Genomic DNA, 55897 nt, shown 5'->3' with positions numbered 1-55897 from the left:
AAGATTAAATTCCGAAACCCCTATCTGCGTATGCAGGTAGGGGTTTTGTTTTGCCCGCAGGAAAGTGCTTTGGCAACAGAAGGCTAGCGGATGGCCATCCCTGGTAACGGTCGCATCGTTCGTGAAACTTCGGCAGAGCGCGCTAAAAACCACGCCGTTTTTGGTATGGTGCAGCTCGTTTCAACGGACTGACTGCAAGCCTACGGATCGGTACTCCCGTTTATAGTCAAAGAGTTGCTGCAGAAATGCCCGAACCGATACCAATCAAGGACCACGAGAAAGAGACGCTCCTGGTCAACAAAAGACTGATGGCCTGCGCCTTGTTCGTCGCCGCCATTACTTGCGCGCTGGTGGTGCGCATGTACGTCCTGCAGGTTGTCGAGTTCGACTATCACTCGACAATCTCCGAAAACAACCGCGTCCATGTCCTGCCGATCACTCCAACTCGTGGGCTGATCTACGACCGCAATGGTGTGGTCCTGGCAGACAACCGGCCCAGCTTCAACCTGACCATCACCCGCGAACGCGCTTCTGATGTCAAACGCGAGCTGGATGAAGTGGTCAACCTCCTGCACCTGCCGGCCGAGGACCGTACGCTGTTCGACAAGGCGATGAAGCAGGCCAGGCACCCCTTCGTCCCGGTCACGCTGTTCTATGAGCTCAGCGAAGAACAGATAGCCGTACTCGCGGTCAACGAGTTCCGTCTACCCGGAATCGATGTAGAGCCGCAGTTCGTTCGCCACTACCCCATGGGCGCGCACTTTGCGCATTCGATCGGCTACGTCGGTCGCATTAACGAAAAAGAATCCAAAGCCCTGGACACGGTGGAATACCGTGGCACCCAATCCATTGGCAAAACCGGTATCGAGAAATTCTACGAATCAGAATTGCACGGCCATGTGGGTTACGAAGAAGTCGAAACCAATGCTCAGGGCCGCGTGCTGCGAGTGCTCAAGCATACCGACCCGATCCCCGGCAAAAACATCGTCCTGAGCCTCGACGTCAAACTTCAGGAAGCCGCCGAGGAGGCATTGGGCGATCGGCGTGGCTCGGTGGTCGCTCTAGATCCGTCGACTGGCGAAGTATTGGCCATGGTCAGCAAGCCAAGCTTCGACCCGAACCTGTTTGTGACGGGCATCAGCTTCAAGGAATACGCGGCACTGCACGACTCCATCGACCGGCCGCTGTTCAACCGTGTGCTGCGCGGGCTCTACGCACCTGGCTCGACCATCAAGCCGGAAGTGGCGATCGCCGGCCTCGACGCCGGAGTCGTAACCCCGCAGACCCGAGTCTTCGATCCGGGCTATTACCAGTTACCGGATTTTGATCATAAATACCGTAACTGGAATCACAGTGGTGATGGCTGGGTGAACATGGACACGGCGATCATGCGCTCCAACGACACCTACTTCTACGATCTGGCCCACAAGCTGGGCATTGATCGTCTGCACGACTACATGGCGATGTTCGGCCTTGGCGAGAAGGTCTCGCTGGACATGTTCGAAGAGTCTCCCGGGTTAATGCCGTCTCAGGCCTGGAAGCGCGCCACGCGGCGACAGGCATGGTTTCCCGGCGAGACAGTGATCCTCGGCATTGGCCAGGGCTACATGCAGGTCACTCCTCTGCAGCTGGCACAGGCCACCGCGCTGATCGCCAACAAAGGTGTATGGAACCGGCCGCACCTGGCCAAGACCGTGGATGGCGTCGCGCCGGTGGACGAGCATCCGATGCCGAACATCCTGCTCAAGGATCCGCGTGACTGGGAGCAGGTCAATCACGGCATGCAGATGGTGATGCACGACGCCCGCGGGATTGCCCGAGCGGCGGCACAGGGCGCGCAGTACCGCATCGCCGGCAAAAGTGGCACCGCGCAAGTGGTGGCGATCAAGCAGGGTGAGCGCTACAACCGGGCGAAAACCCTGGAGCGCAACCGCGACAACGCCTTGTTCGTCGGATTTGCTCCGGCCGAACATCCGCAGATTGTCATCTCGGTGATGATCGAAAACGGTGAAGCCGGTGGTCGCGTCGCCGGCCCTGTGGTGCGGCAGATCATGGATGCTTGGCTACTCGATCAGGACGGCCACCTGAAGCCGCAATACGCCGCGCCGAGCAAAGCCCCGGGCGACCCTCACGTTTAAGGATCAAGGCTTCACAGCACAGGCTCACGAATGCTGAGCATGTGCTGGAAGCTTTCCAGGAACACGGTTTCGGCCTGACTCATCTTCTGCTCGCGATTCCACAACAGCTGGATATCGAAATCCACCACGCCATCTTCCGGCGGCAAACGCCAGAGCAAACCTTGCTCGACATCCCTGCGCACCAGATGAGTCGGTAGACACCCAATACCAAACCCTGCGCAAGTCAAGCGGTAAATCTCTTCGAAACTGGTGGATGAGGCAACGATCTTGCCGGTAAAGCCTTGTTGGTCGCGAAACAGTGTCAGGGGTGAAAGGTTGCCGCCGAGCTGATCGCTGGTGAAGCTGACGAAGTTCTCCGTAGCAAGTTGATCCAGGGTCAGATTCCTTTGTCCGAAAAGTCGATGACGCTGTCCGCAAAAGTACGCATAGCGCTCGCGAAGCAGCACTCGCTGTTCTAGCCGCGGCTGTGGTAAACGACACAATCCGACGCCGATGGTCGCGGTTTTTTGCAGCAGCGAACTGATGATGTTCGAGCTGCCCATCACCTCGACTTCCAGCTCGATTTTCGGGTGGGTTTCGTGGAAATCGGCGAGGAACTCATCATAGTGCCGTGCTTGCACGCCGCTGACGGTGAGGATGCGAATCTTGCCGACCACGTCGTCGTGCCGACTCTCCAGCACCGTTCCCAGGCGCGAAATATCGCCGTAAATGTCTGTCGCAATGCGCAGGACTTCTTCCCCGGTCTTCGTCAGGTCGAACCGTCGCCCACTGCGGGCGATCAACACACATTCCAGTTGTTCTTCCAGACGCTTCAACGCCTGGCTGACCGCCGACTGGGTGATGTGCAGTCGCGCGGCAGCCCGACTCATGCTGCCTTCCTGGCTGATCACCAGATAAGTGCGCAGCAGGTTCCAGTCCAGACGGTCATTCAGAAAGCGACGACCGACCCAAGGGTTAGAGCTTGAGGGCATAAAACTCCATGTAGTAGCAGTTCTAATAATAAAGATAAGAATATGAAATTTTACTAATCCTTGCATGGAAGCGATAAAGCTCACAAGCGCCACAGAGTGCGCTGACTAAAGAGGTGCATTCGTGAGCAAACCTGAACACATCGGCACGGTTGAATGGCAAGCCCGTTGCGAACTGGCCGCGCTGTATCGTCTGGTCGCGCACTTTCGCATGACCGACCTGATCGACACCCACATTACCCTGCGGATTCCAGGGCCTGAGCATCACTTTCTGATCAACCGCTACGGGGTTATTTTCGACCGCATGCGCGCCTCGGATCTGGTCCGCATCGATCAGGAAGGGCGAGTGGTCGATCCGGCCTATGAAGGTCATCGAGTCAATGCAGCAGGCTTTGTGATCCACTCAGCAATCCACATGGCTCGTCCTGACCTGAATTGTGTGATCCATACCCACACGGCTGCCGGCATGGCCGTCGCCGCGCAGAAGCACGGCTTGTTGCCGATCAGTCAGCACGCGTTGAAGTTTTACGGCAAGTTGGCGTATCACACCTATGAAGGCATTGCCCTATCGCTGGATGAGCGCGAGCGTCTGATTGCCGATCTGGGGCCGCATCGGGCGATGATCCTACGTAATCACGGACTGCTGGTCGGTGGCTCCGGCGTGGCCCAGGCATTTCAGGAAATTCACTTCCTGGAGCGTGCCTGTCAGGCACAGGTTCAAGCGCTGGCCGGTGGTTCGGCGCTGCATTACCCGTCTCCGGAAGTCTGTGAGCACACCGCCGAACAGTTTGACCGCGATGAACAGGACAACATCATCGACCTGGCCTGGGAGGCCGCTCTGACCCTGATCGAGTCCCAGCGCGAGTCCTACTTATCGTAAACTCTGTCATCAACAGCATTGTTTTGCTGTCCCGCGAAGGCGTCAGCACATTCAATATCGGCGTTGACTGAGACACAGCCTTCGCGGGCAAGTCGGGTCGCCGCATCGCTCGCTCCTGCAGGAGGACATGTTCGATTTCAGAAGACCCCTTTCGCGAGCAAGTTCCCGCAGGATTGCTGCTCACCCTGTGGGGGCAAGCTTGCTCGCAATGGTGATCTGACTATCCCTGCTACTTATCAATTTTTTCCGGCAACGGCGCAAACAACGCCTCGATATCATCGCTCTGCAGCTTCCAGTCCCCGGTCTTGCGTCCATCCAGCACGCCTGCGGCCAGATCGGATTTTTCCTTCTGTAGATGCTGAATCTTCTCTTCCACCGTGCCCCTGGCAATCATCTTGTAGACGAACACCGGCTTCTCCTGACCAATGCGATACGCACGATCCGTCGCCTGATTTTCCGTCGCCGGGTTCCACCAAGGGTCGTAGTGAATCACCGTATCGGCTTCGGTCAGGTTCAGGCCCACACCGCCAGCCTTCAAACTGATCAGAAAGATCTGACGCTTGCCGCTCTGGAATTCCTTGACTGGCGTGCGTCGGTCACGGGTCTGGCCGGTCAGGATCGCATACGCCACGCCGCGTTTGTTCAGCTCGTCCTCGATCAGCGACAACATTGAGGTGAACTGCGAGAACAGCAGAATCCGCCGACCTTCCTCGAACAGCTCTTCAAGCATTTCCATCAGGCTATCGAGTTTGCCGGAGGTGCTGCCGCGAGCGGGCAGGGCAGCATCGTTGACTAGGCGCAAATCACAGCACACCTGACGCAGCTTCAGCAGTGCCTCAAGAATGATGATCTGGCTGCGTGCCACGCCTTTGCGGGTGATCTCGTCGCGGACTTTTTTGTCCATGGCCAGGCGCATGGTTTCGTACACATCGCGCTGGGCTTCGTTGAGCTCGACCCAATGGACGATTTCGGTTTTCGGCGGCAGTTCGGTGGCCACTTGTTCCTTGGTCCGGCGCAGCAGGAACGGTTTGATCCGACCGTTCAGGTGTTGAAGTCGTACTTCACTGGCACGCTTTTCTATCGGTACGCGGTAATCGCGGTTGAAGCTTTTCACATCACCGAGCCAACCCGGCAGCAGGAAGTGGAACAGCGACCACAGCTCGCCCAAGTGGTTTTCCAGCGGCGTGCCACTCAGGCACAAACGCTGGCGAGCATTCAGCTCACGGGCCGCATGGGCGGCCTTGCTGTTGGGGTTCTTGATGTACTGCGCTTCATCCAGCACCAGTACGTGCAACGGCTGCGCGGCTAGACGTTCGACGTCCTTGGGCAGCAGTGCATAGGTGGTCAGGATCAGGTCGTAATCAGCCAGATTGTCGAAATGCTTTTTGCGACTGGCACCGTACAGCGCCAGCACTTTGAGTTGCGGCGTGAAATGCGCCGCTTCGTCGAGCCAGTTCGGAATCAGGCTGGTGGGCATGACCACCATGCACGGCCGATCGAGGCGCCCGGCATTCTTCTCGCTGAGAATGTGCGCCAGGGTTTGTAGGGTTTTGCCCAGGCCCATGTCGTCCGCGAGAATCCCGCCGACCTCCAGTTGTCGCAACGACTGCATCCAGCTCAGGCCTTCCAGCTGATACGGGCGCAGGGTGGCATTCAGGCCCTCGGGCGCTGCGGCGGTGTGGTCCTTGATGTCGCGCAGGCGCTGGGCAAAGGTGCGGATCTGCTCGCCACCTTCCCAGAGCAGCGGCAGGCCTTCCAGCGGGTTCAGTCGCGTGGCGTCGGCCTTGCTCAGGCGCAGCGTGGTTTCGCCGGGCTCTTGCAGGTAAAACTCACCAAGGGTGGCCAGCACTGGTTTCAGGCGGCCGAAGGGCAGGGCGACCTGCAGCGGGCCCTGGTCGGTGCTGCGGCGTTGCGGAATGTTCACCAGGATCAGTTCGTCGTCACGACGTCGGGCGAGCCGTTCCGGGTTGAGGATTTCGGTGTGGGAGCGCATCAGGTTCAACAGGATCGGCAGCAGGCTCAGGCGTTCGCCGTTGACGATGATCCCCAGTTCCAGGTCGAACCAGTCGCGTTCCGGAGCCTGCTCGACGGTGGCGTACCAGTCGTCCACGGCAGTCAGGTCGAAGCCGAAATCCTCGTCGATCTGCAACTCCCAGCCTTGGGTGCGCAACTTCGGCAGCTCATTGAGGGTGAAGGTCAGCCAGGCGCTGTCGTTGACCATCTCGTAGAGTTCGCCGGCACTTTCCGGCAAGGCCTTGCTTTGTCGGGTGGCGACTTTGAAACCGAGGATCCGCAGCTGCTCCCTGTAGGTCTGTTCGACTTCCGGGTGACGTTTTATCCGCAGCGTCTGTGTTTCCTGACGAATCAGGATGTCAGCGTTTTTCTGTCCGCTGACGTATTCGTCCAGATAGCTGAAGGACAGCGCCGCGCGATGCTGAATGTAACGCTGCATTTTGCCGTTGCGCGGTTCGAAGGCGCTGAACTCGATGCTCGCCAGCCACAGGCGCGGCACCGGTTGCACGTTGTCCACCAGCACTTGCGGCGGTGCTTTCGGGCTACGGTTTTCCAATACGGCCTGAAGTTTTTCCAGCAGTTCGGCGTCTTTCGCGGCCGCCGGATACGCGAGGGTTTCCTGCACTTGCAGTAGCACCGCCGCGCAATGTTTGCAGTTGCTGTGAACCGGGCAGGTGCACGTGGCGTCGATCATCAGCAAGGTGCCTTTGGCCGACTCGCGCAGGCGAATGGTCTGACGGTAAACGTTACCGCCAGAGCCTTCGCAACTGGCGGTGATGGTGGCGTCGCCGACTTCGACGATCCTGACGCGGTTCTCCAGTGCGTAGCGGCGGCCACGCTCCAGGCTCTGTTCCTTGAATCGGCTGACCCAGGATGTTGCCAGGGGTTTGCTCAGGGTCGGGGGCATAAAGAAGTCAATCAGTCCGGAATTTCATCAGGGACTGGCCGAGGCGCAGGGGCGGTCAGCGAGGTGATCTTGATCAACAGGCCCAGGTGGCCATTGTCGAGGAAGTTCAGCAGGCCGTTCTTGGTGTGGCTTTCCTGCTTCAGGCGTTCGCTGGCGGTGACCATGCCGTTGGCGTCAATCTGATTGACCCAGAAGTCGGCGTCGACGTCAGTGAAACGCCCCAGTTTCAGGTTCAACGTGCCCTCGATCGGGAATTGGCCAAACTGTTCCTTGCCTTCGCTGATTGCGATTTTGCTGGCTTCTTCACCCAGGTGCTGTTGCCAGGCCTTGTGCAGCAACACCGTGTACTCGTTGCTGGCGGTGAGCTTTTCCACTTCGGCATTCAGGCTTGGCGTACGAAAGCTGTCGGGGCTGATGCGTTGGGCTCCGGCAGCCCAGTCTTCTGGCGCGGCGCGGCTGACGATGGCAGGCACGGCGTTTTGCCGTACCAGAATCATTTCAACCTGATACAGATCATCGGCAAACGCGGTCGAGGCGAGCAGCGACATCAACAACGTCATCAGCAAGGTCAGTGAGCGAAACAGGCGCATGCGGCGTCCTTCAAGCAGTGGTCGGAATGAGGCGCTCGAATAGCGCCTCTACAGTATTAAAGCGTTCTTCCGGGCGCTCCATGGGCACGAGGAATTTGAACATTGTGGCGCCTTCGAATTTGTAGCGTTTGGGCTGGCTCTGGATCAGTTTGATCAGTGTCAGCGGGTCGACCGGGGTCTGTGCCGCGAACTCGATCCGACCACCTTGCGGGCCGCCGTCGACTTTCTTGATGCCCAGCTGTTCGGCTTGCAATTTCAGCGCCGTGATCCGCACCAGGTTCTTGGTCGGTTCCGGCAACAGGCCGAAGCGGTCGATCATCTCCACTTGCAGGTCCTTGAGGCCTTCCTCATCGGTGGCCGAGGCAATGCGTTTGTAGAGAATCAGTCGAGCATGAACGTCCGGCAGGTAGTCTTCGGGAATCAACGCCGGTACACGCAGATTGACTTCCGGACCGCCGCCCAGCGGTTGATCGAGGTTCGGCTGTTCGCCCTTGCGGATCGACTTCACTGCACGCTCGAGCATTTCCATGTACAGCGTGAAACCCACGGCCTGGATCTGCCCGCTCTGGCCGTCGCCCAGCAGTTCGCCGGCACCACGGATTTCCAGGTCGTTGGTGGCGAGCACGAAGCCCGCGCCGAGGTCCTGGGTATTGGCGATCGCTTCCAGACGTTTTTCCGCATCGGGAGTGATTTGCTGGCGCGGGGGTGTCAGCAGGTAAGCATACGCCTGGTGGTGACTGCGACCGACCCGGCCACGCAACTGGTGCAACTGGGCCAGGCCGAACTTGTCGGCGCGTTCGATGATGATGGTATTTGCGCTCGGCACGTCGATGCCGGTCTCGATGATGGTCGAGGCGATCAGCACGTTGAAGCGCTTGTGATAGAAGTCGCTCATCACTTGTTCGAGTTCGCGTTCGCGCATCTGCCCGTGGCCAATGCCGATCCGCGCTTCCGGCACCAGTTCGGCGAGGTCGGCGGCGCATTTCTCGATGGTCTTCACGTCATTGTGCAGGTAGTAGACCTGGCCGCCACGCAGCAACTCACGCAGCAGGGCCTCTTTGACCGTGCTCTTGTTCTGTTCCATGACGAAGGTACGCACCGACAAACGACGGGCCGGCGGTGTGGCGATGATCGACAGGTCGCGCATGCCCGACACCGCCATGTTCAGCGTGCGCGGAATCGGCGTTGCGGTCAGTGTCAGGATGTCAACTTCACTGCGCAGTGCCTTGAGCTGTTCTTTCTGACGGACACCGAAACGGTGCTCTTCGTCGATGATCACCAGCCCCAGGTTTTTGATTTTTACGTCGTCTTGCAGCAGCTTGTGTGTGCCGATCACGATGTCGATCTTGCCTTCGGCCAGGTCCGCAACCGCGGCGTTCACTTCCTTGGCCGACTTGAAACGGCTCATCACTTCCACGGTCACCGGCCAATCGGCGAAGCGGTCGCGGAAGCTGTTGTAGTGTTGCTGGGCGAGCAGGGTGGTCGGCACCAGAATCGCCACCTGACGACCGCCGTGCACCGCGATGAACGCCGCGCGCATGGCCACTTCGGTCTTGCCGAAACCGACGTCGCCGCAGACCAGCCGATCCATCGGTTTGGGCGCGAGCATGTCTTCGCGCACCGCTTCGATGGTGGTTTGCTGGTCCGGGGTTTCTTCGAACGGGAAACCGGCGCTGAAGGTCGCGTAATCGGCTTTCGGGTCGGCGAAGGCATAACCCTCGCGAGCGGCGCGGCGGGCATAGATGTCGAGCAACTCGGCGGCCACGTCGCGCACCTGTTCGGCGGCTTTGCGCTTGGCTTTCTGCCAGGTCTCGGAGCCGAGGCGGTGCAGCGGCGCGAGGGCATCGTCACTGCCGGTGTAGCGGGCGATCAGGTGCAGGTTGGCTACCGGCACGTACAGCTTGGCGCCTTCGGCGTATTCGAGGGTCAGGAACTCGGCGGCCTGGTTGTCGATTTCCAGGATCGTCAGCCCCAGATAGCGGCCGACGCCATGATCGATGTGCACCACCGGCGCACCTTCGCGCAGCTCGGTGAGGTTTTTGATCACCGCATCGTTGTTCGCGTCGGCGCGTTTCTCGCGGCGACGGCGCTGCATTACGCGCTGACCGAACAATGGGCTTTCGGCAACCAGGGCCAGCGCTGGGTCGTCCAGCAACAGGCCTTCGTCGAGTGGTGCAATGGTGATCGCCAAGCGCTCTTTGCTGGCGACAAAGTCCGGCCAGCTGTCGACGGTTTTCGGTCGCAGCTTCAAGCGTTCGAGCAATTCCAGCAGCACTTCACGACGGCCCGCGGACTCGGCGGTAAACAGCACGCGGCCGGGGAATTCGTCGAGGAAACTGGCCAGCGCCGCCAACGGCTGAGTGGCCTTGGCTTCGATGGCCAGGTTCGGCAGCGGCTGAGCCGGGAAGCGTTCGCGGCCGACACCGGTTTCGACGTCTTGTTGACTGGCCACCACACGGGGCCAGCTCTTCAGGCGCGCAAAGCAGTCTTCCACCGGCAGGAACAACTCGGCCGGTGGCAATAAAGGACGGGACGGATCGACGCGGCGTTCTTCATAGCGGTTACGCACATCATTCCAGAAATTCTCCGCGGCCTGTTCGATGCCCGGCAGGGAAAACACTTGCGTGTCCTGGGGCAGGTAATCGAACAGGGTGGAGGTTTCCTCGAAGAACAGCGGCAGGTAGTACTCGATGCCCGCCGGCGTAATCCCGCTGCTCAAATCCTGGAAAATCGGGCAGCGACGGAAGTCGACATCGAAGCGCTCGCGAAACCGCGCCTTGAAGCGGGTCACGGCTTCTTTCTGCAGCGGGAATTCCTTGGCCGGTAACAGCTTGACCGAGTCGACCTTGTCGATGGAACGCTGGTTTTCCGGGTCGAAAGTGCGCAGGGTCTCGATTTCGTCGTCGAACAGGTCGATGCGATAAGGCAGCTTGCTGCCCATCGGGAACAGGTCGATCAGCGAGCCGCGCACGGTGAATTCGCCATGCTCGTACACGGTATCGACGTAGCGATAACCGGTGGCTTCAAGCCGGGTGCGCATCTGCTCGACATCGAGTTTCTGGCCGACATCCAGCACCAGGCTGCTGCCGAGCAGGAATTTGGTCGGCGCCAGGCGATGCAGGGCAGTGGTGATCGGCACCACCAGAACGCCATGCGCCAGCTCCGGCAACCGATACAGGCTGGCGATACGCTGCGAGATGATGTCCTGGTGTGGCGAGAACAGGTCGTAGGGCAGGGTTTCCCAGTCGGGGAAGTGCAGAACAGGCAAATCCGGGGCGAAGAAACTCAGCTCCTGTTCCAGCCGTTCGGCACTCTGGCTGTCGGCGGTCAGTAGCAAGGTAAAGCGCTTGGCAGCGCTGGCGGCCTCGGCGATGGCCAGGCTCAGGGCTGCACCGGGCAGGTTGCCCCAGTGCTGTTTACCTGCCGCGGCAGGGAGAAGCGGTAGACGCAGAACGGGCACGGAAGGTTGAGCTCCAAGCGTTGCGACAAAGTCGGTAATTGTAACGGTCTCGAGTGCCGGCTGTCAGTTGCAGACTGTGTCTATATACACAGGTTGAGCAAAATGTAGTGGTAATGACAAAAACTGGCGATTTAATACTGAAAATGTAGTGCCAAAACCGCCCAGTGTTACGGAGGGTTACGGACACTGTAGCGTTATCGTCGAAAAATTGACTGTGCTGAAAGCCCCGTATTTACTGGGCTGGCGCGGGGCGTGATTTTTTTGAACGGAATTTTGTTACCGCTCGTGCGACAGGCGCGCATTGCTACGGGAGGCTCTCGGCGGCATAATGTAGCCCCTTTTTTCTGCCCCTACATGTGGAAGGTTACCGTGACTCAGAAGCCCGACCAGTGTCTTGGTGAATGGATCGACCGTGAAGCACTCGCAGAAGCGATGATTCCGCTTATCGGTCAGCTTTACCGCAATAACAACGTGGTGAGCTCGATCTATGGCCGCAGTCTGATCAACCAGTCTGTCATCGCGATTCTCAAAGCTCACCGCTTTGCTCGCCATCGCCAGTCCGATGACAGCGAATTGTCCGTCCACGAAACATTCCCGCTGCTCAAGGCAATGAGCGAACTCAAGCTCGGCGCTGCTTCGGTAGATTTGGGCAAGTTGGCCGTCAAGTTCAAGGCCGAAGGCAATGGCCGTACCGCCGAAGCGTTCGTCCGTGACGAACTGGCTGATGTGGTCGGCAAGCAGAATGGTTCCGGTCGTACCGGCACCGACGTTGTCCTGTACGGCTTCGGTCGTATCGGTCGTCTGCTGGCGCGCATCCTGATCGAGAAAACCGGTGGTGGCGACGGCCTGCGTCTGCGTGCCATCGTTGTCCGCAAGGGCGCCGAGAACGATCTGGTCAAGCGTGCCAGCCTGCTGCGTCGCGACTCGGTGCACGGTTCGTTCAACGGCACCATCACCATCGATGAAGCCAACAACACCATCACCGCTAACGGCAACCTGATCCAGGTTATCTACGCGAAGAACCCGACTGAAGTGGACTACACCCAGTACGGCATCAAAAACGCGCTGCTGGTGGACAACACCGGTGTATGGCGTGACGCCGACGGCCTGGGCCAGCACCTGGCCTGCCCGGGTATCGACCGCGTTGTTCTGACCGCGCCTGGTAAAGGCAAGCTGAAGAACATCGTTCACGGTATCAACCACGGTGAAATCACCGCTGACGACAAGATCGTTTCTGCCGCTTCCTGCACCACCAACGCCATCGTGCCGGTGCTGAAAGCGGTCAACGACAAGTTCGGCATCGTCAACGGTCACGTTGAAACGGTTCACTCGTACACCAACGACCAGAACCTGATCGACAACTTCCACAAAGGCAATCGTCGTGGCCGTAGCGCCGCGTTGAACATGGTGATCACCGAGACCGGTGCTGCCACTGCTGCCGCCAAGGCGCTGCCTGAACTGGCCGGCAAGCTGACCGGTAACGCGATTCGTGTTCCGACGCCAAACGTGTCGATGGCCATTCTCAACCTGAACCTTGAGAAAGCCACCACCCGTGAAGAGATGAACGAGTACCTGCGCTACATGGCGCTGCACTCCGATCTGCATAAGCAAATCGACTTCGTCAACTCGCAGGAAGTGGTTTCCACCGACTTCGTGGGCTCGCGCCACGCAGGCGTAGTGGACGCTGAAGCGACCATCTGCAACGACAACCGCGTTGTTCTGTACGTTTGGTACGACAACGAGTTCGGTTACAGCTGCCAGGTAGTTCGCGTGATGGAAGACATGGCCGGTGTAAACCCGCCAGCATTCCCGCGCTAAGCCTTAGCCGCACATGAAAACGCCCCGACTTCGGTCGGGGCGTTTTTGTTTGGGCGCCCGGCGAGGGCGCAATCTGCCGGGGAAAGTCCTGGCAGCCGGTTAGCCGCAGGCCTTCATGTCTACTGGCCCGACAAACTCATTGCCGCGGCCCATCACGCACGCCACGCTCTGATTGCGCTGACGTTCCCAGGCCTGAACCGGGTAGGTCTTGTTCCAGGCTTCGTACAATTGCCGATCCTGTTTCGACAGGCGCAAGCCGTACTGTTTGCTCATGTAGAAATACGTTCGGGCGATCATGCCGCGAATGGAAGGCCGGGGCATGACCTTCTTCGCCTTGAAGTCGACCTGAGTCAGGCATGAGCCATATTGACCCGATTGCACGGGTAGCCAGCCGAAACTGAAATTGCTCCGATCGCCATTCACTTCGCCGATGCTGGGCACCAGATTGTGCAGGTCGGCCTCCGCTTTTTGATAGGTTGGGTCGTAGCGCGTGCAGTTCTTGCGACCTCCCTGTTGCCAGCACTGACGCTGATGGCCGATCTGCCAGGCCGGGACAATGTGTTCCCACTCGATGCGCGAGGCGCGCTTGGCGTTTTTGCGTGGCACATAACCACAGGCGGCGAGGTTCACGCGGTTGCCGGTGTATTTGCAGCCGCAATAAAACTCGGTGGATTGCGGAGCGTACAACTTCCAGGCGACTTTCTTGGCTTCGTTGAAGGTGCGTGGGGCGCCAGCCTGGGCACCAAGGGTGATGAGCAGAAACAGCAAGGCAAACCAGCGGACGCTCATTAACTCAATCTTCCTTCGGCACAACCCAGAAAATCTGCACGCCGCCATCGTCGCGATGGGCGAGGGTGACGTTGTCGTTCTCGTCGATTTCTTCGAGCAAACGCTCCCACTCATCCACGGGCTCGTCCGGAAGACGGAAGATCAGTGCGGCTTTGGCTTTCTGGGCGGTGGGGGAATTGATGATTTTCTGAACGCGCATACCCAGGCGTTCGTAAGCGTCAGGAGAGGCGGAGGTAGTGGCCACGGAGTTATCCTTATTAAGCTGTACGTGCATACAGTATTTAACTGTAGGCATTTTCGCAACTGCTTAAAATTCAAGAAAATCCTCTGACAGTGGTTTTTTCCGTTTGGTGTAGGACGAAGGGAGATTTTTTATCGGAAAGAGGTCGTGAACCACTCGCCAGGACTGGCGAGTGGTGCCCGACCGCGAACGGGTCGGGCGAGGGCGTATCAGTACTCCCAGAACATCCGTTGCAGCTCTTTGCTGTCGTTGGTCTTGGTCAGTGCGACCATGGCCAGGATGCGGGCTTTTTGCGGGTTCAGGTCGTTGGCCACAACCCAGTCGTACTTGTCGTCAGGTTGTTCGGCGTTACGCAGGACGAAACCACCGGCGTTGACGTGGGAAGAGCGAATGATTTGCACGCCGTCCTTGCGCAAGGCCTGCAGGGCAGGGACCACGCGGGATGAGACCGAGCCATTACCGGTGCCGGCATGGATGATGGCTTTGGCGCCTGATTGAGCCAGGGCTTTGTAGGCGGTGTCGCTGACATTGCCATAGGAGTAGGCAATTTCCACGTCAGGCAGGCTCTTGATGGTTTTGATGTCGAATTCCGAGTCCATGGTGTGGCGCTTGGCCGGTAGACGGAACCAGTAGGATTTTCCTTCGACCACCATGCCCAACGGGCCCCAGGCGCTTTTGAACGCCTCGGTCTTGATGTTGATCATTTTGCTGACATCGCGACCCGACTGGATTTCATCGTTCATGGTCACCAGTACACCTTTGCCGCGCGCGTCTTTGCTGCTGGCCACGGCGACGGCGTTGTACAGGTTCAGCATGCCGTCGGCCGACATGGCAGTGCCAGGGCGCATGGAGCCGACGACGATAATCGGCTTGTCGGTTTTTTCCACCAGGTTCAGGAAGTAAGCGGTTTCTTCCAGGGTGTCGGTACCGTGGGTGATGACAATGCCATCGACGTCTTTGCTGTCGGCCAGTTCAGCCACGCGACGTCCCAGTTGCAGCAGGTTGTCGTTGGTGATGCTTTCGGATGCGATCTGCATGACTTGTTCGCCGCGAACGTTGGCCAATTGGCTCAGTTCCGGAACTCCTGCGATCAATTGTTCGATGCCGACTTTCGCCGCTTGGTAGGTGGCGCTGTTGGCGGCGCTGGCGCCCGCGCCGGCAATGGTGCCGCCGGTGGCCAGGATTACCACGTTCGCCAGTTTCTGTCGGGTTTCGACTTCTTTTGCCTGAAGAGCGGTAGGCAGAAGCATAAGCAGGGCCAAAGCGCCCGGAATAAAAGTGTTGAAGGCAGATTTCATTATTGTTTTCTCTAGTAGTGAGACGGTGCAGATGCAGGTTCATCTAGAAGCGCCCCAAGCAGATCTGAACGCCGGGGGTGGAGAGGAAGAGCAGGATCTGTACCAGTCGGGCGCTGGAGAGGGTGATCTTTTAACCTGATGATTTTTATCAATATTGTTGCCGTGGCTGGCGATACTTCGCGCCTGGCTGTCCGGGTTTCCGAATATGTTCAGCTTTTATGTTCGGCTCACCGACCTTCATTGAGAAGGTCGCCTTGCAAAATCGAAAATCGGTGCTAAAGAAAACCCCGCGCAGGTCGATGCTCCTTTAAAGGATCTTTTTTCAGGAGTTCACATGTCGTTTACTGTCGGTTTTGCAAATGCGGGTGCAATCACTATCGGGGGCAAGTCCCCGGCGACCATCAACGACTTGAGTGAAGCGACATCCGACGCCTCGACCCAGGCGCTGGGTGAAGAGCAGGGCGATGACAATCAGGTCAGAACCGGTGGCGGCGCGGCGGCTCAGAGCGAAAGCAAATCCGAGAAAACCAGCACTCAGAGTATTGCGGTGCAGGTATTGCTCAAGCGCATGCAGGAACTGCAGCAGCAACTGCGCGAACAACAGCAACAACTGGCGGCCGCTCAGGCAGCGAATTATCCGACCCCGGAAGCCAAGGCCACGGCTGTCATGACGATCCAGGGGCAAATCGCCGATACCAGTGCTGCGCTCGCGCAAGTGACAGGCAATCTGGTCAAGGAGCTGGCCAAGGATTCCAGCAGCGGCGGTCTGGTCAACACCACGGCGTGAGGCAAAACGGGTTGGCTTTTGCCTACCGAGACACGGAACGGGGCGTTGACAAATCTCGGCAGGGTTCGCATAGTTCGGTCTACGCAAACGTTTGCGCGGTCGCCGTCGATGGGTTCATCCATTGATGATCCAGCGTAAGCGTTGCCAAGAATAATCATAAGATCGGAGTGAACCCATGAAGCTGCCATTCGCTGGACGTCTTCTCGCTGTCGCTATGCTGGCTGCCGCATCCGCCGCGTTGCCTGTCTCTTCGGCATTCGCCGCAACCCCTGAAAAACCTAAAATCGCGCTGGTCATGAAATCCTTGGCCAACGAGTTCTTCCTGACCATGGAAGACGGCGCCAAGGCCTACCAGAAAGACCACTCCGGCGACTTCGAGCTGATCTCCAACGGCATCAAGGACGAAACGGACACGGCCGGCCAGACGCGCATCGTCGAGCAAATGATCCTGTCCAAGGTCAACGCACTGGTCATCGCTCCGGCAGACTCCAAGGCCATGGTCCCGGTCATCAAGAAAGCAGTCGATGCCGGTATCACCGTGATCAACATCGATAACCAGCTGGACCCGGCTGTCGTCAAAAGCAAAAACATCACCGTTCCATTCGTAGGCCCGGACAACCGCAAAGGCGCGCGTCTGGTGGGTGAATACCTGGCCAAGCAGCTGAAGGCCGGTGACGAAGTCGGCATCATCGAAGGCGTTTCCACCACCACCAACGCCCAGCAGCGCACTGCCGGCTTCAAGGATGCGATGGAGGCGGCGCAGATCAAAGTCGTGTCCCTGCAGTCCGGTGATTGGGAAATCGACAAGGGCGGCAAGGTGGCCTCGTCGATGCTCAGCGAATACCCGAACATCAAGGCCCTGCTGGCCGGCAACGACAGCATGGCGGTCGGCGCGGTCTCTGCCGTGCGTGCCGCCGGTAAGGCCGGCAAGGTGCAAGTGGTCGGTTACGACAACATCAATGCGATCAAGCCAATGCTCAAGGACGGTCGCGTCCTGGCCACCGCCGACCAGTTTGCTGCCCGGCAAGCAGTGTTCGGCATCGAGACCGCGCTGAAAATCATCAAAGGCGAGAAAGTCGATAGCGGCGCCAACGGCGTCATCGAAACTCCGGTAGAGCTGGTTACCAAGTAGTCTTTCTGGCGACACAACGGTGCTCGCCCCTTGGGGCGGGCGCATGGAGAGTTTTTATGTCAGTTTCCGCCCCGAACGCTGTCCTCTCGGTCAGCGGTATCGGTAAGACCTACGCTCAACCAGTCCTGACCGGCATCGACCTGACGCTGATGCGCGGCGAAGTGCTGGCGCTGACCGGCGAGAATGGCGCCGGCAAAAGTACGCTGTCGAAAATCATTGGCGGGTTGGTCGCGCCGACCACCGGCCAGATGCGATTCCAGGGTCAGGATTACTGCCCCGGCAGCCGCAGCCAGGCTGAAAAGCTGGGCGTGCGCATGGTCATGCAAGAACTCAATCTGTTGCCGACATTGTCGGTGGCGGAAAACCTGTTCCTCGACAACCTGCCCAGCCTCGGTGGCTGGATCAGCCGCAAGCAACTGCGCAGGGCGGCGATCGAGGCCATGGCTCAGGTCGGCCTCGACGCCATCGATCCGGACACCCTGGTCGGTGAGCTGGGTATCGGTCACCAGCAGATGGTGGAAATCGCCCGCAACCTGATCGGCGATTGCCATGTGCTGATCCTCGACGAGCCGACCGCGATGCTGACGGCCCGTGAAGTTGAAATGCTCTTCGAGCAGATCACTCGCCTGCAGGCGCGCGGCGTGGCGATCATCTACATTTCCCACCGCCTCGAAGAACTGGCACGGGTGGCCCAGCGCATCGCGGTATTGCGCGACGGCAACCTGGTCTGTGTCGAGCCGATGGCCAATTACAACAGCGAGCAACTGGTCACCCTGATGGTCGGCCGTGAGCTGGGCGAGCACATCGACATGGGCCCGCGCAATATCGGCGCCCCGGCGCTGACAGTCAAAGGGCTGACCCGTTCCGACAAGGTTCGCGATGTGTCCTTCGAAGTGCGCGCCGGCGAGATCTTCGGGATCTCCGGTTTGATCGGGGCAGGGCGCACCGAATTGCTGCGCCTGATCTTCGGTGCCGATACAGCCGACAGCGGCACCGTTGCGCTGGGTTCGCCGGCTCAGGTGGTGGATATTCGTTCACCGGCCGACGCGGTCGGTCATGGCATCGCGCTGATCACCGAAGATCGCAAGGGCGAGGGCCTGCTGTTGACGCAATCGATCAGCGCCAATATTGCCCTGGGCAATATGCCGGTGATTTCCAGCGGCGGCTTCGTCAACAACGGTGACGAGATGTCGCTGGCCCAGCGTCAGATCGATGCCATGCGCATTCGCAGTTCCAGCCCGACGCAATTGGTCTCGGAATTGTCCGGCGGCAATCAGCAGAAAGTGGTGATCGGCCGTTGGCTCGAACGCGACTGCACGGTGATGCTGTTCGACGAGCCGACCCGAGGCATCGACGTCGGCGCCAAGTTCGACATCTATACATTGCTCGGTGAGTTGACCCGTCAGGGCAAAGCATTGGTGGTGGTGTCCAGCGACCTGCGCGAACTGATGCTGATCTGTGACCGCATTGGCGTGCTGTCGGCAGGGCGTCTGATTGACACCTTCGAACGTGACAGCTGGACCCAGGATGATTTGCTTGCCGCCGCGTTCGCCGGCTACCAAAAACGTGATGCGTTGCTCAACGAAGCAGCGCCTAGGGATCTTCCATGAATACTGCAACTCTGGTCGGCAAACGTAGTGGCAATTTTTACGGCCTCGGCACTTACCTGGGCCTGGCCGGTGCCTTGCTGGCGATGGTCGCGCTGTTCTCTGTGTTGAGCAGCCATTTCCTGTCTTACGACACCTTCAGCACCCTGGCCAACCAGATTCCCGATCTGATGGTGCTGGCGGTCGGCATGACCTTCGTATTGATCATCGGCGGAATCGATTTGTCGGTGGGTTCGGTGCTGGCGCTGGCGGCGTCGACAGTCAGCGTGGCGATTCTCGGCTGGGGCTGGAGCGTGCTGCCGGCGGCGTTGTTGGGAATGGGCGCCGCGGCACTGGCGGGCACCATCACCGGTTCGATTACCGTGGCCTGGCGGATTCCGTCATTCATCGTGTCCCTCGGTGTGCTGGAAATGGCGCGGGGCCTGGCATACCAGATGACCGGTTCGCGCACCGCCTATATCGGTGATGCCTTCGCCTGGCTGTCCAACCCGATCGCGTTCGGCATCTCGCCGTCGTTCATCATTGCCTTGCTGATTATCTTCATCGCCCAGGCTGTGCTGACGCGTACGGTGTTCGGTCGTTACCTGATCGGCATCGGCACCAATGAAGAGGCGGTACGTCTGGCGGGGATCAATCCGAAGCCCTACAAGATCCTGGTGTTCAGCCTGATGGGGCTGTTGGCCGGTATCGCTGCATTGTTTCAGATTTCTCGCCTGGAGGCGGCGGACCCGAATGCCGGCTCCGGTCTGGAGCTGCAAGTGATCGCCGCGGTGGTGATCGGCGGTACCAGCCTGATGGGCGGGCGCGGTTCGGTGATCAGCACCTTCTTCGGTGTGTTGATCATTTCCGTACTGGCGGCGGGTTTGGCGCAGATCGGCGCGACCGAGCCAACCAAGCGCATCATTACCGGTGCGGTTATCGTGGTGGCGGTGGTGCTCGATACCTATCGCAGTCAGCGCGCAAGCCGGCGGACCTGAGTCATGGCAACGATCAAGGATGTAGCGGCACTCGCGGGCATTTCCTACACCACGGTTTCCCATGTGGTGAACAAGACGCGGCCAGTCAGTGAGGAAGTACGGATCAAGGTCGAGGCGGCAATCAAAAGCCTCGACTACGTGCCCAGCGCCGTGGCTCGCTCGTTGAAGGCGAAAACCACCGCGACCATCGGGCTGCTGGTGCCCAACAGCCTCAACCCGTACTTCGCCGAGCTGGCCCGTGGCATCGAGGATTACTGCGAGCGCAATGGCTATTGCGTCATTCTCTGCAATTCCGATGACAACCTGGACAAGCAGCGCAGCTACCTTCGTGTGCTGCTGGAAAAACGCATCGACGGCTTGATCGTAGCGTCTGCCGGTGGTGACAGCAGCCTGGCCGAAGGCCTGACGGGCGTGCGTACGCCGATGGTGATCGTCGACCGTGACCTGGAGGGTGTCGACGCCGACCTGGTGCGCATCGATCACGAATACGGCGCCTATCTGGCGACCCGGCACTTGTTGGATCTGGGGCATCGGGACATCGCCACGATTGGCGGCCCGGCGAGTACCAGTGTGGCGCAGATGCGTCTGGCCGGTTATTGCCGGGCGCTGAAAGAGGCGGGCGTCGAGGTGCTGCGCGAGCGCATGCTGGAAAGCGACTTCACCAGCACCGGCGGTTACAACGCCGCCGCGATCCTGCTGGAAAAGAACCCGCCTAGCGCGATCTTCGCCGGCAACGACATGATCGGCATCGGTGTGTTGCGTGCGGCTGCCGAGCGCAATATTCGTGTGCCCACCGAGCTGTCGGTAATCGGATTCGACGATATCCAGATGAGTCGTTACGTCTATCCGGCGTTGACCACCGTGGGCCAGTCAATCCTGCAACTTGGCGAGATGGCGGCCGAGGTGTTGCTGCGCAGGATCGCCGCGCCGGATCTGGCGACCGATCAGCGCATCGTGACGCCCAGTATTGTCCTGCGCGAATCGACCGCGCCGCTGGCCGGTGTGTTTGCCCAATATCGCTGAGCCGAAAGCACCGCTAAACAAAAAAAACACCGCTGAAATCGAATTGATGAGTAAAGATGTATGCCAGCAAAAGTAGTGGTAATAGGCAGCCTGAACATGGACCTGGTGACCCGGGCGCCACGGCTGCCCCGTGGTGGTGAAACGCTGATCGGCCAGTCATTTGCCACGGTTTCCGGCGGCAAGGGCGCGAACCAGGCCGTGGCTGCGGCGCGGCTGGGAGCGCAGGTGTCGATGGTCGGTTGTGTCGGCAGCGATGCTTATGGCGAAGCGCTGCGCGGAGCGCTGTTGGCCGAGCGGATCGATTGCCAGGCCGTCAGTACGGTCGAGGATTCCAGCGGTGTGGCGTTGATCGTGGTCGATGACAACAGTCAGAACGCGATCGTGATTGTTGCCGGTGCCAACGGCGCGCTGACCCCTGAGGTGATCGACCGTTTCGACAACGTATTGCAGACGGCAGATGTCATCATCTGTCAGCTGGAAGTGCCGGATGCCACAGTCGGCCATGCTTTGAAACGCGGTCGTGAGCTGGGCAAGACCGTGATCCTCAATCCGGCACCGGCCAGTCGCCCGCTGCCGGCGGATTGGTATGCGGCCATTGATTACCTGATTCCCAACGAAAGCGAAGCGTCGGCCTTGAGCGATTTGCCGGTGGATTCACTGAGTACTGCCGAAGCTGCCGCGACCCGCTTGATCGCCATGGGCGCCGGTAAGGTGATCATCACCCTTGGTGCTCAGGGATCGCTGTTCGCCAATGGCACACGCTTCGAGCATTTCCCGGCACCGAAAGTGAAGGCGGTCGATACCACCGCGGCTGGCGACACGTTTGTCGGTGGTTTCGCAGCGGCCCTGGCGGCCGGCAAAAGCGAGGCCGAGGCGATCCGTTTCGGTCAGGTCGCCGCTGCGCTGTCGGTCACCCGGGCTGGCGCGCAACCTTCGATTCCTACCTTGTCCGACGTACAGGCGTTTAAAGCACCATGAAAAAGACACCTTTGCTCAACGTTGCGTTGTCGCGGCTGATCGCATCCCTGGGTCATGGCGATACTGTCGTGATCGGCGATGCCGGCCTGCCGGTTCCGCCCGGCGTTGAATTGATTGACCTGGCCTTGACCCACGGCATTCCGGATTTCATCAGTACCTTGAAGGTCGTGCTCAGCGAAATGCAGGTCGAAAGCCATGTGCTGGCCCATGAAATTCTGGACAAAAAACCTTCGGCCTTGAGCACGCTGGATGAACTGAATGCCGACGGTGCGCTGGGCCGGCGTGAACTGCTCAGCCATGACCAATTCAAAGCGCTCAGCCGACAGGCACGGGCGATTGTTCGTACAGGCGAATGTCAGCCGTACTGCAACATCATTTTGGTGGCTGGCGTAACGTTCTAACTTTCCGTTCTTCCCACGCACAAGGAGTGCGCTATGCATCGCTATGCCCAGAAACTGCATCACCTGCTTCGGAGTCTGCTGCTCTTGTCCCTGATTACCGCAACAAGCGCCTACGCGGCGGAAAAGATCGACTTGATCATCGACACCGATCCGGGTGCCGACGACGTGGTCGCCTTGCTGTTTGCCCTGGCCTCGCCGGAAGAGCTGAACATTCGTGCGCTGACCACCGTCGCTGGCAACGTGCGTCTGGACAAGACTTCGCGTAATGCGCGTCTGGCCCGCGAATGGGCGGGCCGCGAAGAAGTGCCTGTTTACGCGGGTGCACCGAAACCGCTGATGCGCACGCCGATCTATGCCGAGAACATCCACGGCAAGGAAGGTCTGTCGGGCGTCACCGTGCACGAGCCGAAGAAAGGCCTGGCCAAAGGCAATGCGGTCAACTACCTGATCGATACCCTGAAAACCGCCAAGCCCCATAGCATCACCATCGCCATGCTCGGCCCACAGACCAACCTGGCCCTGGCGCTGATCCAGGAACCTGAAATCGTTCAGGGCATCAAGGAAGTGGTGATCATGGGCGGTGCGCACTTCAACGGCGGCAACATCACCCCGGTGGCCGAGTTCAACCTGTTCGCCGACCCACAGGCGGCGGAAGTGGTGCTCAAAAGTGGCGTCAAGCTGACGTATCTCCCGCTGGACGTGACCCACAAAATCCTCACCAGTGACGCGCGCCTGAAGCAGATCGCTGCACTGAACAACAATGCCAGCAAGCTGGTGGGCGATATTCTCAACGAATACGTCAAAGGTGACATGGAGCACTACGGCATTCCGGGTGGCCCGGTGCATGACGCCACGGTCATCGCTTACCTGCTCAAACCGGAACTGTTTACCGGTCGCTCGGTAAATGTGGTGGTCGACAGTCGCGAAGGGCCGACCTTCGGTCAGACCATTGTCGACTGGTATGACGGCCTGAAGGCGCCGAAGAATGCCTTCTGGGTTGAAAATGGCGACGCCCAGGGCTTCTTCGACCTGCTGGCCCAGCGCCTGGCTCGCTTGAAGTAATCCAAAGACCCGCAGGTGCCAGCCTGCGGGTTTTTCCGCTACTCGGTATCCGTTACGCCCATGTAGTCGGCAGGGTACCTTTCGAGAACCTGGGTGATGAAGGTCTGGGCGGCCTGCGTCCCCAGTTCCTTGACCAGCAAATCGATACCAATGATTGCCAGCTCTTCCGGAGTGCCCGGGCTGTAAGAGCTGTGACCCTGTGGCCACTTGATTGTGATATTGGCGTCGATGCTTACGGTGGTCATGATGGGGCTCGTGAAGTCGGGAAAGTCTGAGTGTCGAGTTAACCATTTTGCAGGACGTTTGGCACTCCGACTTAGGCATCAGGGGAGGGCTATGCGACACTTGGTCTTTGACGAATTTTCAAGGATTGTGCTGTGCAGATCGATTTGAACACTCCTGACGGCTTGACCCTCGAAGCAGTGCGTCAGCTACTGGCCTCTGCCAGCGACGATGAGCACACCCAGTTGCGGGTCACCAAGGGCGGCATCGCCTACATTTCGTCGGGTGTCGTGGGCGGTACTGATATCGACGGGCTGCGGTTTCGCCTGGAAACATGGGCCAAGGGCTCAGGTTATGTCGGACGGGTCGCAGCCAGCGATGAGGTGTGGGTCATGCAGATCTTCAACGCGCTGAAAGACAACTGGCCGAATCCGCCGTACGACTACATCGACGTCTATTGAACGCTGTTCATATTCAGTGACGATTGCGGGATGAACGTCAGGCTGCTGCTCAGGCAAACTCGCCACTCGTCCAGATCGAGGGCAGGGTGATAGCGCCCGCCTTGAAACCAAACACCAAAATGGCGGTCGCACGATCTCTGCTTAATTTTTGAAAAAAAGGAGGCTTCATGCCTTGGAAGCTCGCGTCATTGGGTACGTTGTTGGCCGCCACTCTGCTGGCCGGTTGCAGCAGTACGTCCACCGAGTCGGCAAAGGACCCTGTGGCGACCGATACCGGCCACAGCCGTTGTGAAGCAAAGTCTGCCGAATTCACCATTGGCAAAAAGGCTTCGCCCCAATTGCTGGAGCAGGCACGTACCCGCGCAGGCGCGCAGAATGCCCGGTTCCTCAAGCCTGACGACATGGTGACTCTGGAGTACCGCTCCGATCGCCTGAACCTGAACACCGACAGCAATCTGGTGGTCACCCGCGTCAATTGCGGCTGATTGCTTCAGGTTTTGTTTCACCCATAAAAAACCCCGTCACATGGACGGGGTTTTTTTAGTGCGCCAGAAAATTACTCTGGGCGAACTTGTGCAGCTTGCATACCCTTTTGGCCTTTCTCAGCCACGAAGGAAACGGTTTGGCCTTCTTTCAGGCTTTTGAAACCGTCGCTTTCGATAGCTTTGAAGTGTACGAACAGGTCGTCACCGCCACCTTGAGGAGTGATGAAGCCGAAGCCTTTTTCATCGTTGAACCATTTAACGGTGCCGGTTTGGCGATTAGACATGGTGTATCTCCAAGAAACATATATTTTCAGTAGTACTGTGCTGCTCAGGCCAACTGGGCACACCGGAGTATCATAGTCGAAATGTTCGCTTTGGGAGCCCCCCGGACGTGCTGTTTGCCCTACAGTCGTGTTTTCTTTGCCGCTTCATACGGCTGAAAGCCCCGTTTTAAAAGGCTTTCAGCCAAAAGTAAAGACAATAAAAAAAGCTGCAAAACCTGCATAAATCGTACGAAAAAGCTGAAAACCGTTACTTTTTATCAGCGTTGGGCCGAGTCAAAAGGACTTTTTCCTCACTTTTTCGCCGGTGCATTGGCCTTGCATTTGGCGATCTCGCCCAGTGCCTTCTGTTGCAGTTCCGGGGTGGCCTTGTTGTCCATCAGCGACTGAATATCGCTGGCGGGGTAGGATTTGATCGCGTCGGCGCCACAAGCGCAGTGGGATTTTGCCGCAGCAGCGCCAATCTGAGGGGAAGCCGCCTGTGTGCACTGAGCCATGTACTTCTCGCGCTCACCCTTTGGCCAGTCGGCGTGGGCCGCCAGCGGCAGCAACAGGACGACGGGTGCGACTACTGCGAATAAACGATTCAGACGCATGCTGAGATGCTCCTTTCGGGTCAATGTCTTTTATCTGATGGGTGACACGGGGTTCAAGTTCAGCACTCTGGCACAAAAAAGCCTGATTTGCCCCCGGAGAAAACCTCGGTGCATCGATGACCGTTCATCTGTGCTAGCATGCCTGGCTCGGGTGTTTGCAGGCTCCGGATGACCTTCCGTCCCGGCAGCGGCAAATGCGCGAATAACCCTGATTTGAATCCCAGTCACTCTGGTTCGGTTTTCCGGTTGGCCGCAAGGCTCCTGCCGCTGTAAGGCAGGCGTTCGTCATTGAATGGCCTGGATCGGATCTTGTACTGGCTCATCCCAACCCACGTGACCTTTGGTAGGGGTCACCACTAGGAGAGGAGGCGCCATGCCAACTATTACTCTTCCCGACGGCAGTCAACGTTCATTCGATCACCCGGTTTCCGTAGCCGAGGTCGCCGCATCCATCGGTGCAGGCCTGGCCAAGGCCACCGTAGCCGGCAAGGTCAATGGCAAGCTGGTCGACGCCAGCGACATCATCGACAGCGATTCTTCGCTGCAAATCATTACGCCAAAGGATGAAGAGGGGCTGGAGATCATTCGCCACTCTTGCGCCCACCTGGTTGGCCACGCGGTCAAGCAGCTGTACCCGACGGCCAAGATGGTCATCGGTCCGGTCATCGAAGAAGGCTTCTATTACGATATCGCCTTCGAGCGTCCTTTCACGCCTGACGACCTGGCCGCCATCGAACAGCGCATGCAGCAGCTGATCGAAAAAGATTACGACGTGATCAAGAAAGTCACTCCGCGCGCCGAAGTGATCGAAGTGTTCAAGGCTCGTGGCGAAGACTACAAACTGCGCCTGGTCGAAGACATGCCGAACGAGCAGGCCATGGGCCTGTACTATCACGAAGAATACGTCGACATGTGCCGTGGTCCGCACGTGCCGAACACGCGCTTCCTGAAATCCTTCAAGCTGACCAAACTGTCCGGCGCCTACTGGCGTGGCGATGCCAAGAACGAGCAATTGCAGCGCGTTTACGGCACCGCATGGGCAGACAAGAAGCAGCTGGCGGCTTACATCCAGCGCATCGAAGAAGCTGAAAAACGCGATCACCGCAAGATCGGCAAGCGTCTGGGCCTGTTCCACACCCAGGAAGAGTCGCCGGGCATGGTGTTCTGGCACCCGAACGGTTGGACTCTGTACCAGGTGCTCGAGCAGTACATGCGCAAGGTTCAGCGCGACAACGGTTACCTGGAGATCAAGACTCCACAAGTCGTTGACCGCAGCCTGTGGGAGAAATCCGGGCACTGGGCCAACTACGCCGACAACATGTTCACCACGCAATCGGAAAACCGCGACTACGCCATCAAGCCGATGAACTGCCCGTGCCACGTGCAGGTGTTCAATCAGGGCCTGAAAAGCTACCGCGAGCTGCCGATGCGTCTGGCCGAGTTCGGTGCCTGCCACCGTAACGAGCCGTCGGGTGCGCTGCACGGCATCATGCGCGTTCGCGCCTTCACTCAGGACGATGCTCACATCTTCTGTACTGAAGAGCAGATGCAGGCCGAATCCGCCGCGTTCATCAAGCTGACAATGGACGTCTATGCCGACTTCGGCTTTAAAGAAGTCGAAATGAAACTGTCCACTCGTCCGGAAAAACGCGTCGGTTCTGACGAGTTGTGGGATCGCGCCGAAGCGGCATTGGCCGCAGCCCTTGATAGTGCGGGCCTGCCGTACGATCTGCAGCCGGGCGAGGGTGCGTTCTACGGTCCGAAGATCGAGTTCTCGCTGAAAGATTGCCTCGGTCGCGTCTGGCAGTGTGGTACCCTTCAGCTCGATTTTAACCTGCCTGTCCGTCTGGGAGCCGAATACGTCTCTGAAGACAACAGTCGCAAGCACCCGGTGATGTTGCACCGGGCGATCCTGGGTTCCTTCGAGCGCTTCGTCGGAATTCTGATCGAGCACTACGAGGGTGCATTCCCTGCGTGGCTGGCGCCGACCCAGGCAGTGATTATGAATATCACTGATAAACAAGCCGATTTTGCCGCCGAGGTTGAAAAAACTCTCAACGAAAGCGGATTTCGTGCCAAGTCTGACTTGAGAAATGAAAAGATCGGCTTTAAAATCCGCGAGCATACTTTGCTCAAGGTTCCCTATCTCTTGGTTATCGGAGATCGGGAAGTCGAGATGCAGACTGTCGCTGTGCGTACTCGTGAAGGTGCTGACCTGGGCTCGATGCCCGTCGCCCAGTTCGCTGAGTTTCTCGCGCAAGCGGTTTCCCGGCGTGGTCGCCCAGATTCGGAGTAATTATTATTAAGCGTGAAATGAGACAAGATAAACGAGCTGCACCGAAAGCCCCGATCAACGAGAATATCTCGGCACGCGAGGTTCGGTTAATTGGGGCTGAAGGTGAACAGCTTGGGATTGTGTCAATTGAAGACGCGCTTCTTAAGGCTGAAGAGGCCAAACTGGATTTGGTGGAAATTTCCGCCGATGCAGTACCCCCTGTTTGCAAACTGATGGACTACGGCAAATCGATCTTCGAAAAGAAGAAGCAGATTGCCGCGGCCAAGAAAAACCAGAAGCAGATTCAGGTTAAAGAAATCAAGTTTCGTCCAGGGACGGAGGAAGGGGATTACCAGGTAAAACTGCGCAACCTGGTACGTTTCCTGAGTGACGGGGACAGGGCCAAGGTATCCTTGCGATTCCGCGGCCGTGAGATGGCCCACCAGGAGCTGGGGATGGAACTCCTCAAGCGAGTTGAAGGTGACTTGCTCGAGTACGGTTCGGTCGAACAGCATCCTAAGATGGAAGGACGCCAGCTGATCATGGTCATCGCCCCGAAAAAGAAGAAGTAATCAACAGGGCACGGCAGGCCTTCTGATTATGTTTATCAACTGAATGCGGAGTATCCGAACATGCCAAAAATGAAAACGAAAAGTGGTGCTGCTAAGCGGTTTTTGAAAACTGCTAACGGTATCAAGCACAAGCACGCTTTCAAGAGCCACATCCTGACTAAAATGTCGACCAAGCGTAAGCGTCAACTGCGCGGTAGCAGCTTGCTGCATCCGTCTGACGTGGCAAAAGTCGAGCGCATGCTGCGCCTTCGTTAATTTTAGTCAAGAATAGAGGAAGTAACTCATGGCTCGTGTAAAGCGTGGCGTCATTGCCCGTAAACGTCACAAAAAAATTCTGAAACTTGCTAAAGGCTACTACGGCGCTCGCTCGCGCGTATTCCGTGTTGCCAAGCAAGCGGTAATCAAGGCAGGCCAATACGCCTACCGTGACCGTCGTCAGAAAAAACGTCAGTTCCGCGCTCTGTGGATCGCTCGTATCAACGCTGGTGCACGTATCAACGGTCTGTCCTACAGCCGTTTCATCGCCGGCCTGAAAAAAGCGTCCATCGAGATCGACCGTAAGGTTCTGGCTGATCTGGCAGTGAACGAAAAAGCGGCGTTTGCTGCGATTGTCGAGAAAGCTAAAGCCACCTTGGCTTAAGTACCCCCGACAGTCACCCGGCCTCACCTCTGTGGGGCCAGGTGTTAAACGTCATAAATAGGGGAAGAGCCTTCAAGCTCTTCCCCTATTTTGTATCTGGAGTCTGTACATGGAAAACCTGGATGCGCTCGTCTCTCAAGCACTAGAGGCTGTGCAAAGCGCTGAAGATATCAATGCCCTGGAGCAAATCCGGGTTCACTACCTTGGCAAAAAGGGTGAATTGACTCAGGTGATGAAGACCCTGGGGAATTTGCCGGCAGAAGAGCGTCCGCAAGTCGGCGCGCTGATCAACGTTGCCAAGGAGCGTGTCACAGAGGTTCTCAATGCGCGCAAGGCGTTGTTCGAGGAGGCCGATCTTGCGGCCAAGCTCGCCGCCGAATCCATTGACGTGACCCTGCCTGGCCGCGGCCAGACCTCAGGCGGTCTGCATCCGGTTACCCGGACTCTGGAACGTATCGAGCAGTTCTTCACCCACATTGGCTACGGCATCGCCGAAGGCCCTGAGGTCGAAGACGATTACCACAACTTCGAAGCGCTCAACATCCCAGGCCATCACCCGGCCCGGTCGATGCATGACACCTTCTATTTCAATGCCAACATGTTGCTGCGCACCCATACCTCGCCGGTACAGGTCCGCACCATGGAATCGAAACAGCCGCCGATCCGCATCGTCTGCCCAGGCCGTGTGTACCGTAGCGACTCCGATATCACCCACTCGCCGATGTTCCACCAGGTCGAAGGCCTGCTGGTCGACCGCGATATCAACTTCGCCGACCTGAAAGGGACCATCGAAGAGTTCCTGCGCGTGTTCTTCGAAAAAGAACTGGCCGTGCGTTTCCGTCCTTCGTACTTCCCGTTCACCGAGCCATCCGCCGAAGTCGACATGGAATGCGTGATGTGCAGCGGTAAAGGCTGCCGTGTCTGCAAACAGACTGGCTGGCTGGAAGTCATGGGCTGCGGCATGGTTCACCCGAACGTGCTGCGTATGTCCGGGATCGACCCGGAAGAGTTTTCGGGCTTTGCCTTCGGCATGGGCGTTGAGCGTCTGGCCATGCTGCGTTACGGCGTGAACGACTTGCGTCTGTTCTTCGACAACGACTTGCGGTTCCTCGCGCAATTTCGCTAGTCGTAACGAATTCTTAGGAGAGCAGGATGAAATTCAGTGAACAATGGCTGCGTGGCTGGGTAAGCCCGCAGGTAAATCGCGACGAGCTGGTTGCTCGTCTGTCGATGGCCGGTCTTGAGGTCGATAGCGTTACGCCGGCCGCCGGTGAATTCAGTGGTGTGGTAGTGGGCGAGGTGCTGAGCACCGAGCAACACCCGGACGCCGACAAGCTGCGCGTTTGCCAGGTCAGCAGTGGCGCGGAGACCTTCCAGGTTGTGTGCGGTGCGCCAAACGTGCGCCCGGGCCTGAAGATCCCGTTCGCCATGATCGGTGCCGAACTGCCAGGCGATTTCAAAATCAAGAAAGCCAAGCTGCGTGGCGTTGAATCCAACGGCATGCTGTGCTCCCAGGCTGAGCTGCAAATTGGCGAAGGCAACGACGGCCTGATGGAATTGCCGGCCGATGCGCCGGTCGGTCAGGACATTCGTGAATACCTGAACCTGGAAGACGCCAGCATCGAGGTCGACCTGACCCCGAACCGCGGTGACTGCCTGTCTCTGGCCGGTCTGGCCCGCGAAGTCGGTGCGCTTTATGCTGCCCCGGTGGTGCGCCCGGCCATTGCCAGCGTTCCTGCCGTGCACGACGAGGTGCGTTCGATCGAAGTACTGGCGCCGAACGCTTGCCCGCGTTACCTGGGTCGCGTGATCCGTAACGTTGACCTGTCCAAGCCTACGCCACTGTGGATGGTCGAGCGCCTGCGTCGCGCCGACGTGCGCAGCATCGACGCCGCCGTCGACATCACCAACTACGTGATGCTGGAACTGGGCCAGCCGCTGCACGCATTCGATCTCGCCGAAATCAATGGCGGCATCCGCGTGCGCATGGCTGAAGATGGCGAGAAGCTGGTGCTGCTCGACGGTCAGGAAGTCAGCCTGCGTAGCGATACGCTGGTGATCGCCGACCACACCCGTGCCTTGGCTATCGCCGGCGTCATGGGGGGCGAGCACAGCGGCGTCAACACCGCGACCACCCGCGATATTTTCCTGGAAAGCGCGTTCTTCGACCAGATTGCCGTCGCTGGCAAGGCTCGTTCCTACGGCCTGCACACCGACGCTTCGCACCGCTACGAGCGCGGCGTGGACTGGAAGCTGGCCCGTGAAGCCATGGAGCGCGCCACTGGCCTGCTGCTGGAAATCACCGGTGGCGAAGCCGGCCCGATCGTCGAAACCGTCAGCGAGCAGCATCTGCCGTCGATCGCACCGATCACCCTGCGTGCCCAACGCATCACCCAGATGCTGGGCATGGAAATGGATTCGGCCGAAGTCGAGCGTCTGCTCAGCGCTTTGGGCCTGACCATTACTGCCGATGGGGCAGGGCAGTGGCGCGTTGAAGTGCCAAGCTTCCGTTTCGATATCAGCCTGGAAGTTGACCTGATCGAAGAGCTGGCCCGTCTGTACGGCTACAACCGTCTGCCGGTTCGCTACCCGCAAGCCCGTCTGGCACCACAAGCCAAGGCTGAAGCGCGCAGCGATCTGCCTGAGCTGCGTCGTCTGCTGGTGGCCCGTGGTTATCAGGAAGCGATCACCTACAGCTTCATCGATCCGAAACAGTTCGAGTTGTTTAATCCAGGTGTCGAGCCGCTGTTGCTTGCCAACCCGATTTCCAATGACATGGCTGCCATGCGTTCGTCCCTGTGGCCGGGCCTGGTCAAGGCGCTTCAGCACAACCTGAACCGCCAGCAGGATCGTGTCCGCCTGTTCGAAAGCGGCCTGCGTTTTGTCGGTCAACTGGAAGGCCTGAAGCAAGAGCCGATGCTGGCTGGTGTCGTGTGCGGTAGCCGTCTGCCGGAAGGCTGGGCGCAAGGTCGCGATGTCGTGGATTTCTTCGACGTCAAAGCCGATGTGGAAGCGGTGCTGGGCTTTGCCGGTGCACTGGACGCATTCACGTTCGTGCCGGGTAAACACCCTGCGTTGCACCCGGGTCAAACCGCGCGCGTCGAGCGTGATGGTCGCCTGGTCGGCTACGTTGGTGCCATCCACCCTGAATTGTCGAAAACCCTCGGTCTCGACCGTCCGGTCTTCGTTTTCGAGCTGGTTCTGGCCGAAGTGGCTTCGGGCAAAATGCCAAAATTCAGCGAGTTGTCGCGCTTTCCTGAAGTGCGTCGTGACTTGGCATTGATTGCGGCCACGGACGTGCCGGCCACTGCTGTGCTGGATGTAATCCGTGAAAATGCAGGCGAATGGCTCACGGACCTCAGGCTATTTGACGTGTATCAGGGTAAAGGCATTGATCCTGATAGAAAAAGCCTTGCGGTCGGCTTGACCTGGCAGCATCCATCGCGCACTCTTAATGACGATGAGGTGAATACCGCAACGCAAAACATCCTCACCTCGCTCGAACAAAGGTTGAACGCCACGTTAAGGAAGTGACGTATGGGGGCTTTGACGAAAGCTGAGATGGCGGAACGTCTGTACGAAGAGCTGGGCCTGAACAAGCGGGAGGCCAAGGAATTGGTCGAACTGTTTTTCGAAGAAATCAGGCACGCGCTCGAAGACAACGAACAAGTCAAATTGTCCGGTTTCGGCAATTTCGACCTTCGGGACAAACGCCAGCGGCCTGGCCGCAATCCGAAAACGGGAGAAGAAATCCCGATCACGGCTCGCCGTGTGGTCACCTTTCGTCCAGGGCAGAAGTTGAAGGCCCGAGTTGAGGCTTATGCTGGAACCAAGTCATAACGACGAACTACCCGTCATCCCGGGCAAACGCTACTTCACCATTGGTGAAGTCAGCGAGCTGTGTGCGGTAAAACCACACGTGCTGCGCTACTGGGAGCAGGAGTTTCCTCAACTCAACCCCGTCAAACGCCGCGGAAACCGCCGGTATTATCAGCGCCAGGACGTGCTGATGATCCGGCAGATCCGCGCGCTTCTTTACGATCAGGGGTTCACCATCGGCGGTGCACGCTTGCGTTTGTCCGGCGATGAAGCCAAAGACGACACCACCCAATACAAACAAATGATCCGCCAGATGATCGCCGAGCTGGAAGATGTTCTGGTGGTCCTCAAGAAATAAATTCCTGCTTTTAAATACTTCCAGTTTTCAAAAGCTTGCGATATATTCTTGATCGTTCCTCGAGATGAGGGACAGAGTCAACGCCTAGTCGGGGCGTAGCGCAGTCCGGTAGCGCACTAGCATGGGGTGCTAGGGGTCGAGTGTTCGAATCACTCCGTCCCGACCATATTATTCAAAGGGGTCGCGAGATTTTATCTCGCGGCCTTTTTTATGCTTGGTCGTTTTTACCCCCACAGAACCACTGGCTCTGGCTGGAATCTCAGCGGATATCTAGGAGCTGGTTGGTGTTCTGTCGCACTATCAGTGCACCAATAGAGGCCTGCACCTGCTTTATTTAAGTCGGTGGCATTGCCTATGGCGGTTTCGGCGTTCATTGAGCCGGTGATACCTCAGACTCAAGGCATTTCCGCGTTTAACATTCGTCGAATGGTTATTGATGAACTACGTTCGCTGGGCATTGATAAAGTCTATAAATGCCCTCAGAGGCGAGGGCAGATAGCGTCTACCTGGGTAATAGAGAAACGGCCCGGTAAAGCTCTGCCACCATGGTTCCAGCACCGGTTCAAGTGCCCCACTTTCCAGATAGGGCTGAAGCCAGTCCTCAAACAGGTAGACGATACCCAGCCCATCAATCGCAGCCTGAACAGTCAGGTCCACGGCGCCTCCCACCCTGACAATCAACGGCCCAGTCGGGTCCACGCTCACGGTTTCGCCATGACGTTCGTACTCCCAGAGCGGCATCGCGCCACTGGGAAATCTGCCCCGCAGGCATGCGTGTTTCAACAGATCTCGTGGGTGCTCTGGTCGACCTCTGGCATCGAGATAAGCCGGTGATGCGGCCGTCGCGAAGCGTTGAAGTCGTGGGCCGATGGGGACTGCAATCATGTCCTGCTCAAGGCGTTCATCGTAACGAATACCCGCGTCACAACCTGCCGCAAGCATGTCGACGAAGCTCTCCTCGATCGTCACTTCCAGACTGATGTCGGGATAGGTTTGCAGGAAGGGGGTAATGATCGACGGCAGCACAAGTCTTGCGGCGCTGGCAGGAACATTCAGCTTGAGGGTGCCTGAGGGGCGGTCGCGGAAGTTGTTCACCACATCAAGCGCCGACTCGACTTCGCCCAATGCGGGCACGATGCGTTCCATCAGCATTGCGCCAGCTTCAGTCGGAGCCACGCTTCGGGTGGTGCGATTGAGCAGCCTCACACCTAGCCTGGCTTCCAGGCGTCGCACCGCATCACTGAGGCTTGAAGCGGATTTACCGCAGGACTTGGCTCCTTCGCGGAAACCTCCTGCGTTGACCACTGCTACAAAGGCCAGCAAGTCTTGAATGTTGGTTTGCATTGTTCTCTCAGCCGTACAACCTGTGCCGATTGCACCCTATTACCAATGAAGTGGTCAATGCCTATAGTGCGTCACACATACTCTGATTGAGGTAGACAAAATGAGCAAAGTGGCCAAGGCAGGTTCGTTCTTATTGGGCGATCGGGCGGTAAATCGTATGGGCTACGGTGCGATGCAATTGGCGGGACCTAACGTTTTTGGCCCTCCCAAGGATCCGAAAGCGGCCATTGCCGTGCTGCGTGAAGCGCTGGCGTCGGGTGTAAACCACATTGATACCGCAGATTTTTACGGCCCTCACGTGACCAACCAACTGATCCGTGAAGCTTTACACCCTTACGCTGAAAACCTGGTCATCGTGACAAAGGTCGGCGCACTCCGTGGTTCTGATGGCTCCTGGAATCCAGCGCAGAGCCCCGCTGAATTGACCCAGGCCGTGCATGACAACCTGCGCAATCTTGGTGTGGACGTACTGGATGTGGTGAACCTTAGGGCAATGGGCAACCAGCAATCGCCCGTCGAGGGGTCCATCGAGGAATCATTTACCACACTTGTAGAATTACAACGCCAGGGGCTCATTCGCCACTTGGGCGTAAGCAACGTCACGCCATCGCAGGTCAAGCAAGCGCAGGGGATCGCTGACATCGTCTGCGTGCAGAATCACTACAATCTGTCTCACCGTGAAGACGAGACACTTATTTCTGAGTTGGGTCAGCAGGGCATTGCTTATGTGCCGTTCTTTCCTCTAGGTGGTTTCACGCCGTTGCAGTCGCAAGTACTCTTGAACGTAGCGACGCGCATGGGAGCTTCACCTCTGTGCCTGGCGCTGGCGTGGCTGCTGCAACGTGCTCCTAATATCTTGTTGATTCCTGGTACTTCCTCGGTGGCACACTTTCGAGAGAATCTCACCGCGAGTGAATTGGTAATCGCGCCTGATATGCTGGACGAGTTGGAGGCGCTGGGATAGCGGACGGCGAGTTCAGGACTGATTAGTTGGAGCTTTTACTAAGCAGCCCAGTAAGCGCCAGCGAATGGCTCGCGATCGCCGTGAGACATTACGCTGACTGACGTCTAATCCAGTAATTTGCTCATAGTGCCTATCGGGATTGCGCCATGGTCGGATAGTCCGTGTAACCGCGATCCTCACCTTGGTAGAACGTCGTCGGGTCGGCTTCGTTCAGGGCTCTATTGTGTTTGAATCGCTCTACCAAATCCGGGTTGGCCAGGAACGCGGTGCCAAACGACACCAGATCAGCATCGCCTAAGCTGAGCGCCGTTCCGGCTCGCTCTGCGTCATAGCCACCATTGGCGATGTAGGTGCCACCGAAACGACGCTTTAGTTCTCTGAAATCAAATGGCCCTGCACCGAGTTCAACCACGTGAAGGTAGGCCAACCCATAGCGACTGAGCATCTTCGCCGCGTAGTTGAAAGTTGCTTGGGGATCGCTGTCGCTCATGGAGAAATAATTGAAGATTGGCGACAGGCGAACGCCTACGCGGCTGGCCCCGAAGACCTCGATGACGGACTCGACTACCTCCTTGAGAAATCGAGCGCGATTCTCTACAGATCCGCCGTAGGTATCGGTTCGGGTATTGGTGCCATCGCGTAGGAACTGGTCGATCAAATAACCGTTTGCACCATGGATTTCAACGCCGTCGAATCCAGCACGTTTTGCGTTTTCAGCACCTTGGCGAAAATCAGCGATCACGCCAGGAACCTCATCGAGATCCAGAGCTCGTGGCAATTCGTAAGACTTCAGTCCCTCAGGCGTATAGATCTCGCCATCAGCCTTGATCGCTGAAGGTGCTACTGGCAGGGCGCTGTTGATCTGCACCAATGGATGTGAGAGCCGTCCGACATGCCAGAGTTGCAGGAATATCCGTCCACCTCCTGCATGAACAGCGTCGGTCACTTGTCTCCAGCCGGCGATTTGTTCGGAGGTGAAGATGCCCGGCGTTCTCATATAGCCTTTGCCTTGTGCCGAGACCTGAGAACCCTCGGTGATGATGAGTCCGGCACCGGCACGTTGCCGGTAATACTCAACCACGGTGGGCGTCGGAGCATCACCTTCACCGGCGCGGCTTCGCGTCAAAGGCGCCATGACCATGTGGTTTTTCAGAGGGAGGGAGCCGATTTGTGCAGGGGACAAAAGCAGGTCGAGATTGCTCGTGGTCATGATGTATCTCAGTAGGTGAGGATTAATAATTCGGGATTGGTGGGATGTTTAGCGGGGAGTCGTATCGACTGAAGGCGCGCCCCAGGGGCTAGCTCAGTCGTCCCTCCTGCCGCAGGCGTTCGCCGATGCGCTGTATCTCAGTTTCGCCCTGTGCCAGAGCTGCCCTGCTCGTGTGTACCGAGTAGTAGCCCGTCACCAGTTCGTGCGGATGCTTCACTGCTGAGCCCAGTACGAATGAGCATTCGCCTTGAGCCACGAAATCGATGTATTGCTCGGACTCCTCGAATACGGCGAGTTCGCCGGCATTAATCAGGCTCCCTGTGTCCAGCCGTCCTGCATTAACCGCGAGCCAGGCCACGGTGTGTCCGGACGGCGGGGTATACCGCCAGCGCTCGCCGTCTTTCAAATTCACGGCGAGATAGTTCATGTCACTCGGCGCTTCAATCAGGCTCTGCGCATTACCGTAGCGGCCCAGGAGCACGCGCGCCGGGCCTGATTGCGGAACTTGGGAGGGCGCAAGATAGACACTCAGCGCGGGGGCGTTTTCCAACGACGGTGGTAGTGCCACCCAGAGCTGGAATCCCTGCATTGAGGACTCGTTGGCTAGCGTAGCGTCGTGCCAAACCCCATTGCCGGCGCGCATCCACTCAACACCACCGGCAAGCAACACACCTGTCGCGCCAGTGGTGTCTTCATAGGCGACGTCGCCTTTGGTCATGAAGGTAACCGTCGCGATCCCTGAGTGCGGGTGCATGCCGAAATTGGACTTACCGCGACTGGCGTTCAAACTGAAAATATCAAGGAAAATGAAAGGCTTCAAAAGCTCGCCCAGATCGCCCGGGCTCATAAGCCGCGTTATAGGGCCATGGGTGCTGCCTTTAGTGCGATGGACAATGGCGCGTTGCAGAACAGCGACGGTGGCGGTCATATGTTTTCTCTCGGGGTTTTGAGCGCCTGGGCCCACCAGACAATGTCATCGAGCAGCGCTTTGGCTGCCTGGGAGGTCAAATGCAGCAATGCCTGAAGGATATGCGTCTTCGGATTGCTTTATTAGATGGCATAATTGGATTGAACCAATCCATTTAACGAAGTGGTGGCGATAAAGTGATTGACCTGAATGACGTCGCCTTGTTTGTACAAGTGGTACGCAACGGCAGCTTTGCCGAAGCGGCGCGGCAGCTTGGAATGCCGCCCAACACCTTAAGCAGGCGGGTTCAACAACTCGAGGCGCAGCTCGGCACACGGCTGCTGCAGCGCTCCACGCGCAAGCTCACACTTACTCATTCAGGTCAGGCTTTTCATGACCGCTGCTCTGGCGCGGTAGCAGGCCTGATCGATGCCGGACAGCAATTAATGACGGGAAACCAGGAGCCGAGTGGCATCGTGCGCATTGCGGCGATGGCTGATTTCTTCGACTTCTTCCCGATGGAATGGGTGGCCGATTTTCTAGCCTTGCATCCACGGGTTCAGCTTGACTTCGTGCTAAGTGATGCGCGCGCCGATTTGATCGCTGATCGGATCGACATCGCGTTTCGAGGAGGCACTTTGCAGGATTCGGGATACGTCGGTCGCCAACTCATTGGAGCAGGCAATGAAGGCTTGGTCGCCAGCCCCAAGTACCTCAATAACCGAGGTGTGCCCGTTACGCTAGAGGATCTGGTCAATCACGACTGTGTGAGTTTCGGTCATCCTAGCGGCGTCACCACGTGGCGTCTTAATGGGCCAAACGGTGTTGAGGAAGACGTGCAGATTACCAGCCGTTTCAATGGAAACACGGCTCAGGCATTGCGTAAGGCCACGGTGGCTGGCTTGGGTATTGCGTTGCTGCCGCCCACGATAGTTGATTTCGATCTTCGGGCTGGCCGCCTTGTGCCTGTGCTACCGCATTACCATCGCACTGGATACGGCCTGCATGTGCTTTATCCCAGTCGGCAACATTTGCCGTTGGCGGTATCAGCCTTTATAGGACTGGTGATGGAGAAGCTAAAAGTGGAAGCATTCCCAGCAAGGGTTTTACCTGAGCAGGTTTGACACGGTATTTGGGCTTATGACTTTCACACAGCGGGACGGGTAGTAATTTCCTCCACCATTAGTCACGTCATCTGTATTTACGGACCGAGATTCGACCGGCCAAATTGCCATCCTCCCTGAGGAACAGGCCGGCATCGTTGGCGGTCAACGACTCGAGTTCTGTGATGGTGACTTTGGCCATGAGATGGGTTTTCCCTACTTTTCCCCCCACAAAAACGTCGGCTCTTGATGGACGTTACTGGACTCTCGTAGAGCAGAACACCGCTGGAGCTCAAGCAAATACTGGCTTGGAAAAACCCAGAGTAAAATTTTGGAAGCTTTCAAGAAGTATGAAAAAGGAGATGGGGTGCTAGGGGGCGAGTGTTCGAATCACTCCGTCCCGACCATATAATTCAAAGGGTTACGAGATTTTATCTCGCGACTCTTTTTTATTTTGGTGGTTTTTTACCCCTACAAAACGATTGGCTCTGTGTAAGGAAGCGTCGAATTTGGCACCGTCTTACATGATGTTTGGCACCGCTCCGTTCCTAATCGATCACTGAATTTAGCGCGACATTTGGCACCGTGAATCTAGGTCACTCGTCCGCTGGCTTTGATGGCTGGGGGAATTTTGCATCTGGGAATGCTTTTTTCAAGGCGGTGTACAACCCCTGTGCGGCCTCATCCAGATCAATGACAGTTTTATCAACCCTAAAGATCAGTCGTTTCGTCTGGTCAATCAACTGTGAGAACAGCCGTGGTCCCAGTGCTTGTTCTAGTATTGCATGCGAGACCAGCCCACCTTTAGGAATGATTTTCTCCAAGATTGGCTGAACTTCCATGAGGTGCAGGGCGGAACGGGTTCGCACCACTTCTACTGCATGAAGAAAGTTCTGTTCAGCAATCACCAGCACTTCCAATATCCTCGCGTCGCCTAGGTCAAGAAAGAAGGCAAGGCTATCTACATCTATCCTCGGGGTCTCATCTAGTGGGTAGTCTATCGGGGGCAGTGAAATTGCAGCTAAGGGTTCGTCGCGGTGGTGGTCGACGAAATCCATCTGTATCTGAGCCACGACATTAACTTGACGCCACAATGTGAACATGGCGCGGGCACCTGCACCTATCTGCCTTTTTCTCTCTTTCTCCTGGGCGGCATCTTGCACCAAAGACGCTCCATACCATGCCCCCACATAGGCAGCTATTAGTGTTGCTACGGCAGGTAGAAAGTCTTTCGCGAATGCTGCCAGCTGCGGAGTCCCAAATGGGGCGCTGAACGATGCTGCGACAATAATCAAAACCAGCAAAGTGAGTGGGTTTTTGAGTTTTTTCATTCCGTCGCTCTTAAGAAGAGTCCTTGCATGAGTGCTTTACTAGCGTAACGCGGCGCCACGAGCGTCGGGCATACATTCGACTGTGGTGATTTTGAAAAAGCACTAAGGGGGGCCAGGGCAAAGCTTTCTCCATGCTGTATGCGCGGCGGCGAATGTAATATGCCCAATCTCACAGCTAAGCGTGCTGGGGTCCATTCGTATAGGCTGGTTCGGGAAATCACCTGCGATCCAGCCCATTGCTAAACGCTGGATTAGGTTCACTTCTGATTCTTCTACTGCATCCAATTCTAGATCTGCGAGAGCCTTGAAGTCGTCAGCGGTGAATAAATTCGGCGGCACCCAAGTATTAGGATGTTTTCCAGACGCAGGTCTGATTAGAGGATTCATTCGAATCAAGTTACCAGTGACTGGTGGACTATCTCTATTTTTCGGAATTGGTTGGCTTAAGGCGACGTGCGCGATAAATGTGGCCGCATCGGGTGGGTCATCGACGACACTAGAAGCAAGTTTTCGAAGGTCATTTTTAACACTTGGTTTCGTGATTGGTTGAGTCAGTCTGGAGTCCTGTCCAGGGCTAGCAAAAGGGAGAAAACCTGGAGTTGCTGTTCCAATACTCAGCGCGCGTATATCTTCTCTCTTATTGTCATTCGCAAGCGATTCTGTAACAGCAGCAAGAATTGGATTGTTAAGGCCGGCAACACCTCCATCCCAGTACTGTCTTCCATTAGCTATGGCTGGTGCATCGAAGTAATTTACAGGTGCATTGGCAGACGCATGAATTGCTTCTGCAAGCGTGACGCGAAGGGGGCGACTCCCGCTGGCAGCTTTGCTGTTTAGGTTGGATCGGAAATAGCGCGCTCGTTGTGCTTGGTAGTCGAATGCACAGATAACGATGTCCGGGCACTTGCTCGGGCTCTCAAACAGGTTCGAGAGATCTTCCAGCTTCTCTCCTCCAGTCCTCGGAAGGAGGTGTTGCAAGCCAGTTAGTTTTGCAGAGGCCCGATATCTTGCTCCGAAGCCGAAAAGCTTGTGGAGCGTAACGTTGAGCGGATCCTCAAAAAATGATGCTTTGACGAAAATCTGCTCCCGGCTATTTTTTGCGAGAAAATACTGATTCAGGATTTGGTCGAGACTCAGGTTTTCCAGCATTCCTGCGAGGGTTAGAGAGCCCCCAGAGTTTGCTGCTACCAAATGGAAGTGCGAAAGCACGTCGTGCCCTTTCGCGTCAGGGCCATAAATACTCTGAAGGGCCATGACTTGGATAAGTGCCCAAGTCCCGCCTCCATCTAGGGATAAGATTCGATATTCGGACGGATCGGACGACTCGAGCATCGCACCACCTCCTGTAGCTGACGCATCCCATGAATCTCAAGGTTAGCTTAGGCAAAAATGGTGAGGATGTGGAGTTATTGACGAAGAGTTGAAAACTCACTCAGCCCTGAAAGATCAGCCTTAAAGTCGTCAGCCTCATAATCACAGAAACCCAGCGAGGCTGGAATTCCAGCCCCGCAGCGCCAAGACATTGATCCTATTTTTGGCTGAGCGCCGCTATCGATACTCCCGAAGCGACGAAGGTGAGTCCTGCCCCTACGTTCAGGCCATTTACCAGCCGTGGTCTCTGACGCAAAAATCGGGACAGTACAGTGGCAAATACGCCCATAAGTGCGAATCCCACTGCCGTAAGTACAGCGAACCATATGCCGTACACCAGCATCTGCACGCTCACTGAGCCGCGTTGTGGGTCGACGAACTGCGGGATGAACGCAAGGACGAAAAACCCAGGCTTCGGATTGAGTGCTGCGGAGAGTAATCCCGTGAGGAAAATGCTCGGCAGTGATTGCCGAGTCGCCGGCTGGAAGCTAATCAGGCTACGAGAGCGTAGGACTTTTATGCCAAGCCAAAGCAAATAACCGGCGCCGATAAGCTTGACGACCCAGAAGGCAACGGCGGACGTCTGCATCAGCAAAGTCAGTCCTAGCGAAGCGGTTGCCACATGAAAGAGAATTCCCGCGCCGGATGCCATCCCCGACACGATAGCGGCGATCTTGCCCTGGCTGAGTCCTCGGCCTACGGCCAGCAGATTGTCCGGGCCTGGTGCGAGCACCAATAGCAAGCACGCGGCAGTATAGGCAAGCCAGATATTGATCGGAAACACGGCATTCTCCTTAAGCCTCACCGAGGCATCCATCCTCACGTAGCGCCAGAATGTGCACGTACCAGGCTGCAAAGTCAAAGCCACTTCATTTGAGAATATGTGTTTGAAGAGCCTATTCGCGGGCTTGTTACGCAGCGGCAAACGTGCGGCTGCGATTATGAGTTTGAACCCGTCGGCACGGCTTAACGGCCATGATCCGTATGCGTATTCAAAGGGCGTGCTCACGCGACTGCCGATGCAGCGGGGGAGTGAGATTACCGAGTTGCTGCCGCATGGATGGGCGCCCATTTAACCTCGCAAGGTCTGTTGGGCGGACGCTTACTGTCCAGGGCCTGGCCAGAAGGTTTTAGAAAATGCGTAAGGGGGGCTTGAAACTGGAAGCAGGCTGCAGCTTCCGTCTTCTAGATGCTGACAGTTCAGTTGGAAGAGTTGTTCAGCTGCTGAAGCTCAAGTTGCTTGGCAGCACTGGCTTCGAGGTTTGCACGCTCTTCATCCAGATACCGATAAATGCTTTGGAGGTTGGCGATTTTCTGTTTGATTTCTGCCATCTTCTTTTCAATGAGCTTAGCGCCGTCAGCACAATCGATCAGCTTGTTCCGCTGCGCATCCAGAATCTCGCCTATTTCTCCCAGGGAAAACCCCATGCTTTGCGCGCGCTGGATAAAGTCCAGATCCTGCAGAGTTTGCGCTGTGTAAACGCGATAGTTGTTAGTTTGCCGCAGCGATGAGATCAGACCGATTTGCTCGTAGTAACGCAGCGTATGGCGGCTGGCGCCACTGCGGGCTTCGAGTTCGCCGATTTTCATGAAAACACCGCTTGACTGTAGAGTTGGGTCGATAGTTTACGCTTGATTTCTCACCTTAAACAAGGAACAGGGAAATGAGCGTGGAGTGCTTTGTCACGGGGGGTACCGGCTTCGTCGGTCAACATTTGGTGGCGTACCTGAGTGCAAAAGGTCACACCATTCGGGTGTTGATGCGTCGCCCGGAGCGACTAGCTGCACTGCGCGAGCAAGTCGACAATTTGGGAGGGAACGCAACCCGGGTATTTGCCGTAGCTGGCGATCTGGAACGGGACAACCTCGGGCTGAGTCTTGCTGACCGAGAAGTGCTAAGGCACGCCAGAGTCGTATTCCACCTGGGCGCCCACTTCGCTTGGGGGCTTTCAGTGGAGCATTCTCGTGCGGTGAATGTGGAAGGGGCAAAGCGCGTGGCGCTGTTGGCGGCTGAGCAAAAAAGCCGGTTAGTGATGATCGGCGGCTACATGCTGAAAAATCATGAACATCTGCAACGCATCGGAATTGATCCTCGTTATCCGGAGCTGACGAATTGGCCTGCCGTCTACCGGCATGTCGGTGGTTACGAGGGGAGCAAGCTGGAGGCGCATTTTGCGACCCTGGAGGTCATGTCCGCCAAGGGCGGGGAGATTACCGTTGTCCACCCCGCGACAGTTTGTGGCCACAGCCGCACGGGGCATACCCTTGACGGTCAGCCGCTGGTGGAGCTGATACGCAACCTTGTGCAGGGAAAGCTGACTGCAGTGCCCGGTACCGCCGAGCACTGGCTGCCACTGGTCACCGTGGATTATCTGGTTGAGCTGGTGGCGGTTTGTGCTTTTGATCCTGCCATGGTGGGCCAGGAACTGCTGGCGCTTGATGACCAAACTCCCAACTTGCGAGAACTCCTGGCACAGGTGGCACAACCTTTGGGCTTAAAGTCTCCCAAGCATTACATTTCACTCCGATTGCTGAAGTTGCTACTGATTATTCCTCCCGTCGCGCGGTTTTTGAATACAAAACCCGAAGCCTTGGACTTTATCCAGACCACTCGTTTTGATACAGCGGCGGTCGAGCAATTTGCCAACAGGCATGGAATAGCCAAACCGGATATACGTCAGTCATTGCAGCACACTGCCACGTTCGTCAACTCAAATTGCATAGCCAAGGGCAAGGCCCGCTAGCAATGGCGGCAGAGCACGCGGAAGTTGCTAAGCGATTGCTCATCCCATGTGACGGTGAAGTAATGAATATCCAAACCGTAAGGAGCGAGAGTAGGTACCTGGAAAATGGCCAGCTCTGCTGAAATAGTTGGCATTCGGGTTTAAAAAGGCTTCGATAGATGACTTTGATAGCGCTATGAGGACGGGGAAAGCATCCAAAAATTTTTCACTTGGGTTATTCGCCCAGCCTTCACCTCAACCGCCGATTGACTCATACACCTTAATGGAGAGTCGAAATCCTTCGACTCTCTCCAATCCTGATCCGATCAAGCGCCCGGTTTAGTGCATCCAAGGCATCCAGGAGGGCTTTCGCCTCAGCTTCCCGGCCATCACCCCAAAGGCGTTCTGCCATTTTGTTCAGGGCCTGGATGGAGCGCTCAATTTCAGCAGCAGTCGCCGCTTTGCTTTCCGGTTGTTTCTTCGGCATTGAGTAACCTTTCTGCAGGGCAGTACTTGCCTTCAGTTTCTAGCCCAAGAGTATCGGCCACCAGGGACAACTACCCCTCGCCAGATATCACTTCTTCGACGATTTGCTGCTGGCAGGAATATGCAAGTAAGACATCACGCTCTCGGTCAGCTCGGTCGCCAGCTTGACCGCTTCTTTATTGCGCGCCATCACGCCCGCCACCAAACCTTCAATCAAGGCGAGTACGGCGATGTTGGAGCTGGTCATCACCGGATGGTCGGCGGGGGCAAACAGCACGTGTTCGGCAATGCTGGTGAGCGGCGATGCGGGTGAGTCGGTGATCGCCAGCACCGAGGCGCCGCGCTCATTGGCGAAGCGGGCGAGTTGCAGGGTATCGAGGGAATAGCGCGGCAGGGAGATCGCCAGCAACACATCCTGATCGGTGATGGCGGCCAGGCGGTAAGCGGCGTTTTCGTTGCCGCCCTCCATGCTGATGGCGGTGGCGTCTGCACAGAAGGGCATCAGGGTCGAGGCGGCGAGGCCTGCGAAGTAGACGCTGTTGCCAAAGCCCAGGATGTAAATTTTGCGCGCTTCGATCAGGCGGGTGACGAACGCTTCAAAGGTGTCGGCGTGGTTGTTGGTGGCTGCCGTGGCGAGGTTGCTGGTGGCGCTCTGGATTTGTTCATGCAGGCCAAATGCACCACCAGGACGATGTGCCAGTTCGTTGCGCAGTTTGTCGACCGGCGACACCATTTGCTGCAACGTCGCGACCAGCTCGGCTTTCATGCCGGTGTAGCCACCCAGGTTCAGCGCCTTGGCCAGACGATTGACCGCGGCCGGCGAGGTGGAGGTTTCATGGGCCATTTCTTCGATGGTCAGCGTCGCGGCCCTTAGCGGATGACGCAGGATAAAGTCCGCCACCTTGCGCAGTGAAGGCTGCAGATCGGAAACGATTTCCGCCAGTTTACGCATCACCGGCGCGGCATAGACCGTGGTGTCTTTCGAAGGGGTCGGCATGTCCGGCTCTACAGTTCCTGAAGGGTTGGAGAAGGCTTGGTTCGAGGTTGGCTGGAGTGTATCGCATGCCAAACCTCGTTGTGCATCGCCAAGCCAGGGAGCGGTGAGCGAGCCGGTGGTTATTTCAAGCTGCCGGCCAGAAACTGCCGAAGCCGCTCGGACTGTGGATTGACCAGCACTTCACGCGGATTGCCGCGCTCCTCGACCAGGCCCTTGTGCAGGAACACCAGCTGGTTCGAGACCTCGCGGGCAAAGCCCATTTCGTGGGTCACGACTACCATGGTGCGGCCTTCGAGTGCGAGGTCCTGCATGACTTTCAGCACTTCGCCGACCAGCTCGGGGTCGAGGGCTGAGGTCGGTTCATCGAACAGCATCACTTCCGGCTCCATGGCCAGCGCCCGGGCAATCGCCACCCGCTGCTGCTCACCACCCGACATGTGCGCCGGCCAGGCGTTCATGCGGTGCGCCACGCCGACTTTGTTCAGGTAATGCTCGGCCTTTTCCCGTGCTTCTTTCTTGTTGATGCCCAGCACATGCACCGGGGCCTCCATGACGTTTTCAAGGGCGCTCATGTGCGACCAGAGGTTGAAATGCTGAAACACCATCGACAGTCGCGAACGCATGCGTTGTAGCTGTTTGGGCTCGGCAGCCTTGAGCCCGCCGAGTTTGTTGGTCACCAGCTTGAGCGGTTCGCCATTGAGCACGATGTTGCCGGCGTTGGGCTGTTCCAGCAGGTTGATGCACCGCAGGAAGGTGCTTTTGCCGGAACCGCTGGAGCCGATGATGCTGATCACGTCACCGGCCTTCGCTTCCAGGGACACGCCCTTGAGCACTTCGTGGGTGCCATAGCTTTTGTGAAGATCCTGAATTTCAAGTTTGTACATGGTTTCAACTCTCTGGAATCAGTCGCTGAGCAAGCGGCCTTGGCGAATAGGGCGAGTACCGGCCACTTTGGCCAGCCACAAACCGGGCTGGGCAAAGCGCAGACGTTCACGGGCATAGAGGATGCCGTCGGTGCTGGCGCGCACGATGCTGTGGCGATCGGTCAGCGGATCAATCACTTCGAACAGCGGGTCGCCGACCCTGACCCGGGCACCCAGCGGTTGCAGATAACTCACCACCCCCGGGTGCGGTGCGTAGGCGTACTGCGCACCGGCGAATGGCGTCGCTTCACACTCGGTCGGTGGCGCGGCGGGCCAGTCACCGCTGATCAGGCCTTGTTCGGCGAGATAGCCGAGAATGGCCTGCGCGCTGTCGATGCAGGGCTCGCGTTCGGTATCGGCCATGCCGCGCAGTTCAATGGTGGTCGCCACACAGGCCAAAGAAATATCGGCTTCAGGAAAGAGTTCGGCCAGACGCAACCAGGGAATCGCGCAGGCTTCATCAAAGGCACTGCCGCCCGCATCCTCGGCCAGCAATGCGGCGCCGGCACCCAGTCGAGCGGCCAATGAGCGCAGGCGCGGCCAGTGTTGCGGCATGGCGTAAAGCAGCATGATCGACTCGAAATCGCAGTGCAGGTCCAGCACCACATCGGCGTCACAGGCATGTGAAAGCAACAGGCGGCGCAGGCCATCGAGTTCCGAGGTCGGCGGTGGCATGTCGGCGAGAACATCGGCCATGGCGCGGCGGATCAGCCCGGTGTTGACGTCGGCGTGGGCGCCCAGTTGACCTTTCACCAGCGCCGCCACAGCTTCGGCCAGCTCTGGAAAATCACGATTGAAGTTCTTCCCGCTGGAGAACTCAAAACGACCTTGATGGGTGGCCTGGAACATCTGGGCGATGCCAATCGGGTTGGCCATCGGCACCAACTCGACGACCCCATTCAGGCGACCTTGTTCTTCCAGCACGCGCAGACGCTGCTTAAGTTCAACCGCCACACGCATCCCCGGCAACTCATCGGCATGCAGGGAGGCCTGGATGTAAGCCTTGCGCGGCCCGCTGCCAAAACGAAACAGCGACAGCCGTCGTTCTGTGCCCGAGGCACCCCACGGCAACAGGTATTCAATGTGTTCCATAACAGCTCCTTAGTGCTTGCGCGGTGCCAGATAGGCCAGCCAGCGGCGCTCGGCCAGCTTGAACAGACGAACCAGGATGAAGGTCAGGGCCAGGTAGATAAGGCCGGCGGTAATGAACGCCTCGAATGGCAGATAGAACCGCGAACTGACCGTACGAGCGGCTCCGGTGATGTCGACCAGGGTGACGATCGACGCCAGGCTGGTGGTCTGCAGCATCATCAGCACTTCGTTGCTGTATTGCGGCAGTGCCCGGCGCAAGGCCGACGGCAGGAGCACGCGGCGGTACAAGGTAAAGCGCGACATGCCCATGGCCTTGGCGGCTTCGATCTCGCCGTGGGCCGTGGCCTTCAAACTGCCGGCCAGCAGTTCCGCGCTATAGGCGCTGGTATTGATCGCGAAGGCCAGGCAGGCACAAAAGGTTGCGCTGGACAGGTAAGGCCAGAGCACGCTTTGGCGTACCGCTTCGAACTGCGCCAAGCCGTAATAGATCAGGAACAATTGCACCAGCATCGGGGTGCCGCGAATCACATAGGTGTAGAGCCAGGCCGGGAAGCTGATCAACGGCGGTCGGGAGACGCGCATCAGCGCTAAAGGAATCGCCAGCACCAGGCCAACGGCCAGGGAAATCAGCAGGACTTTGAGGGTCAACAAGGCGCCATTGAGGTACAGCGGCAGGTTTTCCCAGATCAGGTTGTAGTCGAGAATCATGGCTGTGCTCCCCGTCACAGTTCGGCGGCTTTGATGCCGACCGAGTAGTGGTTTTCCAGATAGCGCAGCACCAGCAATGACACGCTGGTCAGCATCAGGTAGAGCGCGGCAACCGCGAGGAAAAACGTGAACGGCTCATGGGTGGCGTCCGCTGCGTTTTTGGCTTTGAACATCATGTCCTGCAACCCGATCACCGAGATCAGCGCGGTGGATTTGGTCAGCACCAACCAGTTGTTGGTGAACCCCGGAATGGCGAAACGAATCATCTGCGGCACCAGAATCCGCCAGAACACCTGAGCGCCGCTCATGCCATAAGCCACACCGGCCTCGCCCTGGCCTTTGGGGATTGCCATAAAGGCGCCGCGAAAGGTCTCCGAGAGGTAGGCACCAAAAATGAAACCCATGGTGCAGACGCCGGCGATAAAGGGGTTGATGTCGATGTAGCGGGTGTAACCGAGCGCGAGGGCAATGCGGTTCACCAGATCCTGGCCGCCGTAGAAAATCAGCAGGATCAACACCAGGTCGGGAATACCGCGAATCAGGGTCGTATAGCCTTCGCCCAGCACCGCCAGCCATTTAAACGGTGACAAGCGAAAGGCGGCGCCGATCAGACCCAGGGCAATCGCCATGGTCATGGAAGTCAGGGCCAGATTAATGGTCAGCCAGGCGCCATCGAGAATGCTCGATCCGTAGCCGTGAAGCATGATGAAGTTCCTCAAGCGAGCGCCGGGAGGCGCGCGAGACAAGCCAGAATTGGCACCCGCAAACGCCGGCGCCAGGGTTTCGGGTAACGGCTTATTCGCCGTAGATATCGAAGGCGAAGTACTTGGCCATCACTTGCTGGTACTTGCCATTGGCGCGGATGGCGTCAATCGCTGCGCTCAGGCGTGCAACGTTCGCACTGTCGCCTTTACGCACCGCGATCCCGGCGCCTCTGCCGAAGTATTTCGGGTCGTTGATGTCCGGCCCAACCAGCGCGAAACCTTTACCTATGGGGGTTTTGATAAAGCTCTCGTCGGTGTTGACGATGTCGGCGAGGGTGGCGTCCAGGCGACCTGATGCCAGATCGAGGAAGGCTTCATTTTGTGAGCCGTAGCGGACCACCTCGACGCCGGCTTGCGCCAGCTGTTCGGTGGCGAAACGGTCGTAGGTCGAGGCGCGTTGCACGCCGACTTTCTTGCCTTTGAGATCGACCAGCGGGTCGTTGATCACGCTGCCGGTCTTCATCGCGAACTTGCCCGGCGTGTGGTAGTACTTTTTGCTGAAGTCGACCGACTTCATCCGGTCTTCAGTGATCGACATCGACGACAGCACTGCGTCGATCTTGCGCACTTTGAGCGACGGGATCATGCCGTCGAATTCCTGGATGACCCACTCGCATTTGACCTTCATCTCTGCGCACAGCGCGTTGCCGATGTCGTAATCGAATCCACTGACATTGCCCTCCGGCGTCTTGAAGGAGAAGGGCGGGTAGGCGGCTTCGATGCCGATACGCAGGCTGTCCTCGTCGGCGTGTGCCAGCAAGCTTGCGGCGCACAGTGCCAGAGCACCTAGAAGTTCTGTCTTGTTCATATTGTTGACTCCTTGGATGGGGCGTTGGTGATACGGGGCTGCCGTCCGGTCTGGCGAGGTGGACTGTCCTGATGATTTGCGAGGCTATAAATGACATAAAATATTTCACAAATCAACTGCATGAAAATAAACATATCAAAACGGGGCGACAAGCGGAGTACTCATGGGCAGTAACCGCAGCCCTGCCAGCGAGCCTTTGAATAAAAAACGGGCGCCGATCAGGGCGCCCGTTTTTTCATTCCGGTATCAAGGTATTTGTTTTGCTCATCCCTCGGCTTTCGTCGATTTGATGAGGTTGTTGCGCAGTTTCACGATCGCGTTCTGCAACTGTGCGAACTCTTCCGGTTCCAGACCCGTTGCGTGGGAAAGGCCCGTTTCGGGACGGTCTTCACGCAGCTGTCGACCACTTTTCGTCAGGCTGATCCGCACCTGCCGTTCGTCCTCGGGATCACGTTGCCTCTGCAGATAGCCCATCGCTTCCAGCTTCTTCAGGATCGGTGTGAGCGTGTTTGATTCGAGAAACAGTTTCTCGCCCAGGCTGCCCACGGTTTGGTGGTCTTCCTCCCATAGCGCAACGATGGTGATGTATTGCGTATAGGTGAGCCCCAAGTGCTCGAGTATCGGCTTGTAGGCCTTGCCGAAGGCCAGGTTCGTGGAATAGACCGCAAAACACAGGAAGTCGGAGAGCTTCAGATCAGCGGGGACGGTCTTGTCGGTGCGTTTCATGTGCTTCCTCATTGGCCAAAGTAGAAGGCTCGCAAAAGCAAAATATACCTCGTGTACGATTTTATCGGAATGGGTTTGGCCTTGTTATTCGCATGCGCTTAAAGCGCATGCGATGTATGTGGGTAAAAAAAATGCCAATCGCGGTGCGTTAAACCGTGAGGACGTTCAGGGCCACGTCGATATTGCCGCGCGTCGCCTTCGAGTACGGGCAAATCTGATCGGCGGTGTGCGCCAGTGTCGTCGCAACGTCGTGCGCCAGACCCGGCACGCGGAGCGTCAATCGAGCCTGAAGGAAGTAGGCCGCACCGGTCTGGCCCAGATCGACTTCGATGTCGACCGACAAATCAGACGGCAGCACCACGTTCATGTCATTGGCCACCAGCCCGACAGCGGCGGTGTAACAGGCCGACCATGCACCGGCGAACAGTTGCTCGGCGGTCGGGTGTGGCTGAATGGCGGTGAACACGTGCGCCGGTTTCGCGCTTCCAGGCGACGACAGCGTAATGTCGAGGCTGCCGTTATGACCACGCGACGTGTTGCCAGCGGCGCTGGCGGTGGTGTGAGTTTTGCCGGTCATCAGGACTTTTTCGATCTTGCTCATGGGGTGGATCCTCAGTGTTTCGAATGATGTGATTTGTGTGTCGTATGCGTTTGTATCGCATGCGATGTAATAATTGCGCAGGCACCCATCGCTGTCAATCAGTCGGGTTGCGTCGCCCGACGAGTGGCCTGTGGATGCCACCCCTGCCTGCCGGCTCACTGTCATGAAATGAAAAGCCATTGTCGTCTGATGAGAAGCGGCTTGTCAGGCGGCGTCCTACAGTCCAGTCAGCGCAAATCGACGCTGCACGCCAACCTTGCAGACTGGAGAATAAGAAAACATGGCCAAAGCCGTACGCTTCTACGAAACCGGTGGTCCCGAAGTCCTTCGTTATGAGGACGTCGAAGTCGGCGAGCCCGGTCCAGGTCAGGTTCGTCTGCGTCATGTGGCGGTGGGTCTGAACTATGCCGATACCTACTTTCGCAATGGCACCTATCCGATCCCGATGCCCAATGGCATGGGGGTCGAAGCCTCCGGCGTGGTCCAGGCGATCGGCGAGGGGGTTACCAACGTGCGCGTGGGGGATCGCGTCACTTACACCGGTTTTCTCAATACATTGGGTGCCTACAGCACCGAACGGCTGATCCCGGCCGCACCGCTGATCAAGTTGCCGGAAACCATCAGTTTCGAGACCGCCGCGGCGATGACCATGCGCGGCCTGACGTCGTCGTACCTGATGCGGCGCATTTACGATTTCAAGGCTGGCGACAGCATTCTGTTGCACGCCGCCGCAGGTGGCGTGGGCCTGATCGTGGCGCAGTGGGCCAAGCTGCTCGGCCTGACCGTCATCGGCACCGTGTCCACCGAGGTCAAGGGTGAAATCGCCAAGGCCCATGGCTGCGACCATGTGATCAATTACAGCCATGAAGACGTCGCCCCGCGTGTGCGCGAGTTGACGGACGGCGTTGGTGTCAACGTGGTGTTCGACAGTGTCGGCAAGAACACCTTCATGGGTTCCCTGGATTCGCTCAAGCGTCGCGGTCTGATGGTGTGCGTCGGCACGGCCTCCGGTCCGATCCCGGCTGTCGATCCGGTACTGCTGGCGATGAAAGGCTCGCTGTTCATGACCCGCCCGGCCCTGGCCGACTACATCGCCGACCCGGCGGAAAAAACCGCGTTGGCCAATGAGTTGTTCGACCATGTCGGCAGCGGCCGGATCAAGATCGAGATCAACCAGCACTATGCCTTGCAGGATGCCGTCCAGGCCCATCGTGACCTGGAATCACGCAAGACCACGGGCTCATCGATTTTCGTCATTTAAGGGAGTCGTCTTCCATGAAAGTCGAACAATTGACCTGCAGCATTGGCGCGGAACTGCTGGGCGTCAACCTCGCCGATGCGGTGCATGACGACGGTCTTTTTGCCGAGATCCGTGCTCAGTTGCTCACGCATCGCGTGGTGTTCCTGCGTGATCAGGAGATCACCCGGGCCGAGCACGTGGCCTTCGCCCGGCGCTTTGGCGAACTGGAGGATCACCCGGTGGCCGGCAGTGATCCGGATCATCCAGGGCTGGTGCGCATCTACAAGCGCCCGGACCAGCCGATGGACCGTTACGAGAACGCCTGGCACACCGATGCGACCTGGCGCGAAGCGCCGCCAATGGGCTGCGTGTTGCGTTGCGTGGAATGCCCGCCAGTTGGCGGCGACACCATGTGGGCCAACATGGTGGAGGCCTACGCGCGGTTGCCGGATGACGTAAAGGCGAAGATTGCCGACCTGCGTGCGCGCCACAGCATCGAAGCGAGTTTCGGTGCCGCGATGCCGATTGAAAAGCGTCTGGCGCTCAAGGCGATGTACCCGGATGCCGAGCATCCGGTGGTCCGTACCCATCCGGAGACTGGCGAAAAGGTGCTGTTCGTCAACGCCTTTACTACCCACTTGAGCAACTACCACACCCCCGAGCGGGTGCGCTTCGGCCAGGACGCCAACCCGGGTGCCAGTGAGTTGCTGCGCTACCTGATCAGCCAGGCTTACATCCCCGAGTACCAGGTGCGCTGGCGCTGGAAACCCAACAGCATCGCCATCTGGGACAACCGCAGTACCCAGCACTACGCCGTCATGGATTACCCGCCGTGCCATCGCAAGATGGAACGCGCCGGCATCATCGGCGACAAGACTTAACGATCGACCGCAGCTGCATTCGCTCTCACAGACACGTCCGCCCGGCGCGATCCGGGCGTGTGGACAACCATAATAATAGGAGTAACCCATGCAATTTTTCGACGATTCCCTGCACCCGGAAAACATGGAAAAGGTAGTCATCACCGTGGCCCCGTATGGCCCCGAGTGGATGCCGGAAGACTTTCCCGAAGACATCCCGTTGACCATGGATGAGCAGGTGCAGAAAGCGGTCGATTGTTATGAGGCGGGCGCCACCGTATTGCACCTGCACGTGCGCGAACTGGACGGTAAGGGTTCCAAGCGTCTGTCCAAGTTCAACGAACTGATCGCTGGCGTGCGTGAAGCCGTACCGGACATGATCATCCAGGTCGGCGGTTCGATTTCCTTCGCCCCCGAAAGCGATGGTGAAGCGGCCAAGTGGCTGTCTGACGACACTCGCCACATGCTCGCGGAGCTGACGCCAAAACCGGATCAGGTCACGGTGGCTATCAACACCACCCAGATGAACATCATGGAGCTGCTGTATCCGGAATACCTGGAAGGTACGTCCCTGGCCAACCCTGCCTATCAGGCGGCCTATAGCGAAATGACCGTACCGGCTGGCCCGGCCTGGGTCGCCGAACACCTCAAGCGTCTGATGGACAACGGCATCCAGCCGCATTTCCAACTGACCGGCATGCATGCCATGGAGACCCTTGAGCGTCTGGTGCGCAAGGGTGTCTACAAGGGCCCGTTGAACCTGACCTGGATCGGCATCGGCGGCGGTTTCGATGGCCCCAATCCGTTCAACTTCTTCAACTTCATCCATCGTGCGCCGGACGGTTGCACCCTGACCGCCGAATCGCTGCTCAAGAACGTACTGCCGTTCAATACCATGGCGCTGGCGATGGGGCTGCACCCTCGCGTGGGGATTGAAGACACGATCATCGATCAGAAGGGCAAGCGTTTCAGCTCGGTGCAGCAAATCGAGCAAACCGTACGCATCGCCCATGAACTGGGTCGCGAAATCGCTACCGGTAAAGAAGCCCGCGAGATCTATCGCATCGGTGTGCAGTACCAAAGCATCGAAGAAACCCTGTTGGCCAATGGCATGGCTCCCAACCGCAAGGCTGGACAAAAAGGTGTGCCGCAACGCGGCTGATCGACTGATCGGCAGACGAAGCGGGCGGTTAAACGCCTCCCGCTCGCTGCATGGCAACACGCTTGATAACAACAATAAAACGAAGCTTTGAGGAGGCTGCATGGCCTTTCACCCAATCGCCGCAGACGATGACGACGGCAGTGGCGTCGGCATTGCGCGCAAGTATGCCTGGATCGTCTTCGCACTGACGTTCGGCCTGCTGATTTCCGATTACATGTCGCGCCAGGTACTGAATGCGGTGTTCCCGATGCTCAAGGGCGAGTGGGCCCTGAGCGACGGTCAGCTCGGTCTGCTCAGTGGCGTTGTCGCCCTGATGGTCGGCCTGCTCACCTTCCCCTTGTCGTTGTTGGCGGATCGCTTCGGTCGGGTCAAGAGCCTGGCGTTGATGGCGCTGTTGTGGAGCCTGGCCACACTGGGCTGCGCGTTGGCGCAGGACTACCAGCAGATGTTTATCGCCCGCTTCATGGTGGGGGTCGGTGAGGCGGCCTATGGCAGCGTCGGCATCGCGGTGGTGATTTCGGTGTTTCCCAAACACATGCGTGCAACGCTGGCCAGTGCCTTCATGGCGGGCGGCATGTTCGGTTCGGTGTTGGGCATGGCGCTGGGCGGTGCCATCGCCGCCAAACTGGGCTGGCGCTGGTCGTTCGCCGGCATGGCGCTGTTCGGCCTGCTGCTGGCGGTGCTTTACCCGATCATCGTCAAGGAAGCACGCATTGCTCCGCAACGTGCCGCGCAGGCGGCGAACAAGGCGGCTGCCGCGGTCAAGCGTCCGCTACGTACGCTGTTTTCCAGCCGCTCGGTGATCGCTGCCTACATCGGCAGTGGCTTGCAACTGTTCGTCGGCGGCACCGTGATCGTGTGGATGCCCAGCTACCTCAATCGCTATTACGACATGGCCACGGACAAGGCGGGCGGCGTCGCGGCGATCATCGTGCTGTGCAGCGGCGCGGGGATGATCCTGTGCGGCATGCTCAGTGATCGACTGTGTCGCCCTTCGCCGGAGCGCAAAGTCGCTTTGGCCATCGCCTATTGCCTGGGCAGTTGTCTGCTGTTGTCGACGGCCTTCGCCCTGCCGCCAGGGCCTGTGCAATTGGTGCTGATCTGCCTGGGGATGTTGATTGCCGCCGGCACGACCGGTCCTTGCGGAGCCATGGTTGCCAACCTGACCCATTACTCGGTCCATGGCACGGCCTTCGCCACGCTGACCTTGGCCAACAACATGCTGGGGCTGGCGCCTGGGCCGTTAATCACCGGCCGGGTGTCCGACCTCATCGGCTTGCAGGCGGCTTTTCAAATGGTGCCACTGGTCAGTATCGCGGCAGCGGCCGTGTTCTTTTACGCCAAGTGTCATTACCACAAGGACATGGCCCGGCTTCAGGGCGAGCAAGTCCACGATTCGATTGGCAAAGCGGTGTTAGAGGTGAAGTTGTGAGTGGTCGTTTACGTATTGATGTGTTTTTCGATTTCATCTGCCCCTGGTGCCTGATCGGCAAGCGCCAACTTGCGCGCGCGCAAGACCTGCTGCGTGTCCGGCAACCCGGCGTGGAAATCACCACGGTGTGGCACGGGGTGCAATTGCTGCCGCAGCTGCCGGCACAGGGTGAACCCTTTGTCGATTTTTACCTCAAACGCCTGGGCAGTCTTAAAGCCGTAGCGATGCGCCTGGCCCAGGTGCAGCAGGCTGCGATGGCGGAGGGCGTGCCCATCGATTTGAGTCGCATCGTCCGCATGCCCAATACCGCCGACGCCCATCGCTTGCTGGAGCGTGCGAAGGTGCTGGGCAATAGCGCCCAATGCGA

The 55897-nt window shown here is 57.9% G+C and carries 55 protein-coding genes, 1 tRNA gene, 1 rRNA gene and 1 pseudogene (2 of these 58 cut by a window edge); 32 read left to right on the top strand and 26 right to left on the bottom strand.

Annotation, left to right across the window (positions count from 1 at the left end):
* Together rrf and mrdA are read left to right on the top strand one after the other, a co-directional pair.
* Positions 1-4: ribosomal RNA gene (gene rrf, locus AF70_RS21325) — 5S ribosomal RNA — on the top strand; it begins 112 nt to the left of the window's first position.
* 241 nt (positions 5-245) lie between these two features.
* Positions 246-2138 (top strand): penicillin-binding protein 2, encoded by a 1893-nt coding sequence (mrdA, locus tag AF70_RS21320; RefSeq protein ID WP_019582845.1) that lies wholly within the window; start codon positions 246-248, stop codon positions 2136-2138.
* Between the two features lie 11 nt (positions 2139-2149).
* Here mrdA and AF70_RS21315 read toward each other — a convergent pair whose 3' ends face one another.
* A complete protein-coding gene (locus tag AF70_RS21315; protein WP_028939826.1) occupies positions 2150-3109 on the bottom strand; it encodes a LysR family transcriptional regulator in 960 nt (319 codons plus the stop codon).
* Positions 3110-3230: 121 nt separating this feature from the next.
* On the opposite strand from AF70_RS21315, the gene AF70_RS21310 reads away from it, so the two are divergent.
* A complete protein-coding gene (locus AF70_RS21310) occupies positions 3231-3986 on the top strand; it encodes a class II aldolase/adducin family protein (protein WP_019582843.1) in 756 nt (251 codons plus the stop codon).
* Positions 3987-4215: 229 nt separating this feature from the next.
* On the opposite strand, the gene AF70_RS21305 is transcribed toward AF70_RS21310, so the two are convergent.
* The 3 genes from AF70_RS21305 to mfd are packed head-to-tail and all read right to left on the bottom strand — an operon-like array spanning position 4216 to position 10956.
* Positions 4216-6906, bottom strand: coding sequence for a DEAD/DEAH box helicase (locus AF70_RS21305; protein ID WP_028939825.1), 2691 nt, complete (start codon positions 6904-6906; stop codon positions 4216-4218).
* Between the two features lie 11 nt (positions 6907-6917).
* Positions 6918-7496: a CsiV family protein gene (locus AF70_RS21300; protein ID WP_028939824.1), complete on the bottom strand. Its 579-nt coding sequence runs from the start codon at positions 7494-7496 to the stop codon at positions 6918-6920.
* A 10-nt stretch (positions 7497-7506) separates the two neighbouring features.
* Complete coding sequence (gene mfd / locus AF70_RS21295) at positions 7507-10956, bottom strand: transcription-repair coupling factor (protein ID WP_018930293.1); 3450 nt, start codon at positions 10954-10956, stop codon at positions 7507-7509.
* A 354-nt stretch (positions 10957-11310) separates the two neighbouring features.
* Here mfd and AF70_RS21290 point away from each other — a divergent pair, with 354 nt between their 5' ends.
* Positions 11311-12774: a glyceraldehyde-3-phosphate dehydrogenase gene (locus AF70_RS21290; RefSeq protein WP_026331975.1), complete on the top strand. Its 1464-nt coding sequence runs from the start codon at positions 11311-11313 to the stop codon at positions 12772-12774.
* 99 nt (positions 12775-12873) lie between these two features.
* Here AF70_RS21290 and AF70_RS21285 read toward each other — a convergent pair whose 3' ends face one another.
* The 3 genes from AF70_RS21285 to AF70_RS21275 all read right to left on the bottom strand — a co-directional run bounded on the left by AF70_RS21285 (position 12874) and on the right by AF70_RS21275 (position 15102).
* Positions 12874-13563 (bottom strand): endonuclease, encoded by a 690-nt coding sequence (locus AF70_RS21285; protein ID WP_019582840.1) that lies wholly within the window; start codon positions 13561-13563, stop codon positions 12874-12876.
* A 4-nt stretch (positions 13564-13567) separates the two neighbouring features.
* Entirely contained in the window at positions 13568-13858 is a 291-nt protein-coding gene (locus tag AF70_RS21280) for a DUF1654 domain-containing protein (protein WP_007940214.1), read from the bottom strand.
* A 155-nt stretch (positions 13859-14013) separates the two neighbouring features.
* The gene (locus AF70_RS21275; protein ID WP_019582839.1) at positions 14014-15102 is read right to left on the bottom strand and encodes an asparaginase; all 1089 of its coding nucleotides are present in this window, start codon (positions 15100-15102) and stop codon (positions 14014-14016) included.
* 334 nt (positions 15103-15436) lie between these two features.
* On the opposite strand from AF70_RS21275, the gene AF70_RS21270 reads away from it, so the two are divergent.
* The 8 genes from AF70_RS21270 (at position 15437) to AF70_RS21235 (ending at position 23069) form a co-directional block, all read left to right on the top strand.
* Positions 15437-15889, top strand: coding sequence for a hypothetical protein (locus AF70_RS21270; protein ID WP_028939823.1), 453 nt, complete (start codon positions 15437-15439; stop codon positions 15887-15889).
* A 175-nt stretch (positions 15890-16064) separates the two neighbouring features.
* Positions 16065-17021, top strand: a complete 957-nt coding sequence (locus tag AF70_RS21265; protein ID WP_028939822.1) for a sugar ABC transporter substrate-binding protein — start codon at positions 16065-16067, stop codon at positions 17019-17021.
* Positions 17022-17077: 56 nt separating this feature from the next.
* Entirely contained in the window at positions 17078-18631 is a 1554-nt protein-coding gene (locus AF70_RS21260; protein ID WP_028939821.1) for a sugar ABC transporter ATP-binding protein, read from the top strand.
* Complete coding sequence (locus AF70_RS21255) at positions 18628-19605, top strand: ABC transporter permease (RefSeq protein ID WP_007940220.1); 978 nt, start codon at positions 18628-18630, stop codon at positions 19603-19605. Before AF70_RS21260 ends, AF70_RS21255 begins: the two co-directional genes overlap by 4 nt.
* Positions 19606-19608: 3 nt before the next feature.
* Positions 19609-20628 (top strand): LacI family DNA-binding transcriptional regulator, encoded by a 1020-nt coding sequence (locus tag AF70_RS21250; RefSeq protein WP_028939820.1) that lies wholly within the window; start codon positions 19609-19611, stop codon positions 20626-20628.
* Between the two features lie 60 nt (positions 20629-20688).
* Positions 20689-21606 carry a ribokinase gene (gene rbsK / locus AF70_RS21245; RefSeq protein WP_028939819.1) on the top strand — a complete coding sequence of 306 codons (918 nt, stop codon included), beginning with the start codon at positions 20689-20691 and terminating at the stop codon, positions 21604-21606.
* Entirely contained in the window at positions 21603-22007 is a 405-nt protein-coding gene (gene rbsD / locus AF70_RS21240; RefSeq protein WP_019582833.1) for a D-ribose pyranase, read from the top strand. Before rbsK ends, rbsD begins: the two co-directional genes overlap by 4 nt.
* 33 nt (positions 22008-22040) lie before the next feature.
* Complete coding sequence (locus tag AF70_RS21235; protein ID WP_028939818.1) at positions 22041-23069, top strand: nucleoside hydrolase; 1029 nt, start codon at positions 22041-22043, stop codon at positions 23067-23069.
* A gap of 38 nt (positions 23070-23107) precedes the next feature.
* Here the strand turns inward: AF70_RS21235 and AF70_RS21230 are convergent, their stop codons facing one another.
* Positions 23108-23314: a hypothetical protein gene (locus AF70_RS21230; RefSeq protein WP_019582831.1), complete on the bottom strand. Its 207-nt coding sequence runs from the start codon at positions 23312-23314 to the stop codon at positions 23108-23110.
* Positions 23315-23446: 132 nt separating this feature from the next.
* Here AF70_RS21230 and AF70_RS21225 point away from each other — a divergent pair, with 132 nt between their 5' ends.
* Positions 23447-23752: a hypothetical protein gene (locus AF70_RS21225; protein WP_018930280.1), complete on the top strand. Its 306-nt coding sequence runs from the start codon at positions 23447-23449 to the stop codon at positions 23750-23752.
* Between the two features lie 167 nt (positions 23753-23919).
* Positions 23920-24237 (top strand): I78 family peptidase inhibitor, encoded by a 318-nt coding sequence (locus tag AF70_RS21220; RefSeq protein ID WP_019582830.1) that lies wholly within the window; start codon positions 23920-23922, stop codon positions 24235-24237.
* Between the two features lie 71 nt (positions 24238-24308).
* On the opposite strand, the gene AF70_RS21215 is transcribed toward AF70_RS21220, so the two are convergent.
* The gene (locus AF70_RS21215; protein WP_003179963.1) at positions 24309-24521 is read right to left on the bottom strand and encodes a cold-shock protein; all 213 of its coding nucleotides are present in this window, start codon (positions 24519-24521) and stop codon (positions 24309-24311) included.
* Positions 24522-24811: 290 nt separating this feature from the next.
* Positions 24812-25114 carry a hypothetical protein gene (locus AF70_RS21210; protein ID WP_018930277.1) on the bottom strand — a complete coding sequence of 101 codons (303 nt, stop codon included), beginning with the start codon at positions 25112-25114 and terminating at the stop codon, positions 24812-24814.
* Between the two features lie 373 nt (positions 25115-25487).
* Between AF70_RS21210 and thrS the strand changes: the two genes are divergently transcribed.
* The 9 genes from thrS (at position 25488) to AF70_RS21165 (ending at position 32944) form a co-directional block, all read left to right on the top strand.
* On the top strand, positions 25488-27410 hold the full coding sequence (gene thrS / locus AF70_RS21205) for a threonine--tRNA ligase (RefSeq protein ID WP_007940231.1): 1923 nt from the start codon (positions 25488-25490) through the stop codon (positions 27408-27410).
* Positions 27410-27961, top strand: coding sequence for a translation initiation factor IF-3 (infC, locus tag AF70_RS21200; protein ID WP_172435341.1), 552 nt, complete (start codon positions 27410-27412; stop codon positions 27959-27961). The genes thrS and infC overlap by 1 nt, the downstream gene beginning before the upstream one ends.
* A 60-nt stretch (positions 27962-28021) precedes the next feature.
* Entirely contained in the window at positions 28022-28216 is a 195-nt protein-coding gene (gene rpmI, locus AF70_RS21195; protein WP_002553160.1) for a 50S ribosomal protein L35, read from the top strand.
* 28 nt (positions 28217-28244) lie between these two features.
* Positions 28245-28601, top strand: coding sequence for a 50S ribosomal protein L20 (gene rplT, locus AF70_RS21190; RefSeq protein WP_007905879.1), 357 nt, complete (start codon positions 28245-28247; stop codon positions 28599-28601).
* Positions 28602-28710: 109 nt separating this feature from the next.
* A complete protein-coding gene (pheS, locus tag AF70_RS21185; RefSeq protein ID WP_007940232.1) occupies positions 28711-29727 on the top strand; it encodes a phenylalanine--tRNA ligase subunit alpha in 1017 nt (338 codons plus the stop codon).
* A gap of 26 nt (positions 29728-29753) precedes the next feature.
* Positions 29754-32135: a phenylalanine--tRNA ligase subunit beta gene (gene pheT / locus AF70_RS21180; RefSeq protein WP_028939817.1), complete on the top strand. Its 2382-nt coding sequence runs from the start codon at positions 29754-29756 to the stop codon at positions 32133-32135.
* Positions 32136-32138: 3 nt separating this feature from the next.
* Entirely contained in the window at positions 32139-32441 is a 303-nt protein-coding gene (ihfA, locus tag AF70_RS21175; RefSeq protein WP_002553164.1) for an integration host factor subunit alpha, read from the top strand.
* Positions 32422-32778 carry a MerR family transcriptional regulator gene (locus AF70_RS21170; RefSeq protein ID WP_003179985.1) on the top strand — a complete coding sequence of 119 codons (357 nt, stop codon included), beginning with the start codon at positions 32422-32424 and terminating at the stop codon, positions 32776-32778. Before ihfA ends, AF70_RS21170 begins: the two co-directional genes overlap by 20 nt.
* 89 nt (positions 32779-32867) lie before the next feature.
* Positions 32868-32944, top strand: a tRNA-Pro gene (locus AF70_RS21165).
* Between the two features lie 275 nt (positions 32945-33219).
* On the opposite strand, the gene AF70_RS21160 is transcribed toward AF70_RS21165, so the two are convergent.
* Complete coding sequence (locus AF70_RS21160) at positions 33220-34122, bottom strand: LysR family transcriptional regulator (protein ID WP_028939816.1); 903 nt, start codon at positions 34120-34122, stop codon at positions 33220-33222.
* 100 nt (positions 34123-34222) lie between these two features.
* Here AF70_RS21160 and AF70_RS21155 point away from each other — a divergent pair, with 100 nt between their 5' ends.
* Positions 34223-35086, top strand: coding sequence for an aldo/keto reductase family oxidoreductase (locus tag AF70_RS21155; protein WP_028939815.1), 864 nt, complete (start codon positions 34223-34225; stop codon positions 35084-35086).
* 130 nt (positions 35087-35216) lie between these two features.
* Here the strand turns inward: AF70_RS21155 and AF70_RS21150 are convergent, their stop codons facing one another.
* Both AF70_RS21150 and AF70_RS21145 read right to left on the bottom strand, forming a co-directional pair.
* Positions 35217-36296 (bottom strand): alkene reductase, encoded by a 1080-nt coding sequence (locus tag AF70_RS21150; protein WP_028939814.1) that lies wholly within the window; start codon positions 36294-36296, stop codon positions 35217-35219.
* An 88-nt stretch (positions 36297-36384) separates the two neighbouring features.
* Entirely contained in the window at positions 36385-37224 is an 840-nt protein-coding gene (locus tag AF70_RS21145) for a pirin family protein (RefSeq protein WP_028939813.1), read from the bottom strand.
* Positions 37225-37400: 176 nt separating this feature from the next.
* Between AF70_RS21145 and AF70_RS21140 the strand changes: the two genes are divergently transcribed.
* Positions 37401-38327: a LysR family transcriptional regulator gene (locus tag AF70_RS21140; protein ID WP_028939812.1), complete on the top strand. Its 927-nt coding sequence runs from the start codon at positions 37401-37403 to the stop codon at positions 38325-38327.
* 575 nt (positions 38328-38902) lie between these two features.
* Here AF70_RS21140 and AF70_RS21135 read toward each other — a convergent pair.
* The 3 genes from AF70_RS21135 to AF70_RS21125 form a co-directional block, all read right to left on the bottom strand.
* Positions 38903-39637, bottom strand: coding sequence for a hypothetical protein (locus tag AF70_RS21135; protein WP_028939811.1), 735 nt, complete (start codon positions 39635-39637; stop codon positions 38903-38905).
* Positions 39638-39739: 102 nt separating this feature from the next.
* Positions 39740-40969, bottom strand: a complete 1230-nt coding sequence (locus AF70_RS21130) for a patatin-like phospholipase family protein (protein ID WP_028939810.1) — start codon at positions 40967-40969, stop codon at positions 39740-39742.
* A 196-nt stretch (positions 40970-41165) separates the two neighbouring features.
* Complete coding sequence (locus tag AF70_RS21125; RefSeq protein WP_028939809.1) at positions 41166-41792, bottom strand: LysE family translocator; 627 nt, start codon at positions 41790-41792, stop codon at positions 41166-41168.
* 112 nt (positions 41793-41904) lie between these two features.
* On the opposite strand from AF70_RS21125, the pseudogene AF70_RS21120 reads away from it, so the two are divergent.
* A pseudogene (locus AF70_RS21120) lies at positions 41905-42084 on the top strand (transposase domain-containing protein); the annotation flags it as partial.
* 124 nt (positions 42085-42208) lie between these two features.
* Here AF70_RS21120 and AF70_RS21115 read toward each other — a convergent pair.
* Positions 42209-42598, bottom strand: a complete 390-nt coding sequence (locus AF70_RS21115; protein WP_019582817.1) for a MerR family transcriptional regulator — start codon at positions 42596-42598, stop codon at positions 42209-42211.
* A gap of 74 nt (positions 42599-42672) precedes the next feature.
* Between AF70_RS21115 and AF70_RS21110 the strand changes: the two genes are divergently transcribed.
* Positions 42673-43752, top strand: coding sequence for an SDR family oxidoreductase (locus tag AF70_RS21110; protein WP_028939808.1), 1080 nt, complete (start codon positions 42673-42675; stop codon positions 43750-43752).
* 259 nt (positions 43753-44011) lie between these two features.
* Here the strand turns inward: AF70_RS21110 and AF70_RS21105 are convergent, their stop codons facing one another.
* The 9 genes from AF70_RS21105 to AF70_RS21065 form a co-directional block, all read right to left on the bottom strand.
* Positions 44012-44218 (bottom strand): hypothetical protein, encoded by a 207-nt coding sequence (locus AF70_RS21105; RefSeq protein WP_028939807.1) that lies wholly within the window; start codon positions 44216-44218, stop codon positions 44012-44014.
* Between the two features lie 87 nt (positions 44219-44305).
* Entirely contained in the window at positions 44306-45214 is a 909-nt protein-coding gene (locus AF70_RS21100) for a MurR/RpiR family transcriptional regulator (RefSeq protein ID WP_007940239.1), read from the bottom strand.
* Between the two features lie 119 nt (positions 45215-45333).
* Positions 45334-46098, bottom strand: coding sequence for an ABC transporter ATP-binding protein (locus AF70_RS21095; RefSeq protein WP_019581925.1), 765 nt, complete (start codon positions 46096-46098; stop codon positions 45334-45336).
* Positions 46099-46116: 18 nt separating this feature from the next.
* Entirely contained in the window at positions 46117-47229 is a 1113-nt protein-coding gene (locus AF70_RS21090) for a succinylglutamate desuccinylase/aspartoacylase family protein (RefSeq protein WP_019581926.1), read from the bottom strand.
* A 9-nt stretch (positions 47230-47238) separates the two neighbouring features.
* Positions 47239-47937 carry an ABC transporter permease gene (locus AF70_RS21085; RefSeq protein ID WP_028939806.1) on the bottom strand — a complete coding sequence of 233 codons (699 nt, stop codon included), beginning with the start codon at positions 47935-47937 and terminating at the stop codon, positions 47239-47241.
* 14 nt (positions 47938-47951) lie between these two features.
* Positions 47952-48641: an ABC transporter permease gene (locus AF70_RS21080; RefSeq protein ID WP_028939805.1), complete on the bottom strand. Its 690-nt coding sequence runs from the start codon at positions 48639-48641 to the stop codon at positions 47952-47954.
* 91 nt (positions 48642-48732) lie between these two features.
* Positions 48733-49509 (bottom strand): ABC transporter substrate-binding protein, encoded by a 777-nt coding sequence (locus tag AF70_RS21075; RefSeq protein ID WP_007940249.1) that lies wholly within the window; start codon positions 49507-49509, stop codon positions 48733-48735.
* 264 nt (positions 49510-49773) lie between these two features.
* Positions 49774-50235: a MarR family winged helix-turn-helix transcriptional regulator gene (locus tag AF70_RS21070; RefSeq protein WP_028939804.1), complete on the bottom strand. Its 462-nt coding sequence runs from the start codon at positions 50233-50235 to the stop codon at positions 49774-49776.
* Between the two features lie 148 nt (positions 50236-50383).
* A complete protein-coding gene (locus tag AF70_RS21065; protein ID WP_028939803.1) occupies positions 50384-50836 on the bottom strand; it encodes an Ohr family peroxiredoxin in 453 nt (150 codons plus the stop codon).
* 280 nt (positions 50837-51116) lie between these two features.
* Between AF70_RS21065 and AF70_RS21060 the strand changes: the two genes are divergently transcribed.
* The 5 genes from AF70_RS21060 to AF70_RS21040 form a co-directional block, all read left to right on the top strand.
* Positions 51117-52097: a quinone oxidoreductase gene (locus AF70_RS21060; protein ID WP_028939802.1), complete on the top strand. Its 981-nt coding sequence runs from the start codon at positions 51117-51119 to the stop codon at positions 52095-52097.
* A gap of 14 nt (positions 52098-52111) precedes the next feature.
* Positions 52112-52957: a TauD/TfdA family dioxygenase gene (locus AF70_RS21055; protein ID WP_019581932.1), complete on the top strand. Its 846-nt coding sequence runs from the start codon at positions 52112-52114 to the stop codon at positions 52955-52957.
* Positions 52958-53045: 88 nt separating this feature from the next.
* On the top strand, positions 53046-54098 hold the full coding sequence (locus AF70_RS21050; protein WP_028939801.1) for a 3-keto-5-aminohexanoate cleavage protein: 1053 nt from the start codon (positions 53046-53048) through the stop codon (positions 54096-54098).
* 100 nt (positions 54099-54198) lie between these two features.
* The gene (locus tag AF70_RS21045) at positions 54199-55530 is read left to right on the top strand and encodes an MFS transporter (RefSeq protein WP_028939800.1); all 1332 of its coding nucleotides are present in this window, start codon (positions 54199-54201) and stop codon (positions 55528-55530) included.
* Positions 55527-55897: the 5' portion of a DsbA family oxidoreductase gene (locus AF70_RS21040; RefSeq protein WP_028939799.1), read on the top strand. 310 nt of this gene lie beyond the right edge of the window; the window shows 371 of its 681 coding nt (coding positions 1-371); its start codon is at positions 55527-55529; the stop codon falls past the right edge of the window. Before AF70_RS21045 ends, AF70_RS21040 begins: the two co-directional genes overlap by 4 nt.

Source organism: Pseudomonas sp. KD5, assembly GCF_012932895.1.
Taxonomy (GTDB): Bacteria; Pseudomonadota; Gammaproteobacteria; order Pseudomonadales; family Pseudomonadaceae; genus Aquipseudomonas.
The sequence above is the reverse complement of the archived record's forward strand: the minus strand, read 5'-3'. Positions and strand labels throughout refer to the sequence as shown.

What these genes read in the sequence shown, in the direction of transcription:
- mrdA (WP_019582845.1), top strand. Translation starts at nt 246, where the DNA reads ATGCCCGAACCGATACCAATCAAGGACCACGAGAAAGAGACGCTCCTG.
- AF70_RS21315 (WP_028939826.1), bottom strand. Translation starts at nt 3,109, where the DNA reads ATGCCCTCAAGCTCTAACCCTTGGGTCGGTCGTCGCTTTCTGAATGAC.
- AF70_RS21305 (WP_028939825.1), bottom strand. Translation starts at nt 6,906, where the DNA reads ATGCCCCCGACCCTGAGCAAACCCCTGGCAACATCCTGGGTCAGCCGA.
- AF70_RS21300 (WP_028939824.1), bottom strand. Translation starts at nt 7,496, where the DNA reads ATGCGCCTGTTTCGCTCACTGACCTTGCTGATGACGTTGTTGATGTCG.
- AF70_RS21290 (WP_026331975.1), top strand. Translation starts at nt 11,311, where the DNA reads ATGTGGAAGGTTACCGTGACTCAGAAGCCCGACCAGTGTCTTGGTGAA.
- AF70_RS21285 (WP_019582840.1), bottom strand. Translation starts at nt 13,563, where the DNA reads ATGAGCGTCCGCTGGTTTGCCTTGCTGTTTCTGCTCATCACCCTTGGT.
- AF70_RS21280 (WP_007940214.1), bottom strand. Translation starts at nt 13,858, where the DNA reads ATGCCTACAGTTAAATACTGTATGCACGTACAGCTTAATAAGGATAAC.
- AF70_RS21275 (WP_019582839.1), bottom strand. Translation starts at nt 15,102, where the DNA reads ATGAAATCTGCCTTCAACACTTTTATTCCGGGCGCTTTGGCCCTGCTT.
- AF70_RS21270 (WP_028939823.1), top strand. Translation starts at nt 15,437, where the DNA reads ATGTCGTTTACTGTCGGTTTTGCAAATGCGGGTGCAATCACTATCGGG.
- AF70_RS21265 (WP_028939822.1), top strand. Translation starts at nt 16,065, where the DNA reads ATGAAGCTGCCATTCGCTGGACGTCTTCTCGCTGTCGCTATGCTGGCT.
- AF70_RS21260 (WP_028939821.1), top strand. Translation starts at nt 17,078, where the DNA reads ATGTCAGTTTCCGCCCCGAACGCTGTCCTCTCGGTCAGCGGTATCGGT.
- AF70_RS21255 (WP_007940220.1), top strand. Translation starts at nt 18,628, where the DNA reads ATGAATACTGCAACTCTGGTCGGCAAACGTAGTGGCAATTTTTACGGC.
- AF70_RS21250 (WP_028939820.1), top strand. Translation starts at nt 19,609, where the DNA reads ATGGCAACGATCAAGGATGTAGCGGCACTCGCGGGCATTTCCTACACC.
- rbsK (WP_028939819.1), top strand. Translation starts at nt 20,689, where the DNA reads ATGCCAGCAAAAGTAGTGGTAATAGGCAGCCTGAACATGGACCTGGTG.
- rbsD (WP_019582833.1), top strand. Translation starts at nt 21,603, where the DNA reads ATGAAAAAGACACCTTTGCTCAACGTTGCGTTGTCGCGGCTGATCGCA.
- AF70_RS21235 (WP_028939818.1), top strand. Translation starts at nt 22,041, where the DNA reads ATGCATCGCTATGCCCAGAAACTGCATCACCTGCTTCGGAGTCTGCTG.
- AF70_RS21230 (WP_019582831.1), bottom strand. Translation starts at nt 23,314, where the DNA reads ATGACCACCGTAAGCATCGACGCCAATATCACAATCAAGTGGCCACAG.
- AF70_RS21220 (WP_019582830.1), top strand. Translation starts at nt 23,920, where the DNA reads ATGCCTTGGAAGCTCGCGTCATTGGGTACGTTGTTGGCCGCCACTCTG.
- AF70_RS21215 (WP_003179963.1), bottom strand. Translation starts at nt 24,521, where the DNA reads ATGTCTAATCGCCAAACCGGCACCGTTAAATGGTTCAACGATGAAAAA.
- AF70_RS21210 (WP_018930277.1), bottom strand. Translation starts at nt 25,114, where the DNA reads ATGCGTCTGAATCGTTTATTCGCAGTAGTCGCACCCGTCGTCCTGTTG.
- thrS (WP_007940231.1), top strand. Translation starts at nt 25,488, where the DNA reads ATGCCAACTATTACTCTTCCCGACGGCAGTCAACGTTCATTCGATCAC.
- rpmI (WP_002553160.1), top strand. Translation starts at nt 28,022, where the DNA reads ATGCCAAAAATGAAAACGAAAAGTGGTGCTGCTAAGCGGTTTTTGAAA.
- rplT (WP_007905879.1), top strand. Translation starts at nt 28,245, where the DNA reads ATGGCTCGTGTAAAGCGTGGCGTCATTGCCCGTAAACGTCACAAAAAA.
- pheS (WP_007940232.1), top strand. Translation starts at nt 28,711, where the DNA reads ATGGAAAACCTGGATGCGCTCGTCTCTCAAGCACTAGAGGCTGTGCAA.
- pheT (WP_028939817.1), top strand. Translation starts at nt 29,754, where the DNA reads ATGAAATTCAGTGAACAATGGCTGCGTGGCTGGGTAAGCCCGCAGGTA.
- ihfA (WP_002553164.1), top strand. Translation starts at nt 32,139, where the DNA reads ATGGGGGCTTTGACGAAAGCTGAGATGGCGGAACGTCTGTACGAAGAG.
- AF70_RS21170 (WP_003179985.1), top strand. Translation starts at nt 32,422, where the DNA reads ATGCTGGAACCAAGTCATAACGACGAACTACCCGTCATCCCGGGCAAA.
- AF70_RS21160 (WP_028939816.1), bottom strand. Translation starts at nt 34,122, where the DNA reads ATGCAAACCAACATTCAAGACTTGCTGGCCTTTGTAGCAGTGGTCAAC.
- AF70_RS21155 (WP_028939815.1), top strand. Translation starts at nt 34,223, where the DNA reads ATGAGCAAAGTGGCCAAGGCAGGTTCGTTCTTATTGGGCGATCGGGCG.
- AF70_RS21150 (WP_028939814.1), bottom strand. Translation starts at nt 36,296, where the DNA reads ATGACCACGAGCAATCTCGACCTGCTTTTGTCCCCTGCACAAATCGGC.
- AF70_RS21145 (WP_028939813.1), bottom strand. Translation starts at nt 37,224, where the DNA reads ATGACCGCCACCGTCGCTGTTCTGCAACGCGCCATTGTCCATCGCACT.
- AF70_RS21135 (WP_028939811.1), bottom strand. Translation starts at nt 39,637, where the DNA reads ATGAAAAAACTCAAAAACCCACTCACTTTGCTGGTTTTGATTATTGTC.
- AF70_RS21130 (WP_028939810.1), bottom strand. Translation starts at nt 40,969, where the DNA reads ATGCTCGAGTCGTCCGATCCGTCCGAATATCGAATCTTATCCCTAGAT.
- AF70_RS21115 (WP_019582817.1), bottom strand. Translation starts at nt 42,598, where the DNA reads ATGAAAATCGGCGAACTCGAAGCCCGCAGTGGCGCCAGCCGCCATACG.
- AF70_RS21110 (WP_028939808.1), top strand. Translation starts at nt 42,673, where the DNA reads ATGAGCGTGGAGTGCTTTGTCACGGGGGGTACCGGCTTCGTCGGTCAA.
- AF70_RS21105 (WP_028939807.1), bottom strand. Translation starts at nt 44,218, where the DNA reads ATGCCGAAGAAACAACCGGAAAGCAAAGCGGCGACTGCTGCTGAAATT.
- AF70_RS21100 (WP_007940239.1), bottom strand. Translation starts at nt 45,214, where the DNA reads ATGCCGACCCCTTCGAAAGACACCACGGTCTATGCCGCGCCGGTGATG.
- AF70_RS21095 (WP_019581925.1), bottom strand. Translation starts at nt 46,098, where the DNA reads ATGTACAAACTTGAAATTCAGGATCTTCACAAAAGCTATGGCACCCAC.
- AF70_RS21090 (WP_019581926.1), bottom strand. Translation starts at nt 47,229, where the DNA reads ATGGAACACATTGAATACCTGTTGCCGTGGGGTGCCTCGGGCACAGAA.
- AF70_RS21085 (WP_028939806.1), bottom strand. Translation starts at nt 47,937, where the DNA reads ATGATTCTCGACTACAACCTGATCTGGGAAAACCTGCCGCTGTACCTC.
- AF70_RS21080 (WP_028939805.1), bottom strand. Translation starts at nt 48,641, where the DNA reads ATGCTTCACGGCTACGGATCGAGCATTCTCGATGGCGCCTGGCTGACC.
- AF70_RS21075 (WP_007940249.1), bottom strand. Translation starts at nt 49,509, where the DNA reads ATGAACAAGACAGAACTTCTAGGTGCTCTGGCACTGTGCGCCGCAAGC.
- AF70_RS21070 (WP_028939804.1), bottom strand. Translation starts at nt 50,235, where the DNA reads ATGAAACGCACCGACAAGACCGTCCCCGCTGATCTGAAGCTCTCCGAC.
- AF70_RS21065 (WP_028939803.1), bottom strand. Translation starts at nt 50,836, where the DNA reads ATGAGCAAGATCGAAAAAGTCCTGATGACCGGCAAAACTCACACCACC.
- AF70_RS21060 (WP_028939802.1), top strand. Translation starts at nt 51,117, where the DNA reads ATGGCCAAAGCCGTACGCTTCTACGAAACCGGTGGTCCCGAAGTCCTT.
- AF70_RS21055 (WP_019581932.1), top strand. Translation starts at nt 52,112, where the DNA reads ATGAAAGTCGAACAATTGACCTGCAGCATTGGCGCGGAACTGCTGGGC.
- AF70_RS21050 (WP_028939801.1), top strand. Translation starts at nt 53,046, where the DNA reads ATGCAATTTTTCGACGATTCCCTGCACCCGGAAAACATGGAAAAGGTA.
- AF70_RS21045 (WP_028939800.1), top strand. Translation starts at nt 54,199, where the DNA reads ATGGCCTTTCACCCAATCGCCGCAGACGATGACGACGGCAGTGGCGTC.